General features: G+C 42.0%; 57 protein-coding genes and 2 pseudogenes (1 of these 59 running past the window's edge). 19 read left to right on the top strand and 40 right to left on the bottom strand.

What is annotated here, in order from left to right; all coding sequences use genetic code 11:
• The 7 genes from pucD to AAHB12_RS21305 all read right to left on the bottom strand — a co-directional run.
• Positions 1-1,273 carry the 5' portion of a xanthine dehydrogenase subunit D gene (gene pucD, locus AAHB12_RS21335; RefSeq protein WP_342046966.1) on the bottom strand. 1,013 nt of this gene lie to the left of the window's left edge, so only the first 1,273 of its 2,286 coding nucleotides appear in the window; it begins with the start codon at positions 1,271-1,273; the stop codon falls past the left edge of the window.
• A 17-nt stretch (positions 1,274-1,290) separates the two neighbouring features.
• Positions 1,291-2,157 (bottom strand): FAD binding domain-containing protein, encoded by an 867-nt coding sequence (locus AAHB12_RS21330; protein ID WP_342046964.1) that lies wholly within the window; start codon positions 2,155-2,157, stop codon positions 1,291-1,293.
• 61 nt (positions 2,158-2,218) lie between these two features.
• The gene (locus tag AAHB12_RS21325) at positions 2,219-3,247 is read right to left on the bottom strand and encodes an XdhC family protein (protein WP_342046962.1); all 1,029 of its coding nucleotides are present in this window, start codon (positions 3,245-3,247) and stop codon (positions 2,219-2,221) included.
• A gap of 299 nt (positions 3,248-3,546) precedes the next feature.
• Entirely contained in the window at positions 3,547-3,861 is a 315-nt protein-coding gene (trxA, locus tag AAHB12_RS21320; protein ID WP_129728062.1) for a thioredoxin, read from the bottom strand.
• Positions 3,862-3,954: 93 nt separating this feature from the next.
• Complete coding sequence (locus tag AAHB12_RS21315) at positions 3,955-4,350, bottom strand: IDEAL domain-containing protein (protein WP_129728061.1); 396 nt, start codon at positions 4,348-4,350, stop codon at positions 3,955-3,957.
• A 190-nt stretch (positions 4,351-4,540) separates the two neighbouring features.
• Positions 4,541-4,960 (bottom strand): RrF2 family transcriptional regulator, encoded by a 420-nt coding sequence (locus AAHB12_RS21310; RefSeq protein ID WP_129728060.1) that lies wholly within the window; start codon positions 4,958-4,960, stop codon positions 4,541-4,543.
• Positions 4,961-5,160: 200 nt separating this feature from the next.
• Positions 5,161-6,183 carry an NADH:flavin oxidoreductase/NADH oxidase gene (locus tag AAHB12_RS21305; protein ID WP_129728059.1) on the bottom strand — a complete coding sequence of 341 codons (1,023 nt, stop codon included), beginning with the start codon at positions 6,181-6,183 and terminating at the stop codon, positions 5,161-5,163.
• A 236-nt stretch (positions 6,184-6,419) separates the two neighbouring features.
• Here AAHB12_RS21305 and AAHB12_RS21300 point away from each other — a divergent pair, with 236 nt between their 5' ends.
• The 3 genes from AAHB12_RS21300 to AAHB12_RS21290 all read left to right on the top strand — a co-directional run bounded on the left by AAHB12_RS21300 (position 6,420) and on the right by AAHB12_RS21290 (position 8,848).
• Entirely contained in the window at positions 6,420-6,782 is a 363-nt protein-coding gene (locus AAHB12_RS21300) for a winged helix-turn-helix transcriptional regulator (RefSeq protein WP_342046959.1), read from the top strand.
• Positions 6,783-7,183: 401 nt separating this feature from the next.
• Positions 7,184-8,041: a carbon-nitrogen hydrolase family protein gene (locus AAHB12_RS21295; RefSeq protein ID WP_342046958.1), complete on the top strand. Its 858-nt coding sequence runs from the start codon at positions 7,184-7,186 to the stop codon at positions 8,039-8,041.
• 135 nt (positions 8,042-8,176) lie between these two features.
• Entirely contained in the window at positions 8,177-8,848 is a 672-nt protein-coding gene (locus tag AAHB12_RS21290; protein WP_129728056.1) for a GNAT family N-acetyltransferase, read from the top strand.
• A gap of 70 nt (positions 8,849-8,918) precedes the next feature.
• Here AAHB12_RS21290 and AAHB12_RS21285 read toward each other — a convergent pair whose 3' ends face one another.
• The 7 genes from AAHB12_RS21285 to AAHB12_RS21255 form a co-directional block, all read right to left on the bottom strand.
• Positions 8,919-9,089 carry a hypothetical protein gene (locus AAHB12_RS21285; protein ID WP_342046955.1) on the bottom strand — a complete coding sequence of 57 codons (171 nt, stop codon included), beginning with the start codon at positions 9,087-9,089 and terminating at the stop codon, positions 8,919-8,921.
• A gap of 128 nt (positions 9,090-9,217) precedes the next feature.
• A complete protein-coding gene (locus tag AAHB12_RS21280) occupies positions 9,218-9,595 on the bottom strand; it encodes an SHOCT-like domain-containing protein (RefSeq protein ID WP_342046953.1) in 378 nt (125 codons plus the stop codon).
• 11 nt (positions 9,596-9,606) lie between these two features.
• A complete protein-coding gene (locus tag AAHB12_RS21275) occupies positions 9,607-9,978 on the bottom strand; it encodes a DUF2089 domain-containing protein (protein WP_129728054.1) in 372 nt (123 codons plus the stop codon).
• A gap of 284 nt (positions 9,979-10,262) precedes the next feature.
• The gene (locus tag AAHB12_RS21270) at positions 10,263-10,460 is read right to left on the bottom strand and encodes an IDEAL domain-containing protein (RefSeq protein WP_129728053.1); all 198 of its coding nucleotides are present in this window, start codon (positions 10,458-10,460) and stop codon (positions 10,263-10,265) included.
• A gap of 316 nt (positions 10,461-10,776) precedes the next feature.
• On the bottom strand, positions 10,777-11,565 hold the full coding sequence (locus AAHB12_RS21265) for an ABC transporter permease (protein WP_342046952.1): 789 nt from the start codon (positions 11,563-11,565) through the stop codon (positions 10,777-10,779).
• Position 11,566: 1 nt separating this feature from the next.
• Positions 11,567-12,346 (bottom strand): ABC transporter permease, encoded by a 780-nt coding sequence (locus AAHB12_RS21260; protein ID WP_342046951.1) that lies wholly within the window; start codon positions 12,344-12,346, stop codon positions 11,567-11,569.
• Positions 12,330-13,316: an ABC transporter ATP-binding protein gene (locus tag AAHB12_RS21255; RefSeq protein WP_342046950.1), complete on the bottom strand. Its 987-nt coding sequence runs from the start codon at positions 13,314-13,316 to the stop codon at positions 12,330-12,332. Before AAHB12_RS21255 ends, AAHB12_RS21260 begins: the two co-directional genes overlap by 17 nt.
• A 331-nt stretch (positions 13,317-13,647) precedes the next feature.
• On the opposite strand from AAHB12_RS21255, the gene AAHB12_RS21250 reads away from it, so the two are divergent.
• Entirely contained in the window at positions 13,648-14,709 is a 1,062-nt protein-coding gene (locus AAHB12_RS21250) for a lactonase family protein (RefSeq protein ID WP_342046949.1), read from the top strand.
• Positions 14,710-15,066: 357 nt separating this feature from the next.
• Here AAHB12_RS21250 and AAHB12_RS21245 read toward each other — a convergent pair whose 3' ends face one another.
• The 5 genes from AAHB12_RS21245 to AAHB12_RS21225 all read right to left on the bottom strand — a co-directional run bounded on the left by AAHB12_RS21245 (position 15,067) and on the right by AAHB12_RS21225 (position 23,421).
• A complete protein-coding gene (locus tag AAHB12_RS21245; protein ID WP_342046948.1) occupies positions 15,067-16,071 on the bottom strand; it encodes a DUF3231 family protein in 1,005 nt (334 codons plus the stop codon).
• Between the two features lie 163 nt (positions 16,072-16,234).
• A complete protein-coding gene (locus tag AAHB12_RS21240; protein ID WP_342046947.1) occupies positions 16,235-17,179 on the bottom strand; it encodes an L-lactate dehydrogenase in 945 nt (314 codons plus the stop codon).
• Positions 17,180-17,478: 299 nt separating this feature from the next.
• Positions 17,479-19,629, bottom strand: coding sequence for an assimilatory nitrate reductase catalytic subunit NasC (gene nasC, locus AAHB12_RS21235; protein WP_129728046.1), 2,151 nt, complete (start codon positions 19,627-19,629; stop codon positions 17,479-17,481).
• 20 nt (positions 19,630-19,649) lie between these two features.
• Positions 19,650-22,010 (bottom strand): nitrite reductase large subunit NirB, encoded by a 2,361-nt coding sequence (nirB, locus tag AAHB12_RS21230; protein WP_342046946.1) that lies wholly within the window; start codon positions 22,008-22,010, stop codon positions 19,650-19,652.
• Positions 22,011-22,695: 685 nt separating this feature from the next.
• Positions 22,696-23,421, bottom strand: coding sequence for a M50 family metallopeptidase (locus AAHB12_RS21225; RefSeq protein ID WP_342046945.1), 726 nt, complete (start codon positions 23,419-23,421; stop codon positions 22,696-22,698).
• A gap of 172 nt (positions 23,422-23,593) precedes the next feature.
• Here AAHB12_RS21225 and AAHB12_RS21220 point away from each other — a divergent pair, with 172 nt between their 5' ends.
• The 4 genes from AAHB12_RS21220 to AAHB12_RS21205 all read left to right on the top strand — a co-directional run bounded on the left by AAHB12_RS21220 (position 23,594) and on the right by AAHB12_RS21205 (position 28,978).
• Positions 23,594-25,024 (top strand): hypothetical protein, encoded by a 1,431-nt coding sequence (locus tag AAHB12_RS21220; protein ID WP_246040230.1) that lies wholly within the window; start codon positions 23,594-23,596, stop codon positions 25,022-25,024.
• Positions 25,025-25,043: 19 nt separating this feature from the next.
• Entirely contained in the window at positions 25,044-25,793 is a 750-nt protein-coding gene (gene nfsA / locus AAHB12_RS21215; RefSeq protein WP_129728043.1) for an oxygen-insensitive NADPH nitroreductase, read from the top strand.
• A 1,035-nt stretch (positions 25,794-26,828) separates the two neighbouring features.
• On the top strand, positions 26,829-27,941 hold the full coding sequence (locus AAHB12_RS21210; protein WP_342046944.1) for a hypothetical protein: 1,113 nt from the start codon (positions 26,829-26,831) through the stop codon (positions 27,939-27,941).
• 680 nt (positions 27,942-28,621) lie between these two features.
• The gene (locus tag AAHB12_RS21205) at positions 28,622-28,978 is read left to right on the top strand and encodes a DUF805 domain-containing protein (RefSeq protein ID WP_129728041.1); all 357 of its coding nucleotides are present in this window, start codon (positions 28,622-28,624) and stop codon (positions 28,976-28,978) included.
• 208 nt (positions 28,979-29,186) lie between these two features.
• Here the strand turns inward: AAHB12_RS21205 and alr are convergent, their stop codons facing one another.
• The 3 genes from alr to AAHB12_RS21190 all read right to left on the bottom strand — a co-directional run bounded on the left by alr (position 29,187) and on the right by AAHB12_RS21190 (position 32,831).
• Complete coding sequence (alr, locus tag AAHB12_RS21200; RefSeq protein ID WP_342046943.1) at positions 29,187-30,335, bottom strand: alanine racemase; 1,149 nt, start codon at positions 30,333-30,335, stop codon at positions 29,187-29,189.
• Positions 30,336-30,383: 48 nt separating this feature from the next.
• Positions 30,384-31,517, bottom strand: coding sequence for an alanine dehydrogenase (gene ald, locus AAHB12_RS21195; RefSeq protein ID WP_342046942.1), 1,134 nt, complete (start codon positions 31,515-31,517; stop codon positions 30,384-30,386).
• 102 nt (positions 31,518-31,619) lie between these two features.
• Positions 31,620-32,831 (bottom strand): helix-turn-helix domain-containing protein, encoded by a 1,212-nt coding sequence (locus AAHB12_RS21190; RefSeq protein ID WP_446715596.1) that lies wholly within the window; start codon positions 32,829-32,831, stop codon positions 31,620-31,622.
• 302 nt (positions 32,832-33,133) lie between these two features.
• Between AAHB12_RS21190 and alaP the strand changes: the two genes are divergently transcribed.
• Positions 33,134-34,528 (top strand): alanine permease AlaP, encoded by a 1,395-nt coding sequence (gene alaP, locus AAHB12_RS21185; protein ID WP_342046939.1) that lies wholly within the window; start codon positions 33,134-33,136, stop codon positions 34,526-34,528.
• A gap of 64 nt (positions 34,529-34,592) precedes the next feature.
• Here alaP and AAHB12_RS21180 read toward each other — a convergent pair.
• Positions 34,593-34,740: pseudogene (locus tag AAHB12_RS21180) on the bottom strand (IS3 family transposase); the annotation flags it as partial.
• 103 nt (positions 34,741-34,843) lie between these two features.
• Here AAHB12_RS21180 and AAHB12_RS21175 point away from each other — a divergent pair.
• The gene (locus tag AAHB12_RS21175) at positions 34,844-35,389 is read left to right on the top strand and encodes an HD domain-containing protein (protein ID WP_129728037.1); all 546 of its coding nucleotides are present in this window, start codon (positions 34,844-34,846) and stop codon (positions 35,387-35,389) included.
• Positions 35,390-35,444: 55 nt separating this feature from the next.
• Here the strand turns inward: AAHB12_RS21175 and AAHB12_RS21170 are convergent, their stop codons facing one another.
• From AAHB12_RS21170 to AAHB12_RS21160, 3 genes are read right to left on the bottom strand one after another with little or no spacing between them, the layout of a single operon-like run.
• On the bottom strand, positions 35,445-35,987 hold the full coding sequence (locus AAHB12_RS21170) for a ferric reductase-like transmembrane domain-containing protein (protein WP_342046937.1): 543 nt from the start codon (positions 35,985-35,987) through the stop codon (positions 35,445-35,447).
• 1 nt (position 35,988) lies between these two features.
• Entirely contained in the window at positions 35,989-36,870 is an 882-nt protein-coding gene (locus AAHB12_RS21165) for an FAD:protein FMN transferase (protein WP_342046936.1), read from the bottom strand.
• A gap of 2 nt (positions 36,871-36,872) precedes the next feature.
• On the bottom strand, positions 36,873-37,265 hold the full coding sequence (locus AAHB12_RS21160; RefSeq protein ID WP_129728034.1) for a hypothetical protein: 393 nt from the start codon (positions 37,263-37,265) through the stop codon (positions 36,873-36,875).
• A gap of 184 nt (positions 37,266-37,449) precedes the next feature.
• On the opposite strand from AAHB12_RS21160, the gene AAHB12_RS21155 reads away from it, so the two are divergent.
• Positions 37,450-37,569, top strand: coding sequence for a DUF4023 domain-containing protein (locus tag AAHB12_RS21155; protein ID WP_129728033.1), 120 nt, complete (start codon positions 37,450-37,452; stop codon positions 37,567-37,569).
• Positions 37,570-37,691: 122 nt separating this feature from the next.
• On the opposite strand, the gene AAHB12_RS21150 is transcribed toward AAHB12_RS21155, so the two are convergent.
• From AAHB12_RS21150 to AAHB12_RS21140, 3 genes are all read right to left on the bottom strand, one after another.
• Positions 37,692-38,972, bottom strand: a complete 1,281-nt coding sequence (locus AAHB12_RS21150) for an MFS transporter (protein ID WP_129728032.1) — start codon at positions 38,970-38,972, stop codon at positions 37,692-37,694.
• A gap of 240 nt (positions 38,973-39,212) precedes the next feature.
• The gene (gene mgrA, locus AAHB12_RS21145; RefSeq protein ID WP_342046934.1) at positions 39,213-40,205 is read right to left on the bottom strand and encodes an L-glyceraldehyde 3-phosphate reductase; all 993 of its coding nucleotides are present in this window, start codon (positions 40,203-40,205) and stop codon (positions 39,213-39,215) included.
• 55 nt (positions 40,206-40,260) lie between these two features.
• The gene (locus AAHB12_RS21140) at positions 40,261-41,424 is read right to left on the bottom strand and encodes an iron-containing alcohol dehydrogenase (protein WP_342046933.1); all 1,164 of its coding nucleotides are present in this window, start codon (positions 41,422-41,424) and stop codon (positions 40,261-40,263) included.
• Positions 41,425-41,617: 193 nt separating this feature from the next.
• Between AAHB12_RS21140 and AAHB12_RS21135 the strand changes: the two genes are divergently transcribed.
• On the top strand, positions 41,618-41,935 hold the full coding sequence (locus AAHB12_RS21135; protein ID WP_129728029.1) for a winged helix-turn-helix transcriptional regulator: 318 nt from the start codon (positions 41,618-41,620) through the stop codon (positions 41,933-41,935).
• A 159-nt stretch (positions 41,936-42,094) separates the two neighbouring features.
• On the opposite strand, the gene AAHB12_RS21130 is transcribed toward AAHB12_RS21135, so the two are convergent.
• The 10 genes and pseudogenes from AAHB12_RS21130 to AAHB12_RS21085 all read right to left on the bottom strand — a co-directional run bounded on the left by AAHB12_RS21130 (position 42,095) and on the right by AAHB12_RS21085 (position 49,496).
• A complete protein-coding gene (locus AAHB12_RS21130) occupies positions 42,095-42,709 on the bottom strand; it encodes a PH domain-containing protein (protein WP_342046930.1) in 615 nt (204 codons plus the stop codon).
• Between the two features lie 550 nt (positions 42,710-43,259).
• Positions 43,260-43,436 (bottom strand): ATP-binding cassette domain-containing protein, encoded by a 177-nt coding sequence (locus AAHB12_RS21125; protein ID WP_342046929.1) that lies wholly within the window; start codon positions 43,434-43,436, stop codon positions 43,260-43,262.
• A 12-nt stretch (positions 43,437-43,448) separates the two neighbouring features.
• The gene (locus AAHB12_RS21120) at positions 43,449-43,763 is read right to left on the bottom strand and encodes a DUF1048 domain-containing protein (protein ID WP_129728026.1); all 315 of its coding nucleotides are present in this window, start codon (positions 43,761-43,763) and stop codon (positions 43,449-43,451) included.
• Positions 43,756-44,085 (bottom strand): PadR family transcriptional regulator, encoded by a 330-nt coding sequence (locus AAHB12_RS21115; protein WP_342046927.1) that lies wholly within the window; start codon positions 44,083-44,085, stop codon positions 43,756-43,758. Before AAHB12_RS21115 ends, AAHB12_RS21120 begins: the two co-directional genes overlap by 8 nt.
• A gap of 114 nt (positions 44,086-44,199) precedes the next feature.
• Positions 44,200-44,325 (bottom strand): annotated as a pseudogene (locus AAHB12_RS21110) (dihydrofolate reductase); the annotation flags it as partial.
• A gap of 199 nt (positions 44,326-44,524) precedes the next feature.
• Positions 44,525-45,493, bottom strand: coding sequence for a sugar phosphate isomerase/epimerase family protein (locus tag AAHB12_RS21105; protein ID WP_129728024.1), 969 nt, complete (start codon positions 45,491-45,493; stop codon positions 44,525-44,527).
• The gene (locus tag AAHB12_RS21100) at positions 45,490-46,524 is read right to left on the bottom strand and encodes a Gfo/Idh/MocA family protein (protein ID WP_129728023.1); all 1,035 of its coding nucleotides are present in this window, start codon (positions 46,522-46,524) and stop codon (positions 45,490-45,492) included. Before AAHB12_RS21100 ends, AAHB12_RS21105 begins: the two co-directional genes overlap by 4 nt.
• A gap of 21 nt (positions 46,525-46,545) precedes the next feature.
• Positions 46,546-47,571, bottom strand: coding sequence for a Gfo/Idh/MocA family protein (locus tag AAHB12_RS21095; protein ID WP_129728022.1), 1,026 nt, complete (start codon positions 47,569-47,571; stop codon positions 46,546-46,548).
• Positions 47,572-47,598: 27 nt separating this feature from the next.
• Positions 47,599-48,327 carry a ThuA domain-containing protein gene (locus AAHB12_RS21090; protein WP_129728021.1) on the bottom strand — a complete coding sequence of 243 codons (729 nt, stop codon included), beginning with the start codon at positions 48,325-48,327 and terminating at the stop codon, positions 47,599-47,601.
• Between the two features lie 149 nt (positions 48,328-48,476).
• Complete coding sequence (locus AAHB12_RS21085; RefSeq protein WP_129728020.1) at positions 48,477-49,496, bottom strand: LacI family DNA-binding transcriptional regulator; 1,020 nt, start codon at positions 49,494-49,496, stop codon at positions 48,477-48,479.
• A gap of 240 nt (positions 49,497-49,736) precedes the next feature.
• Between AAHB12_RS21085 and AAHB12_RS21080 the strand changes: the two genes are divergently transcribed.
• Positions 49,737-50,132 carry a DUF350 domain-containing protein gene (locus AAHB12_RS21080; RefSeq protein ID WP_129728019.1) on the top strand — a complete coding sequence of 132 codons (396 nt, stop codon included), beginning with the start codon at positions 49,737-49,739 and terminating at the stop codon, positions 50,130-50,132.
• Positions 50,133-50,335: 203 nt separating this feature from the next.
• Here AAHB12_RS21080 and AAHB12_RS21075 read toward each other — a convergent pair whose 3' ends face one another.
• Positions 50,336-51,520, bottom strand: a complete 1,185-nt coding sequence (locus AAHB12_RS21075) for an amidohydrolase (RefSeq protein WP_129728018.1) — start codon at positions 51,518-51,520, stop codon at positions 50,336-50,338.
• 506 nt (positions 51,521-52,026) lie between these two features.
• Between AAHB12_RS21075 and AAHB12_RS21070 the strand changes: the two genes are divergently transcribed.
• The 6 genes from AAHB12_RS21070 (at position 52,027) to AAHB12_RS21045 (ending at position 57,592) form a co-directional block, all read left to right on the top strand.
• Positions 52,027-52,173, top strand: coding sequence for a teichoic acid D-Ala incorporation-associated protein DltX (locus AAHB12_RS21070; RefSeq protein WP_129728017.1), 147 nt, complete (start codon positions 52,027-52,029; stop codon positions 52,171-52,173).
• 12 nt (positions 52,174-52,185) lie between these two features.
• A complete protein-coding gene (gene dltA, locus AAHB12_RS21065) occupies positions 52,186-53,700 on the top strand; it encodes a D-alanine--poly(phosphoribitol) ligase subunit DltA (RefSeq protein WP_129728016.1) in 1,515 nt (504 codons plus the stop codon).
• A complete protein-coding gene (gene dltB, locus AAHB12_RS21060; RefSeq protein WP_342046924.1) occupies positions 53,697-54,845 on the top strand; it encodes a D-alanyl-lipoteichoic acid biosynthesis protein DltB in 1,149 nt (382 codons plus the stop codon). Before dltA ends, dltB begins: the two co-directional genes overlap by 4 nt.
• A gap of 63 nt (positions 54,846-54,908) precedes the next feature.
• Positions 54,909-55,148, top strand: coding sequence for a D-alanine--poly(phosphoribitol) ligase subunit DltC (gene dltC / locus AAHB12_RS21055; RefSeq protein ID WP_129728014.1), 240 nt, complete (start codon positions 54,909-54,911; stop codon positions 55,146-55,148).
• Positions 55,145-56,320, top strand: a complete 1,176-nt coding sequence (gene dltD / locus AAHB12_RS21050; protein WP_342046922.1) for a D-alanyl-lipoteichoic acid biosynthesis protein DltD — start codon at positions 55,145-55,147, stop codon at positions 56,318-56,320. Before dltC ends, dltD begins: the two co-directional genes overlap by 4 nt.
• Before the next feature lie 396 nt (positions 56,321-56,716).
• Positions 56,717-57,592, top strand: a complete 876-nt coding sequence (locus AAHB12_RS21045) for a S66 peptidase family protein (RefSeq protein ID WP_446715595.1) — start codon at positions 56,717-56,719, stop codon at positions 57,590-57,592.
• Positions 57,593-57,671: the final 79 nt, after the last annotated feature.

Genomic DNA, 57,671 nt, shown 5'->3' with positions numbered 1-57,671 from the left:
CATCCGGTTTCTTCCCCTGCAAACCAGCTGCTTTTTTACAAATTTCTTCCAAAACCTGAGCAGCTCCATTTGTCGGCGCAATTCGCTGCCCAACCGGTCCAAGATCATGTTCCTTTCGTATATTTCGTCTCCTTAGATCAAGCGGATCCATCTGAAGCTTCTCTGCCAGCCGATCGATTTGTCCTTCAAGAGCAAAAGTAACTTGATTGCCCCCAAATCCCCGAAATTCACCAGCGACCCCATTATTCGTATAAACAGACAAACCCTCTGTACTCACATTTGGAACTACATAAGGACCGATGGCGTGCTCAACAGCAAAGTCTAATACAGCAGGACCTAACGTTGCATATGCGCCTGTATCTGCAAGGATGCGCACCTCGTGAGCAACAATTTGCCCGTTTTCATCCGCTCCTGTTTTCATCGTAATTCTCATCGGGTGGCGCTTTATCCCAGCTCTTACAGACTCGCGTCTTGTTTGATGAATCTTTACTGGACGCTTTGCCATTAATGCAAGCAACGCTGCATATGGCTGAATATTTAGTTCATCCTTTCCACCAAACGATCCGCCCATCGGACTTGAAACAACCCGTATACTTGCTTCCGGCATATCTAAAATGCGAGATAGCTGAAACCGATCTTTATAGCCATGCTGCGTACCTGCATAAACAGTGATTGTGCCGTCACATTCAGGAACAACGACCCCACCTTCTGTTTCCATATAAGCATGCATTTGCCGCGGCAGTTCGTACGTTTCTTCTATTATTACAGAGCAGCTCGCAAACCCCTTTTTTATATCCCCTTTTTCATAGGAAGCCCGATGCAAGATGTTTCCATTTGGATGGAGTTGCGGTGCAGCTTGGTTCAACGCTTTTTCAGGACTGTCTATCACTGGCAACGGCTCATAAATCACCTCGATGAGATCAAGAGCACGCTCAGCAACTTCCTCCGTCTCCGCCGCCACAGCAGCAATAGCATCTCCGACGCAGCGAACTCGGTCTTCGCATAGCACCGGCTGATCTGGAAATACGATCCCGTATCCATTTAGGCCCGGCACATCGTGATAAGTTGCCACAGCCTTAACACCTGAAAGCTGTTTGGCCCTCTCTGTGCAAATAGATAGAATGCGGGCATGGGGATGTGCACTCCTTAAGATTTTCCCATGCAGCATATCAGGAAAAGATACATCCGTCATATATTTAAGTGCTCCAGTTACTTTAGCTGCGCCATCTGGACGGATACGTCCCATTTCCTTCGCCCTCTCCAACAGCTGCATACCATTCCCTCCTTCTACTACGCAAACTTTGCAAGCTCTGAAGCAATTACATTTGCTGCTATCTGCTTTCGATAATAAGTGGAGGCAAACGCATCTGAAACCGGCTGAAATTCCTCCAAGACATTTCTATACACATCTTCTAAAACAGCATCTTGTATAGACATTCCTTGCAGCAGCCTTTCGGAAAACTGCAGCCGCTGCGGAGGTGTCTCTCCACCGCCGGCAGCAAGGCGAATATGCGTAATTGTACCGTCCTCCTTTCTCATGCAACACCCAGCGATCGTTACAACAGACGGGATAAACGCCTCTCTTCGGCCAATTTTTCTATAAAAACAATCTGCTGTCCCGGATTCAGGTAATTCAATCTGTGCCACAATCTCAGAAGAAGTGATTTGACTATTATCCTTTTCTTGTAGCCACCGCCAGAGCGGCTTTGTCAATCTAGTGCTTCCATCGAATGTCGTGATAAGAGCATCCGCCGCCAATAACGCAGGGATAGCGTCTCCAATTCCGCTTGCGACATTACCGCCGATTGTGGCTCGGTTGCGTACCGCAGGCGCTGCTATGCCGCGCACAGCTTCAGTAACAAGGGGACTATGCTGCAGCACAAGGGAACTTGAAAGCAAGCTCCCTAATGTTGTTAAAGCGCCTATACGTACTACCGATCGGCCGTTCATTACCTCCCGGCTTACACCCTTTATCTCATCAATTCCTTCTAGATTAATCAAATGGCCGGGATCTACCCTTCCTTTTTCCCACTCTATTTGCAGCAATGTTCCAGCGGCTATGAAACAAGCATGAGAACCGAGCCTCTGCCTCATTCCCCATGCCTCCTCTAAGCTTTTAGGAAACCAAACTGCTGGGGAGAGCATCTCTCCAAGCATACATGTTCGCCCCTTTCATAGATTCATATCCAACCCTTGTATCAAGGCTGCATTTCTTCTGTTATGAAAGCACCATTCTTTTTTGGCAATCTAACCGCTGGAGGGAAATCAGTTCCGCAACAATGCTTACCGCAATTTCCTCTGGCCCATCAGCACCAATTGACAACCCAACTGGACTTTTGACAATAGGAGGTATAGCACTCCCGCCAAGCAAACGCTGCGTACGCAGATTTGATCCCAATACACCTATATACCGTACAGCCTTCGTTAGAAGATACCGCAGCACTTGTTGATCGCGCTGAAATTGATGAGTTAAGATAAGTATAAAATCACGAGGAGTAAACCGTATGCGTTGAAAGGCTTCTTCAGGAAACGCGACAATCAGCTCATCAGCTTCAGGAAAGTTTGCACGGCTGCACAATGCGGGCCGCCAATCTGAAACAACGGTAGAAAAACCGCTCTGAGCTGCGAGCTTTACTAATGGTATCGCATCCATCCCTGCCCCAAATACAATAACACGTGATTTCGGCCAAATGGTATGAACATATATATATGCGGACAGCCCTGAAACAAAAAACATACCGCTTTTTTTAGTTCTTTCATTCATATAATGTTCGACTTCCTCCGGCACATGCCCAGACCATTCGCCAAATGTATGTCGACCAGCCAAAAACAGATAATCCGAAACAGCTCCAATATCGTTCAGTTTCTTGAGGATTGTCACTTCGATGCCTTGATCAAGATACAACTTTAGCGTTTTTAAATGCTGTTGCAAGCGCTCATCCACCAGCTCAAGAAGTACATGCACCGCTCCGTTACATCCAGCTCCCTGCCCCCAGGAAAGATCATCCTCCGTCCGCATATCAAATACAATCGTTTCGGATACCCCTTTCCTTCGTAAATCATGCGCACGGGCAGCCACATCAGCTTCTAAGCAACCGGCGCTCAACAAACCAATTTGTGTTCCGTCTTCCCGAAACAGCATACACGCTCCTTCTCTTCTATAAGCGGAACCGTCCACATGAATAACCGTTGCCAATACATCTTGTTCACATACGCCAATATCGAGAATTCGGTGCATTCCTTCCATGAACGACTCCCCTTTCAAAAGATCCAGCCACCCTTAGAATTACAATACTTCCTACCACTTTTTACCTACTGTATACAATACATGACATATCGTCTATTTATATGCTAGATTTTCTAACATAGAAGATGGTGAAATCGAAAAAACTCGCCGACTAGCGAGACTTTGGCGAAGATAGAGGCATAGCTGCACTTACACTATTTCTAAATTCCTGCTACGTCGAATTCGCTTCTAGCCGAAAATTTATACGTTCTTAAAGCACAAAAAAATCCCTCCTATGATGAAACACAGGAGGGATGCTCTTATAGATGTTGAGAAATAACTTCTGTTAATGCTTCCTTTGGCTGATAACCGCTAATCGTCTCTACAACCTCTCCATCTTTAAAAAGAAGAAGCGTCGGAATGCTCATAATTCCAAATTTCGTTGGTGTAATTTGCTGTTCATCCACATTCATTTTTACAATCTGCACTTGACCGCCAATTTCTGTATCGATCTCCTCTAATACCGGCGCAATCATGCGGCACGGTCCGCACCAAGGTGCCCAAAAATCTACGAGGGTTACCCCTTCACTTACTGAAGCATCGAAGCCTTGATCTGTTATATGTTGAATCGCCATATTATTTCACTCCCGTTTGTTATTTTCTTAAAAACGCATTGGCTAAAGGCATACTCTTCTCCCTAACCATAGTCTCCTTCGATTCTTCTCCTGTCATTCCAAGATGCCGGATACCCTGAGTCTATCGTTCGGAGCAGAGTTCCTTCTTCGCCCTGCATCACTTTCCTTTGTGTGTGTTTGTAAAACGGTTAAGGTTTCACACAACTCCAGAAACCATTGCTTATCCCTTGTTTCCAATGCTAGGTCGATAAGCGAAAGAATATATCCTTCCCGATCCATAGCAGGAGCTGGTAGTTTTTCTAGCCATTTGCGAGGCAACCGAATTGTTTTTCCAACCGTTTCTTTATTATCACATGCCACAACGTGTACCTTTACGATATCTTGTAAGGAATCTACACTCTCAATATAGCCGTGCAGCAGCTCACCATCACCTGACTTCCCCCTTACCCAATCCCCTATTTCTAATCGTGATTTTCCATTTGTTAACATGTTTATTCACCGCCATCTCAAATGTTATAAAAAAAGTTACAGTTTATCTAAAAAAGAATCATAAACTATTTTTTCCTCCGCAAGGGATGTCACTACCTGAAGCAGGTCATGTCGCCAGAACAATCTTTATTAAAAAAGGTATGCAGAACATCTGTAATAAAAAAAGTTACATTTCAAATAAACAAAAACACTATGGACATTTTTTAATCTTCTTTAAAACGGATTCAATTGTAATATTCCCGAGATACGCTTCTAAATACATTTCTGCATCATGGAAAATCCCATCCATTACAGTTTGAATATTCGCTGAAACAAGACAAGGCTGCTCCGGATTTCCTGTACACCAGCTCGGCTTTAATGTTCCGTATGAGACCGCGTGATAAATTTGTGCTAAGGTCGTATCCTCAGGACGACAATTCAGCATATAACCGCCGCGAATCCCTTCCTTCGTCTTCACAAATCCACTTCTACGCAAGCTGCTCATAATCTTACGAATACGCGCTGGATGCGTACAAACATTTTCCGCAAGCATCTCGCTGCTCGCCATATGATCAGGTAAATAGGCTAAATAAACAAGGCTGTGTACTGCAATTGTAAATTCACTGTTCATCTAACCCACGCCCTTCTCAAATTTCTTACTGTAATCATAATTGATACAGTTTCAAAAGTCAATACGATTGCTTACGTCGATAATAGAGTGAACTACACACAAGAAAGCCTTTCTTTTTGTAATAAGAGTTATTTTACAGATGAGAGCAGATATTTATACAAGAATCCCTTGCATAAAACAAGGGATTCTTAGGAAAAGAATTAAAATGCCCGTAAATACTGAGTTGGCACTTCCGGCTCTTCCTTTAATGTTTCTGCTGCGTGAAGCGCCCAATATGGATCATGCAGCATACCGCGACCTACAGCGATAAGATCTGCCTCGCCATTTCCTAGTGCAGCTTCGGCTACAAACGGATCGTCCAAATTTCCAACTGCAATGACCGGACAATCGAGCTGTTGCTTCAGCTCTCTTGCAAACGGCACCTGATAGCCTGGGTGAATACCCGGGCTGCCGCCTGAGCCAATTGGGCCTTCTCCTCCGGATGACACATGGAATATGTCTGCTCCAGCCTTTTGATAGTTTTTACATATTTCCGCAATATAGTCAATACCATAGCCACCCTCAACATATTCAACACCAGATACCCGGAAAATAAGCGGCATATTGGATGGCATCTCTGATTTAGCTGCTTCAATTACCTCTACCCCGAACCTAGACAAGTCTTTTCCGTATTCATCACTTCGTTTATTTGTTAACGGAGAATGGAATTGATGAATAAGATAACCGTGCGCACCATGAATTTCTACTGTATCAACACCAGCCTGCACCGCACGTCGGACTCCATCGCGAAATTTTTCAACAAGTTGCTTTACTTCATCTGTTGTCAATTCGCGCGGCACACCGTATCTCTCATTAAAACGAATGGCAGATGGGGCAACAGGAGTATGTATATGTTCAGCCTTACGTCCCGAATGCGCAATTTGAATCCCAACTTTTGTACCATGAGCATGCATAGCATCAATCACTCTTTGAAATGCCGGCACATGATCATCTGACCAAATTCCAAGGTCAAATTCAGTCAGTCTGCCGTCTGGCTCTATATCTGTCATTTCCATAATAATTAGACCAGCTCCTCCAATGGCGCGGCTCGTATAATGAATCAAATGCCAGTCATTTGGCTTGCCATCCTTATTCGTCACAGAATATTGACACATCGGCGGCATTACGATTCTGTTTTTTAGCTCTAAGCTTTTGTAGGAAAACGGAGTAAATAGGTTTCTCATCAACACTCTTCCTTTCTTTATCCTCTCTTCCCTTCCAGAGCCGGAAACAGCCCTGCTGCCTCCGTGAAAGGTTGCTGTAATACATATTATCCATACTACCATGATTCAAATCAGTAAGATAAAATTCTGCCCGTAGTACCGCTGCATAGCCCTATCCGCTGCAGTAACTACATACTTTGAGGTATGATAATGATAAAAAGTATACTGTCATGTATACTAGACAAGAGGTGAAATACGTGGCACATATTGATGAAAGCTTTAACTGTGAAAAAGAATTAACGCTCGCGATTATCGGCGGAAAATGGAAAATGCTCATTTTATGGCACTTAGGAAAAAGCGGTACGAAGCGATTCGGTGAGCTAAAAGCACTCATCCCCGGCATCACACAGCGCATGCTTGTGAATCAATTACGGGAATTAGAAGAGGATATGATTATTCATCGTGAGGTCTATCCAGTTGTTCCTCCAAAGGTAGAATACTCCCTCACAAAGCAGGGGGAAAGCCTTATGCCAATTCTTGACTCGATGTATGAATGGGGTAAGAACTATATGGAGACTTTCGGGACACAGGTTGCGCAGCACGGTACATCCCGCGATTAAGCGGATGAATAATTACATAAAGAAAACTCGCCGATTGGCGAGCCCTGCTCTTGGGCGAAGACAGAGGCGTAGTTGCCCTTTACTTTATTCGGAAAAATTCCTGCTACGTCGAATTCGCTTCTAGCCGGGAATTTATATTTTCTTAAAGTGTAAAAAACAAATAGTTGCACCCGTCCTTTACACGGGCTGTGACTTATTTTTTTATATCCTGCCCTAGATATTCGAGAAGCTTAATTTACATACAATTTCTCAAGCCAACCTGCTTTCCTTAGTATAAATTTTTACACTATGTAACCTACAAGTGCGTACTTGCAGAAGAGATTCGTTTGTCCAATAATAACAGTAGCATTCTTATAAGCAAGACAATACATTCATTCCTAACTATCAAGGAGGAAGAACTTATGAAACTTAGAGTCTCAGCAATTCAATATCATCTTCATACAATCCAATCCTTCGACGAGTTTGCAGAGCAAGTCGAGCATTATATAAAAACGGCCGAGGAATTTAGCGCTGATTTTGTTTTATTTCCAGAATTTTTCACGACACAGCTTATGTCCATCGGTAATGAAAATAAAAAGGCTCTGACGATAGAAGATCTGCCCGATTTTACCGAACAATACCGAGAGTTGTTTATCAAGCTCGCAAAACAAACCGGCATGCATATTATCGGCGGCACACATGTTGTGCGCAAAGGTGATAAATTATACAATGTTGCCCATTTATTTTACCCGGACGGCAGAGTGGCGGAGCAAGCAAAGCTGCATATCACACCAACTGAAGTAACCGAATGGAATATGGCACCTGGAGACGGCCTCCAGGTATTTGAAACCGATAAAGGAACAATCGCAATGCTAACGTGCTACGACATCGAATTCCCGGAAATCGTACGGATGGCAAAAGCAAAAGGTGCTGATGTTATTTTCTGCCCTTCCTGCACAGATGACCGTCATGGCTTCCACCGCGTTCGTTACACAAGTCATGCGAGAACAATCGAAAATCAAGTATACGTCGTGACAACAGGTACGGTCGGTTCCCTTCCAACCGTAGACTTTATGCGAGCAAACTTCGGTCAGGCAGCCGTACTTACGCCAAATGACATCCCGTTCCCGCCGCGCGGCATTTTAGTTGAAGGAGAGCTCAACCACGATATGATTGTCACAGCAGACCTAGACTTGGAGCTTCTTTATCAGGTGAGGGAAAGCGGCTCTGTCACAACATGGCGCGACCGCCGTACCGACCTCTATACAGATTGGAAATAGTGAAGAAAACTTGCCTATGAGCAAAGACAGAGACGTAGCTGTACTTATACTTTATTCCTAACATTCTCTACTACGTCGAATTCATTGCTCGCTAAAAATTTCTTTCTTAAAATATAAAAAAAAGGAGCGTCACATATGGAGTATAAAAGAATTACAAGCATACAAGACCCGTTATTTAAACAAATGCACGAACTCATGCAAAACGTATTTCCTCCTGAGGAAGTATTAGAGTTTGACTTATGGAAGGAACCTTTAGAGGATCCGGGCATTCGCGTATTTGTAGCGGTTCATGAAGATAAAGTTGTTGGCGCGACAGAATACCGCTATTATGAGGATTTCAACGTAGCAATGACAGACTTTACCATCATTGGTCAAGCAGGGCTTGGTATTGGCCCATTTTTAGCTGAAAACCGCCGTGAAGATTTACTTGCATTAGCTGCAGGGAATGGTAAAAAGCTCTACGGCATGTTCGCTGAAATTTATGATCCATATCGGGTGGAGCATCATGAATTTGGCGGCGTGAAGCCAATGGACCCGTATGTTCGCCGTGAGGTGTTATCTCACCTGGGCTACAAACGTCTGGATTTCTCTTATATTCATCCGTCTTGGAATAATGATGGCGAGGCAGTTGAAGGATTAGACCTTTGCTTCCTGCCGATGCAAAAAGAAACAACGCACATTGCATCAGAACTCATTGTCCAATTTTTAAGACGCTATTATACCGTATTGCCAAACAAACCGCAGTCTTGGTATGAGATGGTAGAGAAGCTAGAAGCAAAGGAAACAATTGCGTTGCTGCCGTTATAATAAAAGAGATAAATGTAAGAAGAGGGGGAGCGGCAAAATCATTCGCTGCTTCCCCCTCTTCTTATAGTCCCTATAATCTTATCATCACCTGGGTACCATCTTGTAATGTTACATCAACAATCACAAGACCTCTTTGTTGCTTTAACTCTGTAATTACTACGCTCAGAAAGCGCTTTATCACCGTTGCATCCAAAGGTGCGATAGAAAAGTCTGTGCGCCCTAACCGATGCCGTATCCACATATCTACCTTCCTCCAAAGGAATTTAGAAGACAGCAAAGAGCTAAAAACATATAGAAAACTATATGGAACCGGAATCGTAAATCTGCGGCTCTGATTTGTTTTAATTTTGACTGTCATCATCGAAAAACCTATTCAATAACAACAGCTACAGTATCACCATTAGCTGATTGAATATCGACAATCTGGCCGTCTAATTCATTTTCAATTGCATCGATTAATAAATCAATATCTAAATCTTTTACATATTTCTCTGCTTGCGGCACGTTTAGCGCAATACCATGGCCCGCTTTTAACACAGCTTTCACCAGTTTAATCGGTACATTTACGTTTACGTTGTCGTGCTCCTTCGAAACGACACGTATTTTTAAGATTTTATCTAAATACGAAGCAGACATTGCACGGGGTAATTCTTTTTCCTTCAGCACATGGATCAGCTCAGCTGCTTTATCAGAATCTATTTTTCCTTCTTGTACCATCGTTAGTACCTTTGAAATCTCTTCTTTCATTTGAACTCCCCCTATTCACTTTTTAGTAATCGAATTGCTTCTTCTGCGGTGATTTCACCATTTTCTAACATAGAAACAATTTTTTTCTCATCACGCTGATTTTTTTTCACTGTTTCTGTGTCATACCCAAGCGCAGTAATAATATCATTTAATTTCCCACGCACAGTCGGATAAGAGATGCCAAGTTCCTTTTCGACTTCTTTAATATTGCCCCTACAAATCAAAAACGTTTCGACAAATTGAAGCTGTTCTGAAGATAAAGAAGCAATCTTTGATAATTTAAACTCATTTTCAATTGTTGTATGACAACGCGAACAATGTAATTTTGTAATATGTAGCGAATTGCTACAAACAGGACAGTTGCTTAGAACAGAATATGCCATAAGAAAATCCTTTCTCTCATTTGAATTGATTATACAACCGAAAATCAATAAAGTAAATAAAACGATTAATAAAAATTAAAAATAACAACAATAAAATTAATTTTATTAATTCCAAACTTTAAGTTTTAAATAAAACATTCAATTTTATTGTTCGTGATGGAAAATGCGCTTCGTGACTCAGAGGATTTTCACTCTAAGAGCTGCAGCTTTTCAAACTGCATTACAAAAAGGGAAGAAGCATAGCGCTTCTTCCCTTTTCTATCATTATGTTATTTATTATTGTTCTAAGCTAACATCTTTAGCTCTGTTGTTAATTTCAGAAAGGCTTCTTTATCTCCATGTTCCAGTGAGTGATCGATTTTCTTTTGCAGTTGCTCTTTACGGAATTTACGAATTGATTCTTCCAAAACCATTTCAGCAAACAGCGAATACATAGCATCTAACCCAGCTTGTTTCGGTGCATTCAGCATATATTTTTTCATAGAAATCAACTCCCTGTCCTTTTTTACATTATATGCTAAAATTTCAGATTATTCAAATATTTTTTAATTTTTTATTTGAAAATATTTTCCAGTTTATTTTCTCTATATACTAAAGAGGGCAGAGGCTTAGTTGCACTTACATCTTGTTCCTAACATCTCCTCTACGTCAAGCCTACTTTCAGCTGGAAATTTACCACTTATAAAAAAAGAAAACTCGCCGATTGGCGAGCCTTTTAGCAAAGACAAAGGAGCAATATCCCCCGTCACTTCCTTTATTCATGTATATGTACATATAATGAAAGCACCGACTAATTTTCTAACTGCTCGCACTCGTATATGACCGAAGCGCATACCGCCAAAATCGACGTGATAACCATAAAAATACGCCGGCAATTAAAATCGATGCTGCAGCTGCATTTATATCCCATTTCCCTAGCAGAGCCAAAGCCGGTGTGCTTGTAATAAAAGCGGCAGGCAAGACATACGTAAGTACGATGCGCAGCCAGCCGCGATACATACCGATGGGAAAACGTGTCGTTTCAAAGAAGGAATTAAAAACAAACGATAGATCGTCCATGCGAATGACCCAAAAAGCCGTTGTCATGAGAAGCATCCAGAGAGAATAGATGATTATAAACGATGAGCAAATCGTCACACAAAATATAAGTACATCCACCAGAGACGGAATATACTGTTTTTGCACCAATGCATATAGAACAAGAGCGATTCCAAGCAGCACATCAATAAGCCTCCAAAACACTAAATGACGAAAGCTCACGTAAAACATACTATCTATAGGCTTTGTGAGAACATAATCAAATGTTCCTTTGCGAATATGCTGCAGCAGCCGCGACATATTTGGACGAAGTGCAAAATCAATCAATCCCTGCAGCGTGTTGAACACGCCAAGCAACAGCAGCACATCCTCATACACCCAGCCGCCAAGTTTATTCGTTTGATAAAAGAAGATATGAATCGTCAAAATAGCAATCCCGATACCAAACAAACTTGACAGTAAATTCCCGACAAATTCGCTGCGGTACTCCAGCTCTTCTACTAAACATGTTCGAAAAAACTCACGAAAGATACGCCAATATCTTCGCATACTATCCCCCCACTGCCTGGTTTTTCTTAAGTCCCGCCTTCCACAGCAGACTAAGTACAATCACGAAAAAGAGCAACCAGCTCATTGCCCCGACAAAGCCGTACATAATAGCTGTTCCTTGTATACTTCCCGTCACAATTTCAATCGGGAAGCCGATCATATAGCGAAAAGGCAAATACAAGCTAATTTTCTGAATGAGCGGTGGGAGCAGTGATAAAGGGGCAATACGGCCTGACACAAAGAGCGAGATCGCTTCAAACATTCCATATACAGCCGTTACCTTCGTAATCCAAAAGCCAAGAAGACCGAATGAATAGCTAAACAAAAATCGAATAGCAGCTGCGACTATAAGCGCCGCAAGAAAAAGAAGTACCTGCAATGTACTCATTTGAAAACGCAAAGCTGGAACAAAGAGAGCAAGAATGCCCCATATTGGAAGCAAAATCACAAAAAATAACGCCTTATATACAAAATTTTCAGCAATCGCCCAATGAATCGGATGCAAGGGACGAACGATTTGATAAGAGAACGTCCCTTCCCGAATTTCACGCTCAAGCTCCCAAACATCCCAAGCGCTTGTCATCCGTTCTACAAAAATAAGAACAGCAAAGTAAAAAATAAATGCTTCTTCTTGCTTTGGGTAAATATTCATCCATACGAGCATAGTAATGAGCGGCTGCACCATCGCGCCTGTCATCCAAACAATAGTAGCCAGCTGATAGGCGAACATTTCCACGTACTTCATGCGAAGAAGGACAACATATTTATGAATATGAAGCATGAGATCCCTCCTGAAACGCGAGCGTAATGACCTCCTCCATCGGCGGATCCTCAATATTTAAATCATGGACTTCAAACTGCTGCAAAAATTGCGCAGACACCTCTGGAATGCGCTCACGCGGCACACGCAGCGTTACCTTTCCTTCCTCAACCGCAACAAGCTCGCCATATGTGTTCCACGGGATATTCGGGACATCCGGCAAACGCAGTTCCAGCAACTTATATGGCGTGAGCTTTTCGGTTAACACCTTTAAATCGCCGTCATATAACAGCTTTCCATGATTAATAATTAAAACCCGGTCACAAAGCGCCGTGACGTCGCCCATATAGTGGGATGTTAATAAAATCGTTGTTTTGTGCTCACGATTGTATTTTCCGATAAACTGACGTACCTTTTCCTGCGTATGTACATCAAGTCCAATCGTCGGTTCATCCAAAAATAAAATCTTCGGTCTATGCAATAGAGCGGCCGCCAGCTCACACTTCATCCGCTGTCCAAGCGATAGACTGCGCGTCGGCTTTGTCAATAACGGTTCCAATTCTAACAGCTCAACAAGTTCATCCAACGTTTGCCGGAACGTTCGCTCCTCAATCTCATAAATAGCCTTATTGACCAAAAACGTCTCCATCGGCGGAATATCCCAAATGAGTTGACTTTTCTGTCCCATCACTAAGCTCATCATTTTTTTAAATTCTGCTTTTTGTTCAAAGGGAACGTAGCCACCGACTTGAATCTGTCCAGCTGTTGGGTGAAGAAGCCCAGCTAACATCTTAATCGTCGTTGTCTTCCCCGCCCCGTTCGGTCCTAAAAACCCGACAATTTCCCCAGATGGGATATGAAACGAGATATCCTTCACCGCTTCTACAAGGTGGTACTCCCGCTTAAATAAACTGCGCAGCGCATCGGTCCAACCAGCCTGCCGAACATGGATTTGAAATTGTTTGTTTAACTGCTGCACTTCAATCGACATACATACCTCCACTATTTTTTATTTAAAGAAAACTCGCCGCGCACCCTTCTATGCACAAGGTCCTTTGTTCTAGTACACGGACAGTTATTCTAAAGAAGGAGTGAACTACATTCACTAGTAAACACCCTACAAGATCCTTGTACTTTCCCGCAGTGTGAAAAAGCCTTTTATTTTCCACTCAGGAAAACAAGTAGATAACCTGTGTTCTATTATAATAATTCCTCGAAATTATGCCCAATTCTTTCTATTTTTTCGGATAAAAAATTTCTATAAGATTAACATATGCTATAATGAAATCGATCACATCTTTATTCGAAGGGAGTATACAATCATGACAAGCAACAAGCAGTTTGTTGGATACATTGGTACGTATACAAAAGAAGGCAGCAAAGGCATTTATAAATTTACACTTGATACAGAGGCACAGACAATGAGCCAAGTTGAGCTAGCTGCAACATTGGACAACCCTACATATGTAACAATTAGCCAAGATAATCAATATTTATATTCTGTTGTGAAAGACGGTGACTTAGGCGGTGCAGCTGTCTATTCCATCAACAGCGAAGCAAACACATTAGAATTTGTAAATAAGCAGCTTTTAGAAGGCGCCTCTCCGTGCCATATCAGCGTTGATTCTAACAAGAGCCAAATCGTGACTGCAAATTACCATAAAGGAACAATTGAACTGTATGCAAGCAGCAAAGGCGGTGCATTAAATCCAGCTTCATCCATCGCCGAGCATCACGGCTCTGGCCCGAATGCAGCTCGACAAGAAAAGCCGCATGCGCATTACTCCGGCTTCACACCTGATGAAAAATACATTGTCGCAATCGATCTAGGAATTGATAAACTGATCACATATGCAGTAAAAGAGGGTGCTTTATCCGAAGTACATGCATTGTCTGTAAAACCTGGAAGCGGCCCAAGACATTTGGCATTCCATCCTAACGGTAAATACGCATACATCATGACTGAGCTTAGCTCAGAGGTTATCGCCCTTGCCTATAATGCAGAGGATGGCAGTTTCACTGAGCTGCAATATATCTCTACCATTCCGGCAGATTTCACGGAAAACAACCAAGGAAGCGCAATCCAACTTTCTGCGGACGGACGTTTCGTATACGCGGCAAACCGCGGCCATAACAGCATTGCCATTTTCAGCGTAAACCAAGACTCTGGAGAGCTTACTTTCGTAGAGCGTACACATACAGAAGGAAACTGGCCGCGCGACTTCCGCATCGATCCAACAGGCGCCTTCCTTGTAGCTTCCAACGAAGAATCTGGAAATCTTGTGTTATTTGCAAGAAACGAACAAACAGGAACGTTGCAGCTGCTGCAATCAGACGTACGTGTACCGAAGCCTGTATGTGTTGCATTTTTGCATACAGTCTAAGAAAAGCGGACAAGGCCCGCCTTTTATGGCAGCGTAGGGGTGGGCCGGAGTAAAAGGCGCTTTTTTCCTTTTGCGGAGGTTCAGCCTGGAGTCTGCCATTTTGGGCCTTGGGAGCTAGACATCACCCCGAAAAGTTATACTTTCTTATCTAATAAGAAAACTCGCCAATTGGCGCGAGCCGTTAGCTGAAGGCAGAGGTGTATAGCTGCACTTACACTGTATTCCTAAAATTTTCGACTACTTCGCATGGCTCTAGCTGGAAATGTATACTTTCCTACAGTGGAACAAAGTCCCCCTTCCATAGGATAAAAGGGGGACTTTTTCATTCTGAAATCATAAATTGCTTGATAAAAACGATTATTTAGTAAGTTGATTTCGATCTTCAACCTGCGGCGGCTCCTCCATCCATCCATTTTTAATCATAATTTTCCCGCCTTCTTGAGCGAAAGCAAAAATATCTTTTCCAATAAAGGCCATTTTTGCTGGCAAATCGCTTCGCAAACTAAATGCACCTCCCAATGCATTACTTCCAAGTCCAAATGAGGCTAATAAACTTGTATTGTACATCATCAATTTATCGGAAAACGGCGCCGTTTTTGACGCAGTTGCTTTACCGGCGTGAGTGGCTGGTGGTTCAATAAAACTTTGCCGTAAAAATTCACCCAGGTCCATTTCAATTTTTTCGGATAATTTCATCCCTTTGACAAGATACTTTTTCACATCTTCATTCGTAGCAACTTGCGCAAAGCCAATCATTAATTGCATCCCTACAAGGTTTGTTTCAATGGCATGATGGATGAGGGAAACTTCAACCGTATTTAAGGATCTCTTTTCATTAAACAAATTCAATCCACCTATATACTCTTTATCCTGCACAAAACGAACCTCTGTTGGCATCGACACAAAAGGAGGACGTATCAAAACCCCCTTTTTCAGAAGAAATTGAGTTGATTGACTGTTTATCGCTTGGGACTCTGCAGTTAAACCTATAAAAAAATCTTCAATATCTTTTCGATAAGTCATACCTGTAAAAAGTGCATATAGACTCATTTCCACTTTCGTCATCAGATGCAGATACATAATATCGTACATGTAATCATACAGCTTTGGAACACCTTTATGTACGTCACCTTCTGTAAAACCCATGGGAATGACTGCCCCTTCTTGCTGGAGAATGCTTGTAATCGCCTCTACACTTTGGACAGCTCTATTATAATGCAACTGCAACAGTTGTTTCGCTTCATCATCAGCATGCTCGATAAAATGTTCCAACATCCTGATGATCATCGTTTTTTCTTGATAAGTCATCCACAAATTAGCCAATTCTGACGATGTGATAGGCGCTTGACCTGATGTTGTCATTCTATATCCTCCTATGTTTTATTTTCTTACTGTAACCACAAGGACACTATTTTATAAATAAACATTTCCTACAGTGAAGCAAAAACGGCAAGGATTTATCCCCTGCCGTTTTTGTTGAATATATACGATGTTACAATAGTTATTGCGAGTGACAGCTTAACATTTAAAGAATAGGCGCCATCGTTTCTTTTAACACTTTAACAGAATGTGTAAATTGTTCTTTCTCTATCTCATTTAACTGAACCTCAACTACTTCTCTGACGCCTCCACGATTAATAATAGCAGGTGCTCCAATATAAACATCGCTATGTCCGTATTCACCATTTAAAAATACAGATACAGGCAGCACACTGTTTTCATTATTAAGTATCGCTTTTGTGATCCGAACGAGAGACATTCCAATCCCATAGTACGTAGCACCTTTTCTTTCAATAATATGATATGCCGCATCACGTACATTCACAAAGATATTCTCCATGTGTCCCTTTGTAAACTCTCCTTTTCTTTTAAGAAAATCATCCAGCGGCTCAATTCCAATTGTAGAATGACTCCAAACAGGTAATTCAGTATCACCATGTTCTCCAATAATTAATGCATGCACGCTTCTTGGGTCTACATTGAAATAATCTCCTAGCATAAAGCGTAAGCGCGCTGAATCCAAAGTTGTTCCTGAACCGATCACACGCTCCTTCGGCAGTCCAGATTCTTTCCAAGTGACATATGTTAGTATGTCTACTGGATTTGTAGCTACTAAGAAAATGCCGTTAAAGCCGCTTTCCATTACGTTTCGTACAATCTGTTTGAAAATATTAGTATTTTTCACCACTAAGTCTAGGCGTGTTTCACCGGTCTTTTGTGCTAATCCTGCAGTAATAACGACCAAATCTGCCTGTTGGCAATCCTGGTAAGTGCCGTTCCACACTTTTGTTGGCTTAGGAGCAAACGGAATCCCATGATTGAGGTCCATTGCCTCTCCCTCTGATTTAGCTTCATTCACATCTATTAAAACCAGTTCCTCTGTAATTCCTTGATTAATCATGGAATACGCATAGCTGCATCCTACAGCCCCTGTTCCAATTAAAACAACACGATTGATTTTCTGATTCATTTTCAACATCTCCCTCGCGTAAATTTGTAAGGAAAATTCTCTTACTATTGTAGCGATAAGTTTTAATATTTGATACGTTGATTATATATTAAAACTTGTGAACTTTTTCACATAAACATTGACTTATTTGTGAACTTTTTCACATTTATAACTATAAAAACATTTTAAAGAAAACTCTCTGATTGGCAAAGACAGAAGCATAGCTGCACTTACACCTTGTTCCTAAAATGTCCTGCTGCATTAAATGGTCTCCTAGCTGGAAATTGATACTTTCCTACAGTGAAAAAAACCACCTCCCCTTAATGGGAGATGGCTTCTACTACTGGACTTATTTTCACTGCACTTGCTTTAAATCCAGGCATTCTACATGTCGGATCCAAGTCCTTTGGAATTAAAAAATTCACATTTTGTGAATCAGCCCAATGAAATGGAACAAACACTGTATCCTGCCTAATCTTATCAGACCACTGGCTTCTGACCACAATGCTTCCGCGCCGTGATTCTACTTTTACAAGGCTCTGATCCTGTATATTATATTTCATCGCTGTTGCCGGATGAATTTCCATAAACGATTCGAAGTTTCTCGCTGCAAGCGACGAGCTTTTTCTCGTTTGTACACCTGTTAAATAGTGTGACATAACGCGTCCTGTTGTTAAATAAAGCGGAAACTCTCCATCTGGTTTTTCTTTCGGAACAACTGAGTTGTTTGAAACAGCAACCATTACCGCTTTGCCATCTGGATGGGCGAACGATTCTTCAAACAACCGCTTCGTTCCCGGATGTTCCGGATCCGGACAAGGCCATAAAATGCCGTTTTCCTTACGCAGACGATCGTACGTGATGCCAGAATAATCTGCAAGCCCCCCACGGCTCGCTATCCGTAATTCATTAAAAATCTCCTCGGCAGATGAGAACGAGAAGTATTCTCCCTTACCAAGCACTTTAGCAATATCGCAAAGAATTTGCCAATCGTGTCTCGCTTCCCCAGGACAAGGCTTGCTTGCTTCCCGAAGCGTAACACGTCCTTCTACGTTCGTCATCGTTCCTTCGTCTTCTAAGTAGGAGGAAGCCGGCAAAATCAAATCTGCTAATCTCGCAGTCTCAGAAATAAATAGATCAACCGCCACGAAAAACTTTAATTTTTGTAATGCCTCCTGCACAAGATGAGCATTCGGATTGGACACAATTGGATTAGAGCACATCAGCAGCATACCAGTAATCTCACCGCTATGAACCTTTTCCATCATTTCATACGCCGAAACGCCTTTTCTTGGTAAATCTTCAGCACGGACACCCCATACATCTGCAATGTACGCACGGTGCTCTTCATTTTCAATCAAACGGTAACCTGGAAGCTGGTCTGCCTTTTGACCGTGCTCCCTTGCTCCTTGACCATTACTTTGACCGGTTACAGCTCCATAACCGCAATACGGCTTACCCATTTTACCCGTAGCAAGCAGAATATTGAGAAAATTACGAACAGCAGCGGAGCCATCTGTTTGCTGTTCAACTCCTCTTGCTGTAAAAATCATCCCTGTTTCTTCACGTCCGAAGATTCCGCCTGCCTTGCGAATTTGCTCAGCTGGTACGCCTGTTAACTCCGCAATTTCATCCATATCTAGTGCGGCAACATGCTCCGCTACCTCATCAAATCCTTTTACACGCTCACGAACAAACGCTTCATCTACTAAACCTTCCTCGATAATGACTTTTAATAACCCGTTAGCTAAAGCCGCATCTGCGCCCGGCTTTACCTTTAAATGCAGGTCTGCCATTTTCGTTGTCGCTGTTTCCCTCGGGTCAATTGCAATAATATACGCACCGTTTTCCTTCGCTCTTTCAAAGTATGGCATCATTGTTGGCTGACATTCAGCAATATTTGTCCCTGCCAAAATAATGCAGCGTACATTCGAAATCTCAGACATACTGTTGGTGAATCCTCGGTCCATACCAAACGTTTGGCTTGCAGCGGATGCAGCCGCCGACATACAAAGTCTTCCATTATAATCAATATATTTGGTTTGCAAGGCAACACGAGCAAATTTCCCTAGCAAATACGCCTCTTCATTTGTAATCGATGCGCTGCCGTACACCGCTAGCGCATCATTGCCATCTTCAGCTTGAATACTTGTAAAGTTCTCGCGTATCTTCTCAAGCGCCTGCTCCCACGAAATGCGGACAAATTCACCATTTACCTTCAGTAACGGATACGTAACCCGATCACTGTGCAAAGCATGCTGATGTGCATTCATCCCTTTAATACACAAACGCCCCTCAGAAGTTGGATTGTCTTTTCCGATTGTTTTGTACTGCTTGCGCGATACAATCGACTGCTCAATCAACTGCATTTTGCATTGCATGCTGCAATATGGACATTGTGTATCGTACACACGCTCCGTTTCCGCTTCTTGCTGCCTAGATCGGAAATACTTTAATAACAATTCCGTCATAACTCTCCATCCTTTCTTGCTTATGAGTAGCTTTTACTTGATGTTTTTTGGTAATAAGCTGCATCTGCTTCCAGCCGCTCCAGCAATTGTCGACGAAGCTCTCTATCAAACAACACTTCCCTCACGTGTATGATGCCAACTCGGTCAAGCCATTGCCATGTGCGCTCCAAATAATTGGCTGTCTCTCGGTAATATTGAATAAAACCGCTGATAATTCCAACTGCCTCCTCATTCGTCTCCGCAACACAAAGCAATTGTCCGCTGCGCACATTACGCCCGCTGCTGCCGCCAACGTAGATTTCCCAGCCTCTGTCTATCCCCATAATGCCGATATCCTTCGTTGTCGAGCCCGCTCCATTATGCATACAGGCTGACACACCCATTTTAATTCGATAAGGTGTTGTCACAAATTCTGCTTGCTTTTCTAACAGAACAGCTAGCTCCAAAGCCTTATCCTTCTCACATTGACAGACATGTTCACCGATACATGTTTTTACATTTTGTACCATATTTCCATATGTCGCGCTTAATGGCATATCTAACTCAGCCCAAACGCTCGTTAAATCCTCTTGCTTCACACCCATCAATAGAATGCGCTGCTCACTCGTTATCGCTACATTCGCAATCTGATATCTTTCCGCTACATCAGCAATTTTCCGTAATTGATCTGCTGTTGTTAAGCCCCCGTACATTTGCGGAACAATGGAGTACGTGCCGTCACTTTGTACAATCGCATTCATCTGTTTGTTCATGTATAAAACTTCACGTTTGATTTCGTACTCTGGGTCAATCATTCCTAAATAATACTGCAAAGCAGGACGGCAAACAGAGCAGCCTTCGCTATCCTTCCAATGAAGCTCCTTCATGACCTCTTTCACAGACGCAAGACCACGCAGCTGCATCTCCTGCACAACTTCATCCTCAGTAAGCGCCGTACAAGGGCACATTGGTTTTTTCTCGATTACTTCTTCAAAGTCGTCACTTTGTATATATGCCAATAAATCAGCCACCAAAGGCTTACACCCGCCGCAAGAGCCCGAAGCCTTCGTACAGGCTTTAATCTCTTCAACCGTTGTTAATCCCTTTGTTTGAACGGCTTCAATAATGCTGCCCTTTGAAACACCATTACAATTACAAATAATGCTGCTGTGAGCCATCTGTGCAACCTCATTGCCACTGTCGCTTGATGACTGAAGAAGAGATACTTTATCCGTATCAGACACATCTCGTTGTTTCACAATAATATCAAGCAGTTTTGTACCATCCTTCGTATCGCCAAATAATACAGCACCGATCATTTTATCCTCACGGAACACGGCCTTTTTATAAATACCGTCTGCTGCATTATGAATCGTAACAGCCTTCGCCGTTTCATCCTCTATAAACTGGCCAACCGAAAACACATCAACACCGGATATTTTCAGCTGCGTCGAAAGAACAGAGCCTTCATATCCCTCTGAATCGATTCCACAAATACGCTTAGCTAATATCTTCCCTTGCTCATACAGCGGCTTTACTAGTCCATACACCATTCCTCGGTGTTCGACACATTCGCCGACTGCATATACATTTGGTACACTTGTTTCCAAATAGTCGTTAACGACAATCGCTCTGTTTACTTCTATCCCACTCTCTTGCGCCAGCCGTACATTCGGCCTTACTCCGACAGCCATGACAACCAAGTCAGCTTCTACCTCTGTTCCATCCTTAAAAACAAGCCGCTCTACCCGGTCTTCCCCAGCAATCTCTGCTGTGTGCTTTTCCAGAAGAAATTTCATCCCTTGCGCTTCCAGCTCTGCCTGCAGCATTTTCGCCGCTGTTCGATCAAGCTGCCTTTCCATCAGGTAGTCAGCAATGTGAACAACGTGCACATCCATCCCAAGGTTTAACAGTCCTCTCGCAGCCTCCAGCCCTAATAATCCGCCACCAATAACAACCGCTTTTTTATACTGTTTTGCTGTTTCCACCATCGTTTGGCAGTCTTCAATCGTTCGAAACGCAATAACTCCGTCCTTGTCAGCTCCTGGGAGCGGAAGCATAAATGGAACCGATCCTGTTGCTAAAATAAGAATATCGTACGGTACTTTTCGATCTTGATCTGTCTTAATCACTTTCTTCTCAGTATCAATCGCAGCAACTGTTTCCCCGCTAAACAACTGAATGTTGTTCTGCTCATACCAATCGCGGTCATTGATAACAATATCTGCAACCGATGTGCTGCCTTGTAGCACAGTCGATAATAAAATTCGATTATAGTTTACATGCGGTTCGCTGCCGAAAATCGTAATCTCAAAAGCATCTGGATTATGTTGTAAAATTTCCTCAATGCAACGAACACCCGCCATTCCGTTCCCTACTAATACTAGCTTTTGTTTGTGCATGTCAAAACCTCCGGCAAGTTATGAGAAATTGTCAATAAAACTTTGCATGCTTCTTATTATTTCATAAAACGCAGGGAAATGGAATCTTTAATGTTATAATTTCTAACATTAAAGTTACATAAAAACTATTTGATTTTTCTTCTCGTTCATGTATAATACCTTCCTTTCGACAAAGAACAAATCTCTTTTATAAATACATCAAGGTGAAAATTCACCTTTTTATTGTAAAACCTGTGTATCTTTCTTAATTTCGACAGAAAAAGACGAAAAATGAACGTTATGTTTTCTAACATTGCACGTGACAAAAATGAACATTTTATAGTATTCTTAACGCAACAAACAGCAGGCATACAAATTCAAACACAACCGGGGGTATCGCAATGAAACGTGTCAACTTATTCTCATTCATTATCTTACTTGGAAGAATCGCCTTCTCTAAAAAGTATAGTGTAGGTTGGTAATTACTCGTTTACACATAAAGAAAACGCGCTGATTGGCGAGCCCTGCCCTTGTGTAAGGACAGAGACGTAGCCCTACTTTATTCCTACAATTTCTCACTACATCGAATGGTCTTCTAGCTAGAAATTTATACTTCCTTAAAAGGTAAAAAATAACAAGAGAAAAGACGGACATTGTCCGCCTTTTCTCTTGTTATTTTTTACCAATTTCTTTTTTCCTGCACAACCTACAAGACAAAGGTTTTCATCACATAATATCCCGCATATAAAGCCTGCCCGAAAAACACTGCTCCCCACACCGCAGCTGGAATAAACGTAGCCTCCGCCAAGCTCGTCGCATCCCCTGCCTCATATCGATTGGTGACACTTAGCTTGCAAATTGTCCACGCTGATGTAATAGAATCTACAAGCACTACAACGGAGAAGAAAATGCTCACATGAAGAATGAGTACTGTATATTGCTTATAGACAATATATCCAATTACCAGCAAGAAACTAACTGCCCAAAGAAATCCATATAAGTTCCGAACCCAAAACAAAGAAGAGACTGCTGTAATACCAAGAAAAATAAGCAAAATTGTCTGATAGTCGCCCTGTTGCAGCAAATAAAACAAGCCAACCGCTGCTGCGGAGGAACCAGTATAGCCTGCATACGCAACTAACGCTCGTATCGTGCGAGATCTTTTCGTTCTTGTGATAGCTAAACCGCTCGTATCCCGATGCAGCGTAATTTTATGCACCTTCCCGCCTGTTACGATTGCCATCAAACCATGAGATAATTCATGTATTAACGTATTAGCTAATGCTGCAAATGTTTCTGCTGTTCGCACAATCCGATACACTGTTAACAGCCCCCCTGTTCTTGCTTCAGGAAAGCTAAGCAAAATGGGCAAGGCAATAAATACAAATATTACAAGCGCCATGTATGTATAAATCAAATAAATATTTGGCATAATTGCTCCCCTTACCTTCGTGTCATCTTCCATAGTATATCATGCTTTCTTTCCCTTCCAGCAATCTGGACAGAGCCAGCCAAATTCCACCATACATTCACCTGCGTAAAGTTTGATTCCATGCATTGAAATCTCTTACCTGACTTTGGTACAATCTGTACAGGAAAGACAGGTGATAGCATTGGTACAAACTTCCGCATTAATCAGCGAAGTTATTGATCGAATTTCAAGATTGAATATTCTTTCTGTCTATGAAAAATATATGAAACAGGATTTAGAGGATGCCATCCTCTCGATTTACGAAGAAAAATACCATGATAAAGACATCAAGGATGCGCTTCGCATTATTAAACGTAACTCCCTAAACCGGACAAAGCGGCGCTGGGTAAACAGTACAATACAGGATTACGAAAACAAGAAAAAAGGCCGCAAAGAGCTAGCAGAAGAATATGATTTGCTCGAAGCATATTATACGAAATACGGAGAAAAAGCCTTTAAGCAGCAATTCCACAGCTTTTCCTCCCCCACTGAGGTCATTGCATCTAGAATAGAAGAAATTACGCAGTGGAGTGAAGACGATTCACAGTTCTTATCAGACTATCGTTATATTCACGCAAAAACACGTTCGCAAATTGAAAAAGCATTACACGCAGATATTGCCGTCATTCTCGGGATCACGTTAACGGACAACTCCTTTTCACTTCTAGATGAGCTCATTATTGAAAGTCCGTTCAGTACAGTCGAGCACCCTTTCTTTTCGAACACACGCGGCAAGGTGCAGCTTAATCAACCAATGCTTGAACGCGAAGGCAAGCATTACTTTCAAAGCTACTACGACCTTGGCGATGGCACAGACTATCAATTTCTTATTGAAAAGGAATATGTTGAAGAGCATGGCAACAAGGTAAGCGATTTAGACCGTCTGGATTATAAAATTTTTCTTGAAGTCATGAGCAACCGTGATGAGCGCTTTGCGTCTCGTAAAATTATTGAAATTAAAATCGGTGATCTTGTCAAAAATCTATATAAAACCGATGGCACGAAAAACTATAAAATCGTAGAAGAGCGCATTACAAAAATGAAGCATTTCAGCATGACAAAGCGGCAGGATGATGATATTGTATCCTATGGCATTTTTGACTTTGTCCGCATCTACACACAACCAAACGGTACGCGCGTGGCAGAAATCCATGTTAACGAAGTAATTTATCACGATTATATTCAAAAACAAACGATCCGCATGTATAAGAAAAAGGTTGAAAATCTAAGCCTGGATTCTTCCTATCATCTGCTGTTTGCACTGCAAAAGGAACGGCTGTATTGCTATGAGTCGAAATCATCGTATCAGGTAAAACTCAATTATATCTACTTCGCCACAAAAATCCGTTTTAAAAAGCGACGAAAATCAGAAAACTTAAAAGAAGTCGAAGAGGCACTAGAGGAGCTCATTTCCCAAAAAATTGTTGTTCAATCCTACCGCCGTATGGGCGAAGTATTTTGGGTTACCTTTATTCCGCTTGAAGAAAAGGAAGTGCGGGATCTGCTAGAAGGAAAATACGAGTATATGCCGATCGAATACTCGAATTATGATGCACTAACTTAAACGGAGGGATACATGAAGAATGAACGAGATTATTGAACTGCTGCTACAGCATCGATCCATTCGAAAATATGAAGACCGACCGCTATCTGATGAGCAAATCCGATTCATTGTAGAAAGCGCACAAGCGGCATCAACATCCAGCTATATGCAAGCGTACTCGATTATCGGCGTTCGTAATAAAGAAAAAAAGCAACGGCTTGCTGAACTTTCCGGGCATCAGCCTTATGTAGAAGCAAATGGTCATTTTTTCATCTTTTGCGCAGATTTCTATCGCCACACTGTTATTGCCGAAATGGAAGAAGCAAATATGACCGATTCTCTCGAGAGCACGGAGAAATTTATGGTCGCTGTCATTGATGCAGCGCTCGCGGCACAAAATGCGGCTGTTGCTGCTGAATCGATGGGTCTTGGCATTTGCTATATTGGCGGCTTACGCAACAACCTAGAAGAAGTAGCAAAGCTGCTAAACACACCAAAGTACGTCATTCCGCTCTTTGGCATGACAGTCGGCTATCCTGTTCATGAACCAGGTAAAAAGCCTCGCCTGCCGCTAGCGCATATCTATCATGAAGATGCCTACAATCAAGATGAAGAAACATACAAAAAGCAGCTGCAGCAATACAATCAAACCATTAAACACTACTACACAGAAAGAACAGGCGGTACACGAACAGACACGTGGACTGGACAAATGGCGCAAGCTCTTTCACAACCGACGAGAATGTATATGAAAAAGTTTGTGGAGCAGCAAGGGATGAATAAAAGGTAAAGAAAACTCGCCGATTGGCGAGCCCTGCCCTTGGGCGAAGACAGAGACGTAGCTCTACTTATACTTTATTCCTAAAATTTCTCGCTACGTCGAGTTGGCTTCCGGCTAGAAATTTATACTGTCTTAAAGTGTAATGGAAGAGCCACCTAAATAGGTGGTTTTTTTCATATCGCTTATCTTTCTGAAGCACATTTCGTAAATCAATCATGCAATCCTCAAATATGCATACCTATCATACGTACCTTATTGACGAAAAGGTACGTCTTTTAGCCGTACATCGCCATTGCTTCATACACAGAATCGACATTCTCGTATGCTAATTCAACTTTTGAACCATTTCTCCGTACTAACACGTCAAAAAGTGAACCATTTCTCCGTACGATCCTTGCAAAAAAAGTGAACCATTTCTCCGTACTTGCTCTAAAAAATGAACCAGACTTCCGTACTTTTCATAAAAAGTGAACATTGCTTCCGTACCTTTTTGACATAGTGAACAATACCTCCGTACTTTTTCGACAATATGCACGAAATGGTTATATTTTCTACGTAAATCCCTGTTTTTCCTCATTTTTTCGCATTTTAATTATGAATATTTTGTGACTAAAATAGCAGCATTCTCGATAATTTGAACCATTTCTCCGTACGAATTATGCTAACTTCGACAAAACTAACAGCCGTCTTCACAAATGAACCACACCTCCGTACTATTTTGTCATTCCCCTTGCTTTTTCCCTATCAAACCCGCATCGTGCCTACGTTTCTGTTACATAACAATGCTGCACAAAACAGGTATAATCAAAAGAAAATAGATGCAATATCATCATTTTTGAACCAAAAACCCGTACTCATTTGTACAAACCCTTTGTCACAAATAACATTGAACCATTCCTCCGTACTAATATGACACCATTAAAAAACGTTGATATATCAGGCTTTTAAAGAGAAGTGAACCATTTCCCCGTACTGTTATGTCGTTTTACAACCATTCTCCCCCCTACTATACTGTAAAAAGGAAAATAGAAGGGAGGGCTATACATGGAGCAAAGAAAGCTTATCTTAAAGCGCCATATTCTTGTGGCAAACAAGCTTCTCGCTGTAATGAGCGGCTTGAATCGGCAAACAAAGCAGAATGGGATATATACATACGAAAAGCATAACCTTGGCATTGACGATGCATTTCTGTCTATCAAATGGACTGCTTCCCTTATGAAGCAGCTTCTTACGTATGCATCCAAATGTACAAGCGATGGCACAATTACACTTATCTCTGAACAAGAAATGGCGTGCACAATGGGCTGCTCCGTGCGTACCATCCAAAATAACAATATCCTGCTCGCAAATGCCGGCATCATTCAATGGGACAGACTATGGGGTGGATATATCGAAGTCTCTCTTTGCAATTATTTAGAGGATTTCCTTGATTTGCATACAAAGGAATCATCACAGGAAAAAGCTGAAGATTTCCAAGAAGATGAATACTATTCTAAAGGCGGCTACACGTCCATTACTGACGAAGTAATGTACCTTCTGCTCGGCATCCGCAGCGTAAATGTACTGCGCCTCGCGTTGCGTGCACTCTATACATACGAAAAGGATGTAAATGTCAAAAAAGAAACAGAAGCCTTGCTCTCCTACAGCGAGATCAAGCATATTCTACCGCGTTATATCGGCTACAAACGGGCTATTCGCCAGCTGGCGGACAAGCTCAGCTCCATCTTCAAAATAGAACTATTTGAAAAAGAAGACTGTATTAAAACATTTATGGAAGAAAAGAATATGAAAAAATCCATCCTTGAGAAAGTAAAGGATGGGTTTATTCTGTCATGCGGCTTAATCGGCTCACGTGACAGCAAAAAGCAAAAAACAATCGAAAAAGCATATGCTGAGCACTTATTCGCCCGCTTCCAGTCTTTCTTCCAAAGCTTTGGCCGCTATGAAATCGACAAGAAGCATATTCACAACCTTGCCCTTGAATTTGGAACAGACATGCTCGAAAAAGCACTGCAGCGTATTCAGCACGATCTTCATGCCTTCACACTGCAAGGCTATGAAGCTGCCATGACGATTGTCCGTGAAATCGAAGCAGATGTAGCTACCTATGTCCAAAAAATTGCCCGCGGGTACTACCAGGCAAAAATTTCCGCCTAATGTACCCTTATTTTCTTATGCCCTTTTTTAGGGCTTTTTTTATTTATCTGAAAAAAACTAGAAAGCCAACCATTGACCGTTCCTCCCCCTCTCATCTTCCTTTCGTAGAAAAGTATACTTAATTGAGAATAATTTTCATTCATATGAAAAAAATCAAATTCTTCTTGAAGAAATACAGTTTTCGATCATAAAAAAAAGAAAACTTCAGCAAAATATTTAATTTCTTAGCAAAATATATTGTGAACAAATGAAAAACACATTTTGGACAACTGCATAAAATTCGAGAGAAGAAACGGCTGAATTCCTTGGAGCTGTAGGAGTGAAGAAGGATAATGTTTTTACAATTTTTATAATAAGAGTAATAGAAATTCTAATGAAATAAGAATAGAAAGAAATCATTTATAAAAAAGACCTAGATAAACGAACGCTCTATTTTAAATACAGTTTTATTAGAAACCCTACCGATATTTCACAGGTTTTATATACCAAAAAAATCTCAAGCTGTTTTACTTGAGATTTTGATTTTGAGATAAGTTTTGATGTAAGTTCCCTATTAACAACAATAAATAGACTTTCACTTTTTTAAACAAACAGTTTAATAATTTGGAACAAGACCACATATGTTAGTAATGAAGCGTCCGCTGTACAGCTAACCATTACATTCATAAGGGGGAACTCACATGCAATGGTATTTGAAGGTGTTAAAGAATTATGTAGGCTTTCAAGGAAGAGCAAGTCGTCAGGAATATTGGATGTTCGTCCTTGTTAATGTCATTATCTCTATTGTGCTTTCCATAATAGATACAATGGCAGATCTTTCGTCGGTGCTAACAGGAATCTATTCTTTACTCATTCTGCTGCCATCCTTAGCTGTCGGCGTTCGTAGACTGCATGATACGGGAAGAAGCGGCTGGTGGCTCCTAATCAGCCTAATCCCTCTTATCGGCAGCATCATTTTAATTGTATTTGCATGCCAGGACAGCCAAGAGGGCGATAATCAATATGGACCAAATCCTAAACGCAGTGTAAGCTATTGAACTGATAAAATATAATACTTTAGAAAAACCGCCTAGAGCGGTTTTTCTGGTTTTCTTTGGGTCTTACAGATGGATTCTAATTTATTTCGTATGCCATTTATTATAAAAAACCTTACTCACACTAATTATGGGCTGTTGAATTCGCTACGTCGAATTCAACTCTAGCTGGAAGTTTATACTTTCTTACAGTATAAAAAAAACAGATCCTTTACAGATCTGCCAGGTCATTACCATACACATACACCCTAGGTACTCGTTTTCCTATTAAACAAACCACTTCATAATGAATTGTCCCCATGATATCCGCAATCGTGTCAATCGATTGAAAAGCATAACCACTTCGTCCAAATAGCACTGCCTCCTCCCCTGGTTGGCACCCCAAAAGATGTGTTACGTCAATCATCATTTGGTCCATACATATTCGTCCAGTTATCGGGGCAAAGGATTCCTGCACCAGCACGCCTCCCTGATTGGACAGTGAACGGGATATACCATCAGCATAGCCTATGGGAAGTGTGGCAATTTGTCGCTTCTCTTCATGTATGGATGTACATCCGTAACTGATTGGCTGCCAAGGCGGAACGGTTTTAACTGCAGCAATTTTCATTTTTAAGCTCATTGCTTGTTTAAGCTTGATAGGATGTTCTCTTAACGATACATCCGGGCATAGTCCGTACAAGGCAATACCGATGCGCACCATATCCAAATGCATTTCTGGAAATCGCATCGCGGCGGCACTGTTACAGCAATGCTTGAGCGGAATCTCGATGTTATGCTGCTTTAAGACTTCTATGATTTGTAAAAATGTATGAAACTGCTTATATGTATACGATTTATCCATAGCATCAGCATTTGCAAAATGAGTAAAAATTCCTTCAAGCTTAATAAACGGAGCTGAAATCGCCTTTTGTGCCAGCATAAGCGCCTCAGCCGCTGAGGTAACTCCAATTCTTGACATGCCTGTATCTACTTTTATATGCATACAGGCAGTTTGCTGCTGCATGGTGGATTGCTGAATTACTTCCTCCAGCACCTCATCATTAAAAACAGTGAGTGTGATATTCGCCGAAATTGCTGTGGCAACGGAACGAACCGGTGTATAGCCAAGCACTATAATAGGATGAGAAATACCCGCACCCCTAAGTTGCAGCGCTTCATCTAGTATAGCCACACCAAGGTAGCTGGCTCCTGCCCGGATCACCGCCTTAGCAACCTCGATTGCGCCATGGCCGTAGCCATCTGCCTTGACCACAGCCATTAGCTTTGTATGCTTTTGTACGAATTCCCGAAATTGCGTCATATTTTCTTCAATATCACAAAGCGAAATCTCTGCCCATGTATCACGATAGCTATTCATACATATCCCCCTATAGATAAACAGCCCCCTCACAGAGGGAGCTGCCATTTATGCGAATGTTACTTCCTTTTCAAACGCTCTCTCAGCTGGTACATATTCATAGCCAAGATCTCTCGCCACTGCTTCATACGTAATCTCTCCATTTGCCACGTTCAAACCAAGCTTTAACGCAGGGTTTTCTGCAATAGCCTTATATACGCCTTTGTTTGCGATTTGCAGTGCATACGGGACTGTAACGTTTGTTAATGCAAGCGTTGATGTTCTTGGTACTGCTCCTGGCATATTTGCAACAGAATAGTGTACTACACCATATTTTTCGAAGGTCGGATTGTCATGCGTTGTTACATGATCACACGTTTCCACAACACCGCCCTGGTCAATCGCAACGTCGACAATCACAGATCCCGGCTTCATCGTTTGTACCATTTCTTCTGTTACAAGCTTCGGAGCCTTAGCGCCGGGAATTAATACAGCGCTAACGAGAAGATCGGCTTCCTTCACTGCTTCAGCAATATTTAACGGATTAGACATTAACGTTTTCACATTTGTTCCAAAAATATCATCCAATTGACGAAGACGATCTGCACTTACATCAACAATTGTAACATCTGCCCCAATGCCGATTGCTATTTTCGCTGCATTCGTACCAACGATGCCACCGCCAATAATCACAACTTTGCCGCGCTTTACGCCTGGTACGCCTGCAAGTAAAATACCTTGCCCGCCATTTGACTTTTGCAAAAATTGTGCCCCAATTTGAACAGACATACGGCCTGCTACTTCACTCATCGGCGTAAGAAGCGGAAGGGTGCGGTTTACTGTTACCGTTTCATATGCAATTGCGGTTACGCCGCTATCTTTTAATGCCTGCGCCAATGATGGCTCTGCCGCTAGGTGCAAATAAGTAAATAAAATCAACCCTGGACGGAAGTAGCCGTACTCACTTTGGAGCGGCTCTTTTACCTTCATAATCATTTGTGACTTCTCCCAAACATCAGCTGCGCTCTCCAGCATCGTCGCACCTGCATTTGTATAATCCTCGTTCGTAAAGCCGCTTCCTGCTCCGGCATTTTGTTCAATTAGTACGGTATGACCTGCGTTTACGAATGAAAGCACTCCTGCTGGTGTAAGTGCCACACGGTTTTCATTGTTTTTGATTTCCTTAGGTACCCCAATAATCATATAATTTTCCCCCTTAACAACTTTGTAGCCTCAGTATAAAACGTTTTCAAAGATTTTGCCTTGTGGCGAAAGGAGAAAAAGAAAGGCTGCTTTTGGGGAAAATCACAAAAACTTCTCTAGCTTTAAATCAAGATACAGCATTAGCTTTTGATTGGGGTCCTTAAAATGAATACCTCCAATTTCAGAAATACGTTTTAAACGATAGGCAAGCGTATTCGGATGGACAGTTAACGCTTTTGCAGCATCATTCACGTTACTGTCTTTATTTAAGAACACATCCAATGTTTCAACGAGATTACTATTATGCTTTTGATCATAATCCTGCAGCTTTTTCAGTGCCTGATTGCGGTGATCCGTCCCTTTCCTGTTTTCTAGCAGCAAATCAATTAATTGATAGATGCCCATGTCACCATAGCTATGAAGAGCTGCCGTCTCGATCGGAAATTTCTTCTTTATCGTCAGCACATTGAGCGCTTCCTTGTATGCCTTTTCAATTTTTGCGTAATTATCATATATATTGCCAAAGGCTGGCTGAATGCCGGAGATATGGAATCGTTTTTCTAGCCTGCAGACGAATTCCTCTACAAAACGGCTCATTTCCTGATGCTCCATGGCTGATAGAAGCAGGACGAGACGCTCGCCGTCTACCGTATGTAGCATCACCTGCACCTGCTGGCTCGTTTGCAGCAAATACATCATTTGCTTTTCCTCTTCGCGCGTAATCTCATGTTGAAACTGAAATACCGCAAGCACAAACGACGAGGCCTGCTTAATTTGCAGCAACTGAAGATGATCCGTAATTTCATCCCGCCTCTGCATATGGCCCGTCAACAGCTTCCAAAAAAACTCCTGCGAACGCTCTTCCTTCTTATTTTTTCGCGCTTGCAGCTGCAGCAGCTTGCTTTTCACAGCAGTAGCTGCTTCCTTAAGCAATAGGAAGTCATTATCGGTAAATTCCTTATCTACCTCTAATGCCCAAATAAATCCGAGCACATCCCCTTTGTTTCGAATAGAAATGGCGATGCGGTCACCGAGTCCAATACCATCAAGCGATTTTACACGAATTGCCTCATCGCTCTCAAGCAACGCGGGAATAATCCCTTCTTTCCATAAACTATTAATCACCTTTTCCGGCACACGCCGGCCAATAATTGTCGCAATGCGTGCTGGATCTGTTCGCTCATCATGCGTACTATAAGCAAGCAGCCGATGATTTGCATCCTCAATCGTAATCGGGCATGCCAGTACCTCACTAATAAGCTCTGCAAATTCTTCTAAGCTATCAAAAGCAGTTTTAAACGGATTTTTTCCTATATATGTCAATAGCGATCCATCCCCTGTTTTTTTGTGGAAATCAACAAAATGATACCATAAAATTCTCGTATTTCTACAAAAACTTTTGTTCACAAAACTGTTACAATCAAAACAAGTAAGATTCATCATGTTTTATCCGAGATTACATATATGTAAGCGTTAACAAATATCTCAGGATGGACGCTGAATTTTATTATACGAAAAAAGCATCTGCTATTTTTCAAAAAAGAAACGATGGGGGGATCAATAAAGAGGCAAGCTTGTAATCTTTCATCACAACGTTTTATAAAGGGGAGAAACGCATGAAAGAAAACCAACAGCAATTGCATCGTGGATTAGAAGAAAGACATATCACACTCATGTCCTTAGGAGCAGCGATTGGAGTCGGGCTATTTCTTGGCTCGGCATCGGCTATTAAACTTGCAGGACCGGGAATTTTGTTCGCATACGGCTTTAGCGGTCTTATTATGTTCTTTATTATGAGGGCTCTTGGAGAAATGGCGATTCAAAAACCAGTTGCCGGCTCCTTCAGCAAATATGCGCGCGACTATCTCGGTCCGCTCGCTGGCTACTTAACAGGCTGGAACTATTGGTTTCTCTGGGTTGTAACATGCATGGCGGAAATTACGGCAGTCGGCATTTATATGAAATATTGGTTCCCAAGCGTTGCAACCTGGATTTGGGCATTGGCAGCACTCGTCCTGATGACCATGGTCAACTTCCTGGCAGTAAAAGCATATGGGGAGCTTGAATTTTGGTTTGCACTTATAAAAATTGTCACTATTGTCGCCATGATCGGCCTCAGCATTTGCATGATTCTATTTGGTATTGGAAATGGCGGTGTTGCCACAGGCATCAGCAATCTATGGGAAAACGGCGGCCTTTTCCCGAACGGCATAAAAGGCGTTCTGCTATCGCTGCAAATGGTTATGTTTGCATACCTTGGCATCGAAATGATTGGGGTAACAGCAGGCGAAGTCAAAAATCCAGAAAAAACCCTTGCCAAAGCCATTGACTCCGTATTTTGGCGTATCCTTATTTTCTATGTTGGCGCGTTGTTTGTCATCATGGCTATTTACCCATGGCAAGAAATCGGAACACAAGGTAGCCCATTCGTACTAACATTTGAGAAATTTGGCATTCGAGGTGCAGCAGGCATCATTAACTTCGTTGTTCTAACAGCGGCACTCTCCTCCTGTAACAGCGGAATCTTCAGCACAGGCCGCATGCTCTTTAACCTAGCAGAGCACAACGAAGCACCAAAAGCATACAGCAAGCTAACAAAGGGCGGTGTTCCGGGAATTGCTGTATTTGCATCAGCAGGCGCACTTCTCATCGGCGTCGTGTTAAACTACGTTGTTCCAGCAAAGGTATTTACGTGGGTAACAAGCATTGCAACCTTTGGCGCAATTTGGACATGGGGCGTCATCCTGCTATCGCAAATTCGTTACCGAAAAAGCTTGAGCCCGGAAGAACGGCAGCAAGTGAAATACGCTATGCCATTTTTCCCTTACTCCTCCTACATTTCATTAGCATTTCTCGCTGCAGTCATTGGAATTATGGCATATAACCCGGACACAAGAATTGCGTTAATCATTGGGCCGCTTTGGCTCGTCAGCTTGACTGCGGTGTATTATGCGAAGGGATTTCATAAAAAGGCGCAGGTTGGAACTGCGAAGGAAGAAAAGATTGGTTAGGGATTAGAGAGAAATAGAAAAGAACCGCGGCTTGAACTGGCCCAAAAAGATAGACACGGGCGTGTCAGGCAGCCTCTTGGGCATGAGCCTGGTATTGAACCGGGTTCATGCCCTTTTGCCTTAATCCGTTTATGATTGTAATAGTAAATATACTGAGCCAGTTCCTGTTTAAGATGCTCCATACTTTCGAACTCTCTATGATAGACAAGCTCCCACCTTGTGCTTTACTACACAACCAGTTTGTAGTATGATGTTCTGAATACCTACCTTTTCTTCCCGTCCGCTTTTATATTTAGAAAGAAGGAGTGAAGGTCTATGCGTCATGTTACACTAGAACAAATTTTTCAGCATCCGATTGCGCAGAAGTATATTAACCGTTCAGGGATGGTGCATGCGATTGCAGTTGCATATCATGCGTTCCGCCTAGCAAATGAGCACGGCCTTTCTGTTGATTTGGCGGTGAAAGCTGGGTTTCTTCATGATATTGGGCATTATACGTGGTATCGTGATGGAAAATGGGATTATGAGCTATATAAAACAAATGATATACATGCGGTGAAAGGTGCAGAGAGGGCACATAAGCTGCTAATTCGACTCGGGGAAGATCCGCGGATTGCAAAGGAGATTGCGCTTGCTATTTTATTTCATACCGATTCGTTCCTACCAAGCAGACCGATTGAGCTAAATTCTTTACAAAGCATCATTAAGCAAGCAGATGAAATGGATGAAGAGCCGGGTGGTCAGCATCATTATCGCACCATTTCTTATGATAAAGCGTTAAAAGCGATTCAACGGCTAGATGAGCTTGTAGATCATACATTGAATCATCGTGAGCATGTGAAAAAATATGAGCAAGCGTAATGAGATGATGTTTGTCTCTGAGAGCGAGTTTCAATAGGAAAGCCCGGTTCTATTTTCAAGAAACCGGGCTTTGTTGTGTCTTCTCCACTTCATCATGACGGACAAGGAACATCCAAATAAAGGAGGCAAACGGGATGATATTCATCAGTAGAAGTATGACCTTTTGAAAATCTGTGCCGAGCCACACACCGTGAATTGTAACGAGGATATATAAAATTGGTGTGAACATATGAAGCACTCGCCAAAGCTTCATACCAATGTGTTTGCGAAGCTTTGTTGTGATCCATGTCAGAATTAGCAAGTACAGTGAGAAAATTCCGATCGCCATTGGCAATGGTTTATAATCAGTTACAAATGGAATGAGCAGGTCCTTCCAATCAAAGGACACATACGTATCGAAGAATAAAAGAGCAAGATGAGCGATGGTGAGGATACACGTCCAATTGGACAATACTTCATGGGCATGAAGCGTGTTTATCATTTTTTTCTTTTTTCGCTTCTGAATTTGTGAAAACAGCCCAACCATTACCGACCCATACATCAATAAATAGGCGACAAGACCGGTGGTCCGGATGAAATACCATATATATTCCTGCATATTAGCCAACCCTCCAGACTTCACCGAATTCGTTCATCCAAACGGCACGCTCACCCTTTTGTTCAATCCATGCGCCACCTTGTTCTTCTCCAAGCAATAGCACTGTTTTTGCCCACACATCTGCTTGTACCGCAGTTGGAGCTGTGACAGTAACAGTGACAATTCTACTATTTACTGATGTGCCCGTTCTTGGATCAATGAGATGATGCTTCCACTCTCCATTGTTTTTCCATCTCCGCTTTGCAGTGGAGGATGTTGCGAGCGCACCAGACGACAGAGACAATGAGGACATGCTTTCCCCAGGTATATACGGATGCTCAATACCGACAGTCAATTCGTTTGCGAGCTGGCCGAATATGCATAGGTCCCCTCCCGCATTGATAAAACCGTCAGCGTTTGCTTGAAGAAGTGCTGCTGTGTAGTCAACAGCCCATCCTTTTGCGATGCCTCCTAAATCGAGCTTTTCCTCCGCCACAATCGTTATGTTCTTATCATCTAGTGCATAAGGAAGCTTTGTTGCAACAGCAATAGGTGCGGATACGAAAGTTGTTATCTCTTGCCCGCGAATTTGCTCAATCGATTGGCGGTATCCTTCCTGTTCTAGTGCAGCTAATACACCAGGCTGAAACAATCCGTTTGTTTCTCTGTAACATTTGGCTGCTTGCTGCAAAATGGAAAAGAGGAGAGGAGATAATGCGACCTCCTGTCCAACTTGTTCATTTAGGCGTGATAGCTCACTATCTGGCAAAAATCTGCTGCAGGCATTCTCAACCATTTCAAAGATATGCTGGACTTGCTGAAGCAGCTCTTCGTCTGAGCGCTTGCTTCGCTCTATACCAAGCTGAATATTTGTATTCATTGCGGAAAAGTTATATGTTTTCACTTTTACGACCCTCCTGTCATTGTGTCAAAGCTACGTGAGTTTTCCTGCATACTGCCCTCGCTTTGGCCATTGTCCCCGTATTGACTGGTTGTTCCCGACTGCTCCTCTGTTTCGGATTGTGTATTTCCGCTGTATTGATCATCAGATTGTTCGTTGAAGCTGTTAGAGCCTCGCTGTTCTTGTCTTCTTCCAAATTGTTGATTGCTTTCGGTCTGTCCATTTTGCGGTGCCAATGTGTCATTTTGCTGCGACGATGAGGATGCATCGTTTTGCTGTGTACCATTTACTGAAACTCCTTGCTGTCCGTCTTCCTGTGCTGACATATAGGCAGCTAAGCCGACTGCCAGTGATATACTTCCAAGGCGAATGCCCCAAGTAATTGCTTTTTTATTCATGTTCTAGATCCTCCTTTTCAAAAGCTTGTCTTCATCTTATAAGAGATTAGTTAAAATACGGTGAAAAACAAAAGAATTTTAAAGCTTTTAATAAAAAGCCTTCCCGTCGGTAGATGCATGTTTTTGCAGGGAAATGGTTAAAGTACGAACGAGGTTTTATATTAAGTAAGGAAGGGGTAGCAGCATGAATAACACAAATAACTCACTTGAGAGCATACAAGAGAAGCAAGCGAAGGATGAACAAAACAGGAAGCGTCAAGGCAAAGGTAATCCAAGCCAAAAGCTTCCTAATAAGCAGCATTAAAAGAGCTGTCTATTTCTTATAAACACCAAAAAAGCATCGGTCTTGTTGCGACCGATGCTTTTGCAGGCCATATTTTAGTTTCCGTAACGAAGTGCATGACTTGGCCGCAAGCACGCAGTCTTTTATGCTGAAGGCTGCAGCTTTGTTTTAGACTTATATTGTTTCTCGGAAATGGCGAACCCGCCTAGCAACCCAATGAACGAAAAGAAAGCAGGAATGCTAAATCCGTACCAATATCCAATATGCACCGATGCTGTCGCTTCAAAATAATCTAATACCGCACCGAATAGGATCGGCAGCAAAACCGCGCTTAAAAAGCCGCCCATATTCGCAAATCCGGACACAACACCAACCTCTTCTTCCAAAAAGGAATGGCGTACAACTGCAAATGTTAGCATACTCGCACCATTTGCGTATCCAATAAGTACATAAAGAACCATGAGCACAGGCAACGGAGGCTTTCCTCCCATAACTAAAAAAGAGGTCCAGCTTAAAAAGGTGAGTAGATGAACGATAATATACGGAAGTCTTCTCATATGAAGACGAGTCGAAATCCAACCTGTAATCGGTCCGCCGATGAGCGCACCCAATAATCCTAGCATGATAAGCTGACTCGCTTCTGCCCGCGTCATGTGATACACAGTCATGCCATACGGAACGGCCCATGAGCCGATAAAACCAACATATGTACCAACAAGACCAAAATGGCAGAAAAAAGCTGCCCATGCCTGTCGGCTCTGAAACACGCGACGGATGATGGATAGCACGCTTTTTTGCTGTTTGCTTTGTTGGCTGGCGTATGGAGGAGCCAGTTTGAGTTGCTTCGGCCTTTTAACGAGAACGAAATATAAGAGTGCAGTCCACGCACAAAGAGCCAACCCTAACGTCAAAAACGGCGCTCTCCATCCAGCTGCCGCAATCCAATATGAAAACGGCAGTGTTGCCATAATGGAACCGAGACTTCCGCACATTCCAGCCCACCCTAGCAGAGCTGCAAATTCCTTTTTGCTAAACCATTGACTTAAAATCAACACGATGTTAATCCAAATCATCGCATCACCAACGCCTACAAGAAGCCGCGCAGTCATTAGAATTGCTTCATGTGAGGCACTGCTATACAAAACGGTGCCAAGCCCATCTAGCAAAGTACCGATAATAAGAAAATAAGCGGGACCAAATCGATCTGCCAACACTCCAAATGGAACCTGCAGACCGGCATACGAAACAAATTGAATGCCCGCTAGTACACCAAGAGTAGAAGCGGAAATATGAAATTCGTCCATCAATTGATCGGTAATTAACCCCGGCGCTGTTCTTTGACTGACAATGAGGAAGTATGCGAATAGAACTGTTGTAAAAACAATCCATTTATATCCGCCTTTTTGTTCTGTTTCTGTTTCCAACTGTAATCGTCTCCTAATCTGTATTAAATTACTCTTTCTATCTTATAACCTCTATTCCCATCTTTCCACATATATGCAAGGCCTACAAGCGGAAAAAACAGGTATAGTCTATGTTTTCGCTTACAATAAGAAGTCGCCATACTCCTATTAGAAAGAATCTGTAAAAAAAGTTAAAGTATGAAAAAAATCCCTTGGTTTCACATCAAACCAAGGGACGTTTTTCTACTACAGCTCTAAAGATTAGCTTTGCAGAATATCTTCAATTCTAGCTAGTTCTTCCTGTGTAAAATCAAGATTGTTTAACGCAGCAACATTTTCTTCAATTTGGCTTACTCTACTTGCGCCAATTAATGCAGATGTTACACGGCCTTCACGCAACACCCAAGCAAGAGCCATTTGTGCCAAGCTTTGTCCGCGTTCTGCGGCAATCTCGTTCAATTTTCGGACTTGATTTACCGCTTGCTCCGTCACTTGATCCTCCTGCAGAAACCCAGTTGCTTTTGCAGCTCTTGAATCAGTTGGTACGCCTGACAAATATTTATTCGTCAGTAAACCTTGTGCCAATGGACAAAATGCGATTGATCCAACACCATTTTCCTGCAGCACATCTTGTAAGCCATCTTCAATCCAGCGGTTCATCATCGAGTAAGATGGTTGATGAATGACTAACGGTGTGCCAAGCTTATTTAAAATGCGAATCGCTTCATCTGTTTGCTCTGCGCTGTAGCTTGAGATTCCTACATACAGCGCCTTTCCTTGACGGACAATTAAATCGAGAGCACCCATCGTTTCTTCGAGCGGTGTATTTGGATCAGGGCGATGTGAATAAAAAATATCGACATAATCTAATCCCATGCGCTTTAGGCTTTGGTCTAAGCTAGATATGAGATATTTTTTTGAACCCCATTCTCCATAGGGACCCGGCCACATCCGATAGCCTGCTTTCGTTGAAATAATCAATTCATCGCGGTACGGTGCGAAGTCTGTTTTTAGCAGCGAACCAAACATTTCCTCCGCAGATCCAGGCGGCGGACCGTAGTTGTTTGCTAGGTCAAAATGCGTAATTCCTAAATCAAACGCTCGTCTTAGCATCGCCCGTCCGTTTTCAAAGGAATCTACACCGCCAAAGTTATGCCAAAGCCCCAGTGAAATAGCTGGCAGCAAGAGTCCCGAGCGTCCGCTTCGGTTATATTTCATTGTTTCATAGCGAGTTTGTTCAGCTTGATATACCATAATTATTGCCCTCCATTATGTAAAAGGTTTAGGGGAAGTACTATATCTGTCTTTCTTATAGAGACGCGCGGTAGATTTCGATTACATCTTCCTTGCTTAGCTTTTTAAAGTTTCCGAGGCTGCCGCGTGTCATTGCTTTGTCAGCCATGACCTCAAGCTTGTCCTCGCCAATCCCGTAGTCTGCCAGGCGGGATGGGGCACCGATGGAATTCCAAAATTGACGGAGTGCCTCAATTCCTTCTAATGCAATGTCACGGTCTGTTTTTCCTTCTGCTGCAATATCAAATACACGTACTGCAAATTGCTTAAAGCGCTCAATGTTTTCATTCATAACATGCTTCATCCAGTTTGGAAACAGGATAGCAAGACCGCCGCCATGCGGGATATCGTATACGGCTGAAACCGCATGCTCAATTTCATGGGTCGACCATTCACCGCGCGTACCCATTCCGAGTGTTTTATTTAAAGCCATTGTACCAGCATATAAAATTGTTGCTCGGTGGTCGTAATTTTCTAAATCGTCAATAAGCTTTGGCGCTGTTTCAATCACTGTTTTTAGCAAGGATTCACAATAGCGATCCTGCAATAGTGTGTTTGGTACATGATGAAAATATTGTTCAAACACATGCGACATAATATCTACCATGCCGTATACCGTTTGGTCACGAGGAACTGTATATGTATATACCGGATCTAGTATAGAAAATTGTGGATATGTAGCAGGACTGCTCCAGCCGTATTTTTCATTTGTCTCCCAGTTTGTAATAACAGAGTTGTTATTCATTTCTGAGCCTGTTGCTGCAAGCGTTAGCACAGAACCGATTGGCAGGGCCTCTGTCGCAGTTACCTTGCTTGTGATAATGTCCCAAACATCTCCTTCATATTTTACACCCGCTGCAATCGCTTTCGCACAGTCGAGCACACTGCCGCCCCCAACTGCCAAAATAAACTGAACGCCATTTTCCTGTGATAAACGAATTCCCTTTTGTACCGATGTTAACCGAGGATTTGGCTCTACACCCCCAAGCTCTGTTACATCTGCGCCGAGCTCGCTTAAAATTGATTGCACTTGGGCATACAAACCGTTTCGCTTAATGCTGCCGCCGCCGTATACAAGCAGTACTTTTGTCCCATATTGCGGAACCTCCTTTTTAAGCGCTTCCAGCTGTCCTTCTCCAAAAATAAGCTTCGTTGGATTTTGATAAGAAAAATTCTCCATAAGCAGTATCCTCCGTTCAGTTTCCTTTTGCTACTCATACTCTATTATCCGGGAATAACCTCATTACACAAGAAAAGTATATTCTTTATAAAAGTAGACTACAAGTACTGAAATATTTTTGCTATAGTTAAGAGCAGATTACATAGTATAATTTTTATAGTTACTATCCTTTATATTCCTGCTGGAGGTATGTATGGAGAAAGAATTAGAAGCTCAAATTGAATGTTCAATCGAAAAGGCGCTTATTATTATAGGAGGAAAATGGTCATTTCTTGTGTTGCGCGAATTGTTTGACGGAACAAAGCGCTTCGGGGAATTACAAAAAGCAATCCAAAAAATTAGTCCAAAGGCTTTGACCGATACGCTGCGTCACTTAGAAGAGCACCAAATTGTCACTCGTACCGTCTATGCTACCGTTCCTGTTACGGTGGAATATGCGCTAACAGAAAAGGGTCTGGCCTTTCATAAAATTCTCAAGGAAATGAAGCTTTGGGGTGCACAGTGGGGGTAAGTTAAATTACATCACACAACTTGTTTTTCTTATATATTAAATAAGCAAGTTTTCTTTATCCGAGGCAGGAGAAGCCGCATTAACTTAGACAGACTTTGAAAAGTTTACTCAAAACGAAAAAAAGAGGCTGTTGCCCTGGGCAGCCTCTTTGGATAAAATCTAGTTATTAATATAACGCTCAAACACAAAACCAAAGTCCTTAACAGTATATTGCTTTCTCGTATCTGTCAGCCAAGAGAAAGCGGCGGTGTTGAGTTCTTTAAATTGGTCAACTAGCTTACTTTCCGTGCTTGTAACGCGACTTAATGTTGTAGAAGCCACTTCTAGGCTTTTTGCTGCATATGCTAATGAAACCTCGTTTTCATGTGAAATTTCTGCGATTTTAAGAAGAGCTTTATACAAATCCTTTAGCTCCTCTAAATGCTTTTTATGTACGTCGATGGAGTAATGTTCAACACCTAAGTTAAATTTGATTTCAACATCTAAATCTACGGTTCCAGCTGTCTCGAGTGTTACATTTGAAATTTTATTCGTGCTGAAATTATAACGGCGGAGTGTGCGCTTTTTACTGACAGCGCTTGTTCCATCAAGATGGATTAAGGCTTTGTTTGTGAAACAGTACTCATCCGATTTTGATTTGATAAGGAAGAAAATCTTCTCATCGTCTTCATGCATAATATAGTCATCTGCATCCACCTTGTCGTAATCTTTCGGTTTAATTACAGAGCCTACATCACTTAACCCTAGTGCATCAGCCGCTAGTTTTCCAAACATGAGATTCATCCTTTCTGTTTTCAATGTAAACCTCAAATATTGCACTCTCATTGTAGCATAGGCATAGTTGATTTTGTAAAATATTTAAAATTTTCTAAAGAAAACTCGCCGATTGGCAAGCCCTGCTTTTAGGCGCAGACAGAGGCGTAGTTGCCCTTATACTTTATTCCTAAAATTTCTCACTACGTCGAATGATCTCCTAGCTAGAAATTTATCCATCTTAAAGTGTAAAGAAAATTCGCCGACTGGCAAGCCCTGCTTTTGGGCGCAGACAGGGGTGTAGTTGCCCTTATACTTTATTCCTAAAATTTCTCGTTACGTCGAATGATCTCCCAGCTAGAAATTTATCCATCTTAAAGTGTAATGAATATATACATTCCTATAATCCTGATAGGTTTCAAAAACGATGAAACGGCCTTAGCCCTATTGATTATAGAGCTAAAGCCGCATTGATCACTTTTATTATTTCCACTATCTTTTTTTCTGTTTCAATACAAAATAATTAATACATGCAACGACTTTTTTGCAGCAATGACTCTTCTATAAACCTTCAATCCAAAAATATCAACCCAGTTACAATTCTTAATAAAGTACTTTTCCCCGCTCCATTCGCTCCTAATAAGGCATATATGGAACCTGTTTTCACAGTGATATTTACATTTTTTAAAACCTCATTCTCTTTAAAACTCTTTTTCACATTTTTGATGTTAAGGACTGTTGAATTCATGGGTCTCTCCCTCTACTCAATAGAATCCCTTAATTTTTTTCTCATTTTATCCATCCATGTTTCTTCTGGAAATTCTGCTAGTAATGAGTCAGCAAATTCGGCAATATCATCTCCGACTACATCTCGTACACTTAAACCCTCACTTGCACTATTTTCGAACATCTCTAAAATATTTTTTAAAAGTTCCAACATTCCTGATCCTTTAGCATAGTTCCACATGTAATTTTCAATTGCTTTCATTGCCTTTCTGTATTCTTCTGGTAATTCATTCACCCTTTTTTGATAGGCACGATATTCCCGTTTTTCTTGAATCATCTTTTTAATCATTTCTTTGCCCCTTTATCTGATTCATTTTCCCTTCTAAAAATGTCCACTTATTCCAAAAAGTTTCCAATTCTTGTTCACCTTTAGTATTTAGAGTATAGAATTTTCTCGCAGGTCCGAGCTCTGACTTTTTCTTCTCAATCTCGACGAGCCCTTTTTTCTCGATTCGAACAAGAATGGTATAGACCGTTCCTTCTACAATATCATCAAAGCCTAAATCGTTTAGGTACTTAGTTATTTCATAGCCGTAGGTTTCTCCAGCATGGATCTTTTGAAGCACCACTCCTTCAAGAACACCTTTAAGCATTTCAGTTAAATCCTTCATATATCCTCCTAATAACCTACTTAGTAATACTGAGTACTACTATATAGTATTACTAAGTAGTTATTATGTCAAACCCATTTTTATTTTTATTTTTATTTACTTCTTTATATTTATGTAAAAAACAGAATAGCCATTATCCCCTTCAACCCTAAATAACCAATCTAATGAGTCTCCTTTTGTTGCAATATACCCATCCAGACTTTGAGAAATAAACAATACTATATTCCGTTGATTCTTCATAACACGCCTATTTGAGGGAGCATCTTTTATATAACAGAGCAGCACCCGTTCAAGGTGCAACATACAAGAAAAGCAGCTGATTGGCGATCCGTTAGGCGAAGATGGAAGTTTCTTCTTTAATGCGTAACAAAAACCACTGTGCAGATTCAAGACTGCATTCCTTGAATCTGCACAGTGGCTGTATGGTTTTATTGCATGCTTATGCCCACCACATTTGGGAAGGCTGTTCTTTAATAAGTACAGCTGACAAGTTGGTTACCGCGCGCTGGAAACCTTCTTCAATTGACATAAGAGCGTCTTCATGCTCGATGCTCACAACATAATCGTAGCCATATGTCCGAAGGGCGCTCATCATATCAGACCATTCTGCAAGGCTATGGCCGCAGCCCACCGAACGGAACGTCCATGCTCTCGTTTGTACATTTCCATATGGCTGCATATCGGTTAAGCCGTACATATTGACGTTATCGCGGTCGATATATGTATCCTTTGCATGGAAATGATGAATTGCATTTTCCTTACCTAAAATTTTAATTGCAGCTACCGGATCGATCCCTTGCCACCATAAATGACTCGGATCAAGGTTTGCACCGATTGCGTCGCACGTTTCCTCACGAAGCTTCAATAGTGTATACGGCGTATGAACTAGAAAGCCGCCATGAAGTTCTAAACCGATTTTCACATTATGATCTTTTGCAAATTGTCCAGTGGTTTTCCAATATGGAATGAGCTTTTGCTCCCATTGCCATTGCAGCACATCGTTAAATTCATTCGGCCAAGCTGTTACAGGCCAGTTCGGATATTTCGCTCCTTCGTGGTCTCCTGCTGTTCCGGAAAAGCAGTTTACAACAGGTACTTCCAGCAGTGATGCCAATTGAATGGTTTTCGTCAGTGTCTCATGCGATTCCTGCGCAAACTCTTTATCTGGAGAAATTGGGTTGCCGTGACAGCTAAATGCACTAATCGTTAAGCCTCGATCACGTATCTTTGCAAGATACTCGTGGCGAAGCTCCTCGCTTGCAAGCAATGCGTCTAAATCACAATGCTGATTACCAGGATAACAGCCTGTCCCAATTTCTACTGCTTGTAATCCTGCTTTTTGTACTGTATCGAGCATTTCCTCAAACGATTGATTTGCGAATAATACAGTGAATACTCCTAGCTTCATCCCTCATTCTCCTCCCTTTTCTTCGTGCTACCTGCATAAATGGCATCGATAATTTGCGATACTTGCAGTGCCTCCTCCGGCTGTACAACAAGCTCTTCTAATCCAAGACAAGCGCTCAGAAAGTTTCGAGCCTGAGGCAAACCTGGATCATCTTCACCTGGAAGCCATGCCGCCTCACTGTTTAACAGCATACCGTTTTTTGTCGTGTACAGCTCTAGCGGAAATACGTTTAGACCGCCTTCAATACCTGAAATGCTAACATGTTCCTTGTCATCCTTCACATTGGCGGACCATGATGTTTCAAACAGAAGCGAAGCACCATTTTCAAATGTCACATATGCTGTTACATGGTCGTCCACCCCAAATGTTTCATGGTTAAAAGAACCCCATTGATTTACTTGGTTTGGTATTGTACTTAAGGCATTGTAGGTGCTGCCGTTTACTGTAATTTGCTTCGGATTCCCCATAAGCCACAGCACCAAATCAAGAAGATGGCAGCCGTAGTCAATCAAACTTCCTCCGCCCTGCAGCTCTTTATTCGTAAAGACGCCCCAGCCAGGTACTTTTCGGCGGCGCATTGCTTCTACTCTTGCCACGAGCGGCGTACCGACCTCCGCCATTAGCTTCTTCGCCGCCTGTGCTTCTTTCATAAAACGGTAATGATATGCAATGGCTAATACCTTATCCGCCTGCTTTGCAGCAGCAATCATCTGTTCACATTCTGCAGCGCTCATCGCCATCGGTTTCTCGCACATAACATGAACGCCTGCTTCTAACGCCGCAATAGAAATTTCCGCGTGGAACTTGTTCGGTGTACAAATACATACAGCATCAACCTTTGTGAACAGATCATGGTAGTTGTCAGTTGCATACGGAATGGTATATTGCTCTGCGACTTCCTTCGCCCGCTCTCTATTTACATCGCTTACCGCCGTAATTTCACATAAATCCCCTAGCTTTAAAAGGGCTGGGATGTGACGTCCTTGCGCAATACCGCCAACGCCAATCACCCCGATCCGAAGCTTTTTCATCATGTCACCTCTTTTCTTTACTCACACCCGCGTAATTGTTTTTGTTTCGTTCGACTCAAGAGCAGCTAAGATAACAGCTAATGATTTCATTCCTTCTTCTCCTGTAATGAGCGGCTGCTTATCTTCTACTACGCACTCCACAAAGTGGTCAACCACATGGGAGCTGCTTTGGCCGCCGGATTCGTTGGATTGAATTTTGCCAAGTTCATACTTTACAACCTGACCGTTTGCATATTGTGCAACGAGAGAATACGTTGGGTCATCCTCTAGACGAAGAATCGCCTTTTCCCCGTAAATAATTGTGGAATTATCCTCCTTGCCAACGTAAGACCAGCTCGCTGCAAGCGTTCCGATAATTCCGCTTTCTGTTTTCAACACACAAACAGCTGTATCATCCACATCCGCAAAACTCTTTGCACTCGTTTCAATAAACGCGCCAACCTCAGTAATTTCCTCTCCTAATACATAACGAAGCAAGTCTGTTTTATGAACGCCTAGGTCGCCCATCGCACCGATAAATGCTTTTTCTTTTTGGAAGAACCAGCTTTCTTTCCCATCCGCGCTCCATCCTTCAGGCCCCGGATGGCCGAATGCTGTACGGAAGCTATAGATTTTACCGATTTCTCCGCTTTCAATAAGCTGCCTTGCTTTTTGGTGTGAAGCAACAAAGCGTTGGTTATGAGCAATCATCAGTTTTTTGTCGCTTGCATTCGCTGCTGCAATCATATCTTCAGCTTCTTTTTGAGAAATTGCCATTGGTTTTTCGCATAATACATGCAGTCCTGCTTCAAGCGCTGCGATGGAAATTGGCGCATGTAAATAGTTTGGTGTACAAACGCTGACTGCATCTACTGTACCGCTTTTTACTAACTCCTCATAGCTTGTATAAGCTGTTGCACCATACTTTTCTGCGGTTTTCTTTGCGCGTTCCTCATTGATATCGCATACCGCTACAATTTCAACATGTGCATTCGCCGCATACTCCAGTAAATGACGGTGCTGTGCAATACTTCCGCATCCGATTACGCCAATTTTTAATTGTGTCATGTGTGGCTCCCCCTTAAATATAATAAATTAATTTGTTTTTTCGGTAATTGTTTCTAGCGGTTTTGCATTGCCGTATACGGGACGATTGCGCTGCACTGGCTTCGCCCATTCTACCGCATTCATGATGACGCGTTGAATTTCTTTATTGTGATATGTTGGATATGTTTCATGTCCTGGTCTGAAATAGAATATTTTTCCGTTTCCACGCTTGTATGTGCAGCCGCTGCGGAATACCTCTCCACCCTCAAACCAGCTCATGAAAATAAGCTCATCTGGAGCTGGAATGTCGAAGTGTTCGCCATACATTTCTTCTTTTTCAAGCTGAATGTACTCTCCAATGCCGTTTGTAATCGGATGGCTCGGATCAATAACCCAAAGACGTTCTCTGTCATCAGCCTCACGCCATTTTAAGTCACAGCTTGTCCCCATAAGCACTTTGAAAATTTTAGAAAAATGTCCAGAGTGAAGAACGATAAGTCCCATTCCATCTAGAACACGCTGCTGCACCTTTTGTACAACCTCATCGGAAACCTCTCCATGGGCAAGATGTCCCCACCAAATTAAAACATCTGTATTTTGAAGCACCTCGTCTGTTAGTCCATGCTCAGGTTCATCTAGTACGGCTGTGCGTGCTTGAAATCCTGCTTCTTCTAGAAATCCTGCGATTGCTCCATGAATGCCGTTTGGATAAATATCCCGTACAACAGGATTCTTCTTTTCATGACGATTTTCATTCCATACTGTAACTTGTACCAATGTGAACACCTAGCTTTCTTTTAAAGTAAGAATTAAGTTAACCGGTTAACCGAGCAAATAAAAATTTGGCTGCTCTTTCCTTTTACTGACGGGTCACAGACTTATTTTCTATAACTGCTCTTCTCTGCTTATATGCAGAGAAGATGCTGTTATAGAAAATGAGTGGAGTCTCTCACAGCCAGTTCAACAGGCAGTGTTACTGTTTGTGCCTGAGGTTGCTTCGATTCAACCGTATCGATTAGAGTCTGCGCGGCAATTGCCCCTTTGTTAAATACATCCTGCCTAACTGTTGTTAAGCTTGGAGATGAGTATTGGCTAATAATCAGGTCATCAAATCCGACAATAGAATAGTCATGAGGTACTTCTTTATTGTGTTCATGAATCGCTTTGATCATCCCGAGAGCCAAAATGTCTGAAGTAGCAAACGCAGCAGTCGCTTCGGATTGCATCAAACGCATTCCAACGTTATAGCCACTCTGAAACGCTCCATCACCACTTAGAAAAATCCATTCCGGATTTACAGAAATATGATGTTCTTTGAGCGCGTTCTCAAATCCAAGAAAACGACGTCGATCAATTGGATTATTTATGCCTGGCGCAACAAAAGCAATGCGGCTATGCCCTCTTTCAGCAAGGTGATGTGCTGCGAGATATCCTCCTAGCTCATCATCCATTCGGATATTATGGTACAATCTTGAATACTCTTCATACGCATCTACAAGTACGATTTTTGTATGAAGCGTTTTCATTTCCTCGTATAGTTTCTCCGGAAATGAGCCTAAAAAAAGGAGTCCGTCAAGGTTCCGCTTGGTCACCCAATTCCGGCACTCGTTCGGGTTGCTTGCACCAGAAATGAGGAAATCATAGCCACTCTTACGTGACACATACTCAATACCGCTAATTAATTCGCTATAGTATTGGTTGCCTGCAAAGACCGGAGCAAGCGTATCTTCCACGAGCGGAATCAGAATACCAAACATATTTGATTTATTCGTAGATAAGCTTACAGCCGTAAAGTTTGGCTGGTATTGCAAATCTTGAATAGCCTGCAGCACTCGTTGCTTTGTTTCATCAGAAACCTTATTGACACCATTGATTACATAAGAAACTGTCGCGACCGATACACCGGCATATTTCGCAACGTCGCGAATTGTAGTTTTTTGAGTCATAACCCCTCCGGTTAAACGGTTAACTTATTTCATGTTTTGATTATATACGATTCCCATAATCCATACAAGTCTATTTACAAAATCTTTTTTAGCTAATTTATGAACTCAACATTCACTACACATAACAATGCACAGTGGCCTTATAGATCTAAATTTTTAGCTTTCTATATTTCTACGAAAAAGTTGCAATGATTTCCTATATAATATGCATAGTGTTATATAAAGAAAGAAGGTGTTTCTATGAGCTTGTTTGTCAATTTTCTTATGTATGCAGCAGTGGGAGTGGTTTTGTTATTTGTAGGTCTGCTTTTGTTTGAGGTTACTACAAAAACAAAAGAGTTTCATTTAATTGGAAAAGGGAATCAAGCAGCTGCAATGTCTATTGGTGGAAAGTTGCTTGGACTTTCTTTTGTACTCGGGTCAGCCATTGCCAACTCTGTCTCTATTACAGATATGCTTCTTTGGGGAAGCATTGGCATTGTCGCACAAATTGTATGTTTTTACTTAGCGGAGCTTGTCACCATTCGTTTTAGCATTCATCAGGCGGTGGAAGAAGATAACCGTGCTGTCGGTCTTATGCTGCTGCTTTTATCTTTATCCGTCGGTTGGTTGCTGGCGCAATGCTTAACCTATTAATCTTTCTGGTCTAATATGGCCAAACTTGGGGAGGTAATATTGAAACTCCCCCTCTCTACAACATACAGATTGGTATACGTTAAAGAAAACTTGTAAGACAGAGACATCGTTGTCCTTACACTGTATTCCTAAAATTTTCGATTACGTCGAATCATTTCTAGCTGGAAATTTATCCTTTCTTAAAGTGTAAAAAAAGCCCGACTTTAAGCAGTCGGACTTCCTCCTTTTTGCAGCTGCATAGCTGTCTGAAGAAACATCTTCACCCCTATGCTTAGGGCGTCTTCATCTATATCAAATTTCGGATGATGATGCGGATACGCTGTTCCCTTCTGTTTATTTCCTGAACCTACCTTAAAAAAGCACCCTGGCGCCTTTTGTAAAAAGGCAGAAAAGTCTTCTCCGCCCATAGAAGGAGAAACTGTAACAACCGCTTCTTTTCCGAACAGCTCGATCGCGCTTTGCTCGGTAACTTTTGTTACATATTCTTCATTTACAACTGGTCGGTAGCCGTATCGATAACTGTAGGAATAAGTAGCTCCATGCGCTGCCGTAAGACCTTTTACAATTTGTTCAATTTTCCGCTCTGCTTCTCGGCGCAGCTCCTCACGGAAGCAGCGCACTGTTCCCATCAAGGAAGCTGTATCTGGAATAATATTATCGGCTGTTCCTGCATGAAATTGCGTCACAGACAGTACGCGTTGCTCAAAGGCCCCGGTACCTCGTGATACAACGTGCTGCAAGTTTGTAGTAATTTGTGCGCCAATCGCAAGGGGATCAATCGTTTCTTCGGGACGTGCAGCATGTCCGCCCTTCCCTTGGATTTCGATGGTAAAAACGTCTGGAGCTGCCGCCATCGGACCGTAGGCGATGCCGATGTTCCCCGTTTCCAGTCCGGACATGAGATGCAATCCAATTACGTAGTCCACTCCATCCATCACACCTGCCTGCACCATCTCTTCTGCTCCGCCTGGATATTGCTCCTCCGCATGTTGAAAGAAGAAACGGATTTCTCCGCACAGTTCCGTGACATGCTGTGATACGATATATGCCGCTTCCAGCAAAATGGCTGTATGTCCGTCGTGTCCGCATGCGTGCATCACTCCCGGGACACATGATGCGTAATCCGCACCGGTTTCCTCCTGAATGGGCAGCGCATCCATATCGGCCCGAATGCCGATTGTAACACCAGGCTTTGGTCCAATGGCTCTGGCCATTACACTGTTACCAGTTGGTCTTGTAACCGTTAGTGTTTGAAATGAACAAAGTGTATCATATATAAACTGTGCTGTACGTTCCTCCTGAAATGACAGCTCTGGATGTTGGTGTAAATAACGACGCCACGTAACGAGCCTCTCCTTCGAAATTTCGGGTATCCACGGCTGTATCATATCTTTACTCCTTTCCTTGACTTGCTAAGAATGTATAATTACTGAACATAAGCTTGCACTTTAAGAAAGTATAAATCTCCAGCTAGGCGCGAATTCGACGTAGTCGAAGACAGTATAAGGGCAACTATGCCTCTGTCTCCGCTCAGGGGACAGGGCTCGCCAATCTGCGAGTTTTCTTTAATCATCAGCAAAAAAAGGCTGTTACGCTTTTTTATGCTGGATTTATAAAAATATACCTGTTCCTCTATTCCATTTCTAATCTCACCCTTTCTTTTCCTGCATGATGCATATGTTTAGGGATAGATAGATTGTTTCATTCAATTGTATACTTACTCTTGGCATGCATAACTTGTTTATGAAAAGAATGGATTTCCTTTTCCTTGTTTTAATGCTACTATACAAACAAAGAGTGTTGCGTTTACAACCTTTTTCACCCATTTGGGTGGAATTTTTATTTTAAAATTAACAAGTGTATAGAGACCGATAATAAGTAAAGGGAGACAACCATGAATATTATAAAGGAATTGTGGTCCCGGCCAATGACGCAATGGGTTCTTAAAACAATATACTACCTCGCGATCCTCATTGCCCTTTTATGGCTGTATGGATTTACAGATACGAATACGAGTACGTTCATTTACAATGAATTTTAGGGTGGGAAAAAAATGAATTTATTAGAACAAATTGAGAAGTGGAGTATCGAAACACCAGATCGCCTAGCATTTGTTTGGAGAGATGAGAGGCTCACTTTCGGACAACTAAAACAATATTCAGATGCACTTGCGGCGTGGATTATAAGAGAATATGAACAAGATGCTTCACCCATTATGGTCTATGGTCATATGCAGCCGGAAATGGTTGCATGTTTCTTGGCGTGCGTAAAAGCAGGACATGCCTATATACCAGTCGACGCATCCATTCCAGCAGAACGCGTGCTTCGCATCGCAGAAAATTCTGGCGCTAAGCTGCTTCTTTCTCCAACAACGGATGCATTGGAGTATTTGCCGGTTCGCGTCGTGGGAAAAAACTGGTTAGACGATGTATTTGAGACATATAAAGACGAAGCACCTGCTCCAGCAAACGCAGTAAAAGAATCAGACAATTTTTACATTATTTACACATCTGGAAGTACGGGAAATCCAAAAGGCGTACAAATCACGTCAAGCTGTCTCGAAAGCTTCGTGTCTTGGATGCTAGAGGATTTTAACCTGCAAACAGGACAAGTATTTCTAAATCAAGCGCCATTCTCCTTCGACTTATCCGTGATGGACTTATATCCCTCACTTGTCACAGGTGGAACTTTGTGGGCCGTTGATAAAGATATGATTGCAAAACCAAAAGATTTATTCGCCTCTTTAGCAAAATCTAATATTGACGTATGGACTTCAACACCGTCATTTGCAGAAATGTGTTTAATGGAACCGTCCTTCTCAGAGAGCATGCTTCCGAATGTACGAACATTCTTATTCTGCGGTGAAGTGTTATCAAATAATGCGGCGCGTCACTTGCTTGAGCGCTTCCCAAAAGCAGCCATTATGAACACATATGGGCCAACTGAGGCAACCGTTGCAATTACGGGTATTCAGATTGATCAGAATGTGCTAGAGCAATATAAATCCCTTCCAGTCGGCTATTGTAAGTCAGATTGCCGCGTTCTTATTCAGAAGGAAGATGGTACACTTGCTGCAGACGGTGAGAAAGGCGAAATCGTAATCGTCGGTCCAAGCGTAAGCACAGGCTATTTAGGAAGTCCAGAGTTAACGGCAAAAGCATTTACGACAGTTGATGGCGAACGTGCCTACAAAACAGGAGATGCGGGTTACTTACAGGACGGTCTGCTGTTTTATAATGGCCGTTTGGATTTCCAAATCAAGCTGCACGGCTACCGGATGGAGCTTGAGGAAATTGAGCATCATCTACGTTCCAGCCAATATGTGCAAAACGCTGTTATTTTGCCAATCAAAAAGGATGAAAAATATGACTATCTGCTCGCGGTCATTATTCCAGCTGAGCATTCGTTTGAAAAAGAGTTTCACTTAACATCAGCTATTCGGAAAGAGCTGAGTACTATATTGCCAAACTATATGATCCCAAGAAAGTTTATGTATCAGGATTCAATTCCGATGACAGCTAACGGAAAGGCTGATCGAAAAAAATTACTGAGTGAGGTTACAGAATGACGCCTTACGCAACGTTTTACTTTTTCATTATCGTGGCAGTTTTGCTTACGCCGACGATTATCGCGGGGCTAAAAGGCAAAGCGCTGCATACGTATAATGCGTTCGCAACTATCGTAATTTTGGCAATTGTGTTCGGGAACAAACCGGTGCAGGCAGGCACCTTAATCTTATTTACAATTTGGCAAGCAGCTCTTGTAAAAGGTTATCTAGCTCTCAGAAAGCGTGATAACAAGGCTAGTACATTTTATGCGGCAGTATTCTTGTCCATTCTGCCGCTCATTCTTGTGAAGGTGATTCCATTTGTACAGCCGATGAGTACAGTAGGGTTTCTCGGTATTTCGTATTTAACATTTAAAGCAGTGCAAATGACAATGGAAATTCGAGATGGACAGATTAAAGAAATTACAGTGTTTAACTTTCTGAGATTTCTGTTATTTTTTCCAACGATTACGTCCGGACCCATTGATCGATACCGGAGATTCCAAAAGGATATAGAACAGCCGCCGACGGCTGAGCAGTACAAAAACATGCTTTTTATAGGAATCAATCGTATTTTTCAAGGTTTTTTATATAAGTTCATTATTGGCTTTCTCATTCATACGTACATTTTGCAAGGGACCTTTGTGAAGCAGGATACGTTCGCTTCTATCCTGCTTTATATGTACGCGTACAGTCTATATTTATTTTTTGACTTCGCAGGCTACAGTTTATTTGCGATCGGTGTAAGCTATATGATAGGGGTTAAAACGCCTGAGAACTTTAACAAGCCGTTTCTAAGCCGGAATATTAAGGATTTTTGGAATCGTTGGCATATGAGTCTATCCTTTTGGTTCCGCGATTATGTTTACATGCGTTTTGTATTTTTGATGACAAAAAAGAAGATTTTAAAAAACCGTTATGCGATTTCCAACATTGGTTTTTTCTTAAACTTCTTCATTATGGGAGTTTGGCATGGCCTTCATATCAATTACATTATTTACGGTTTGTACCATGCACTGCTTTTCATATTGTTTGATATATTTGAAAGGAAAAACAAACAGCATAAATTTTGGCCTAACAATACACTTACACATGTTCTGGCTGTTATCATTACGTTCCACCTTGTTTGCTTTGGTTTTTTAATCTTCTCTGGCCGTATTATCTAACCTTGCATTTTGCCAGAGATGGGGTAATATTATGTATGAAATCATAGAAGAGGAGAACTAAACATGGCTGATTTAAGAGAGCAAGTATTAGATATTTTGGAAGAAGTATGTCAAAATGACATCGTAAAAGAAAATCCGGATATACAGCTTTTTGAAGAAGGAGTTCTAGACTCATTCGGTACAGTGTCTTTACTAGTTGAAATCCAAGAACGCCTGGGAATGGAAGTTTCTATTTCTGATTTTGACCGCGATGAGTGGGCAACACCGAATATGATTATTAATAAATTGGCGGAGATGCGATGAAGCAACCAACCTTTGGTCCAATCTTCCTGGCATTCGCCCTTTTTTGCACAATGCTCTTCATACCCGTACAATGGCTGTACCCGTTGATCAGCGATAAAAAGGTGGAAGATGCAGCTGCCTCCTTGAGTACAAATGTATTTCAAGGACTGGCTTTGCAAAAGCGAATGCTAGAGGATAATAAATATTTACCGATGTACGGTTCATCTGAGCTGTCTCGCTTAGATGTGTATCATCCGTATAATTATTTTAAAGTGAATCCAGAGGGCTTTACGCCATTTTTAATTGGCCGTGGCGGTACACAAAGCTTTGTGCATTTCTTAAGCTTTGCTGCGCTGGGGGATGACTTGAAAAATCGTGAGCTTGTATTTATTTTATCACCGCAGTGGTTTACAAAAGAAGGGCTGAATGAGGTGCATTTTGCACCTAACTACTCTTCCCTGCAGGCGTATGACCTTGTGTTTAATGATGAGCTTTCGGTTAGGCTAAAGAAACAAGCAGCAAAACGGCTTCTCATGTTTGATATTGTCAGAAATGATAAGCTGTTAACAACGATGCTAGAAGGCATCGTATACCACGATATAAAGCATAGATATAAAGCAGCGGCAGTAAAACCGTTCGGTTATGTGTATCGGAATATTCTAGAGCGCAAGGATATTGTCATGTCTCTATTCGCAGTAAATTCACGTAATCCTAAAATAGATCATCGTTTGCGGTCATTGCCTCTTAACGCTCTAAATAAACGTGCGGAGCGAACTGGAGAAGCAGCCTCGAAAACGAATCCATATTGGATTGAGGACCGATATTATCGTAAGCATATTGCAGATAAGATTAGTAAACTTAAAGGCTATAAAGCAAATGAAGCTTATACCGAGTCCCCGGAATACGAAGATTTACAATTGATTTTGGACTTGCTTAAGCAAGAAAAGACAAAAGCATTGTTTATTTCCATTCCAGTTAATGGTCCTTGGTATGACTTTGCTGGGTTCCCAAAGGAACGTCGTCAAGCATATTATGAAAAGGTGCGTACCGTAATTGAAAGATCCGGCTTTCCTGTCGCTGATTTATCAAGCCAGGAATATAATCCATTCTTTCTAAAAGATACCCTTCACATCGGCTGGAAGGGTTGGGTGTATGTAGACGAAGCATTAGCAGAATTTCATCGTAAGCAGTAAAAAAACCGTCTGGCATAAGCCAGACGGTTTTTTACACTGTAGGAAAGTATAAATTTCCAGCTAGAAGTGAATTCGGCGTAGTCGGAAATTTTAGGAATACAGTATAAGTAGGGCTACGCCTCTGTCTTCGCCCAAGAGCAGGGCTCGCCAGTCGGCGAGTTTTCTTTATCCCTATAAAATTAAGCGGTTATAGTATCTTTCTACGCACTCCGTCTTCTTGCCATAGGAGCAAATGAAGCTATATGATCCAGCTCTTCTTCAATATTTTTCTCGTGAAAAATTATTTAATAATTGAATAGACTGAAGAGAAGGGAATTTTCCCCTTTTACAAAATGACAGATTTCAGGAGGGGATTTCTTGAGAAAACCGTCAGCTTTACAGTACGGTGATACTGTAATGATTATTGCCCCAGCTAGCTCAGCCGATAGAGGCTTTATAAACCGTATGGTAATGAAATTAGAGAAGCTTGGCCTTTCTGTTCGCGTTGGAAAAAGCGTGCAAAAAAAACGTGGTTATTTAGCAGGTACCGATTCTATGAGACTTCAGGATGTACATGAGGCATTTTATGACCCGAGGGTAAAAGCTGTGTTTGCGGCTCGTGGCGGCTACGGGAGTGCCCGGTTTCTTCCAGGTTTAGACTTCTCTATTATCCGGCAAAATCCGAAAATCTTTTGGGGGTATAGCGATATTACAGCGCTTCATACAGCTTTTATCCAATATGCGCAGCTTGTAACGTTTCATGGACCGATGATGGAGGAAGGTGGCCGAGATGAAGAGGAAAGCGTATTTCCCTCCCTGCATCAGCTTTTTTCACCCACTACCATACAGTTTCAAGCAGCAGAAACAAATACGTACCCATCATTTTCTTACTCGTTTACGGCACCTATAATTGGGGGAAATGTAACTGTTTTGACAAGTACAATGGGTACACCCTACGAAATTGATACAACCGGAAAAATTCTTTTATTGGAGGATGTCGGAGAAGAACCCTATCGTCTTGACCGGATGTTTAATCAACTTCGGCTCGCAGGGAAGTTTGAACGGTGTGCTGGTGTGATCGCAGCAGATTTCCATAATTGCAATCCAAGCGCACGTGCTAGCTCACTTACGATTGCTGAGATTATCCATGATCATATTGTACCGTACAATATTCCGATTTTAAGTGGCTTTCCAATTGGACATTGCAAACCAAACGAGGGAATTCCGCTTGGGGTACAGGTCACAATGGATGGTATAGGGAAAACGATTTCATTTGAGTCCGGTGTACAATGAATATGTTCCAATCGATAAAGAAAACTCGCCGATTGGCAAGCCCTGCTCTTGGGCGAAGACAGAGGCGTAGTTGCCCTTA

Source organism: Bacillus sp. OTU530, from assembly GCF_038440375.1.
This window is presented reverse-complemented; position numbering and strand designations above follow the sequence as displayed.

What these genes read in the sequence shown, in the direction of transcription:
- AAHB12_RS21330 (WP_342046964.1), bottom strand. Translation starts at nt 2,157, where the DNA reads ATGCTTGGAGAGATGCTCTCCCCAGCAGTTTGGTTTCCTAAAAGCTTA.
- AAHB12_RS21325 (WP_342046962.1), bottom strand. Translation starts at nt 3,247, where the DNA reads ATGGAAGGAATGCACCGAATTCTCGATATTGGCGTATGTGAACAAGAT.
- trxA (WP_129728062.1), bottom strand. Translation starts at nt 3,861, where the DNA reads ATGGCGATTCAACATATAACAGATCAAGGCTTCGATGCTTCAGTAAGT.
- AAHB12_RS21315 (WP_129728061.1), bottom strand. Translation starts at nt 4,350, where the DNA reads ATGTTAACAAATGGAAAATCACGATTAGAAATAGGGGATTGGGTAAGG.
- AAHB12_RS21310 (WP_129728060.1), bottom strand. Translation starts at nt 4,960, where the DNA reads ATGAACAGTGAATTTACAATTGCAGTACACAGCCTTGTTTATTTAGCC.
- AAHB12_RS21305 (WP_129728059.1), bottom strand. Translation starts at nt 6,183, where the DNA reads ATGAGAAACCTATTTACTCCGTTTTCCTACAAAAGCTTAGAGCTAAAA.
- AAHB12_RS21295 (WP_342046958.1), top strand. Translation starts at nt 7,184, where the DNA reads ATGAAACTTAGAGTCTCAGCAATTCAATATCATCTTCATACAATCCAA.
- AAHB12_RS21290 (WP_129728056.1), top strand. Translation starts at nt 8,177, where the DNA reads ATGGAGTATAAAAGAATTACAAGCATACAAGACCCGTTATTTAAACAA.
- AAHB12_RS21285 (WP_342046955.1), bottom strand. Translation starts at nt 9,089, where the DNA reads ATGTGGATACGGCATCGGTTAGGGCGCACAGACTTTTCTATCGCACCT.
- AAHB12_RS21280 (WP_342046953.1), bottom strand. Translation starts at nt 9,595, where the DNA reads ATGAAAGAAGAGATTTCAAAGGTACTAACGATGGTACAAGAAGGAAAA.
- AAHB12_RS21275 (WP_129728054.1), bottom strand. Translation starts at nt 9,978, where the DNA reads ATGGCATATTCTGTTCTAAGCAACTGTCCTGTTTGTAGCAATTCGCTA.
- AAHB12_RS21270 (WP_129728053.1), bottom strand. Translation starts at nt 10,460, where the DNA reads ATGAAAAAATATATGCTGAATGCACCGAAACAAGCTGGGTTAGATGCT.
- AAHB12_RS21265 (WP_342046952.1), bottom strand. Translation starts at nt 11,565, where the DNA reads ATGCGAAGATATTGGCGTATCTTTCGTGAGTTTTTTCGAACATGTTTA.
- AAHB12_RS21260 (WP_342046951.1), bottom strand. Translation starts at nt 12,346, where the DNA reads ATGCTTCATATTCATAAATATGTTGTCCTTCTTCGCATGAAGTACGTG.
- AAHB12_RS21255 (WP_342046950.1), bottom strand. Translation starts at nt 13,316, where the DNA reads ATGTCGATTGAAGTGCAGCAGTTAAACAAACAATTTCAAATCCATGTT.
- AAHB12_RS21250 (WP_342046949.1), top strand. Translation starts at nt 13,648, where the DNA reads ATGACAAGCAACAAGCAGTTTGTTGGATACATTGGTACGTATACAAAA.
- AAHB12_RS21245 (WP_342046948.1), bottom strand. Translation starts at nt 16,071, where the DNA reads ATGACAACATCAGGTCAAGCGCCTATCACATCGTCAGAATTGGCTAAT.
- AAHB12_RS21240 (WP_342046947.1), bottom strand. Translation starts at nt 17,179, where the DNA reads ATGAATCAGAAAATCAATCGTGTTGTTTTAATTGGAACAGGGGCTGTA.
- nasC (WP_129728046.1), bottom strand. Translation starts at nt 19,629, where the DNA reads ATGACGGAATTGTTATTAAAGTATTTCCGATCTAGGCAGCAAGAAGCG.
- nirB (WP_342046946.1), bottom strand. Translation starts at nt 22,010, where the DNA reads ATGCACAAACAAAAGCTAGTATTAGTAGGGAACGGAATGGCGGGTGTT.
- AAHB12_RS21225 (WP_342046945.1), bottom strand. Translation starts at nt 23,421, where the DNA reads ATGCCAAATATTTATTTGATTTATACATACATGGCGCTTGTAATATTT.
- nfsA (WP_129728043.1), top strand. Translation starts at nt 25,044, where the DNA reads ATGAACGAGATTATTGAACTGCTGCTACAGCATCGATCCATTCGAAAA.
- AAHB12_RS21210 (WP_342046944.1), top strand. Translation starts at nt 26,829, where the DNA reads ATGGAGCAAAGAAAGCTTATCTTAAAGCGCCATATTCTTGTGGCAAAC.
- AAHB12_RS21205 (WP_129728041.1), top strand. Translation starts at nt 28,622, where the DNA reads ATGCAATGGTATTTGAAGGTGTTAAAGAATTATGTAGGCTTTCAAGGA.
- alr (WP_342046943.1), bottom strand. Translation starts at nt 30,335, where the DNA reads ATGAATAGCTATCGTGATACATGGGCAGAGATTTCGCTTTGTGATATT.
- ald (WP_342046942.1), bottom strand. Translation starts at nt 31,517, where the DNA reads ATGATTATTGGGGTACCTAAGGAAATCAAAAACAATGAAAACCGTGTG.
- alaP (WP_342046939.1), top strand. Translation starts at nt 33,134, where the DNA reads ATGAAAGAAAACCAACAGCAATTGCATCGTGGATTAGAAGAAAGACAT.
- AAHB12_RS21175 (WP_129728037.1), top strand. Translation starts at nt 34,844, where the DNA reads ATGCGTCATGTTACACTAGAACAAATTTTTCAGCATCCGATTGCGCAG.
- AAHB12_RS21170 (WP_342046937.1), bottom strand. Translation starts at nt 35,987, where the DNA reads ATGCAGGAATATATATGGTATTTCATCCGGACCACCGGTCTTGTCGCC.
- AAHB12_RS21160 (WP_129728034.1), bottom strand. Translation starts at nt 37,265, where the DNA reads ATGAATAAAAAAGCAATTACTTGGGGCATTCGCCTTGGAAGTATATCA.
- AAHB12_RS21155 (WP_129728033.1), top strand. Translation starts at nt 37,450, where the DNA reads ATGAATAACACAAATAACTCACTTGAGAGCATACAAGAGAAGCAAGCG.
- mgrA (WP_342046934.1), bottom strand. Translation starts at nt 40,205, where the DNA reads ATGGTATATCAAGCTGAACAAACTCGCTATGAAACAATGAAATATAAC.
- AAHB12_RS21140 (WP_342046933.1), bottom strand. Translation starts at nt 41,424, where the DNA reads ATGGAGAATTTTTCTTATCAAAATCCAACGAAGCTTATTTTTGGAGAA.
- AAHB12_RS21135 (WP_129728029.1), top strand. Translation starts at nt 41,618, where the DNA reads ATGGAGAAAGAATTAGAAGCTCAAATTGAATGTTCAATCGAAAAGGCG.
- AAHB12_RS21130 (WP_342046930.1), bottom strand. Translation starts at nt 42,709, where the DNA reads ATGTTTGGAAAACTAGCGGCTGATGCACTAGGGTTAAGTGATGTAGGC.
- AAHB12_RS21125 (WP_342046929.1), bottom strand. Translation starts at nt 43,436, where the DNA reads ATGAATTCAACAGTCCTTAACATCAAAAATGTGAAAAAGAGTTTTAAA.
- AAHB12_RS21120 (WP_129728026.1), bottom strand. Translation starts at nt 43,763, where the DNA reads ATGATTAAAAAGATGATTCAAGAAAAACGGGAATATCGTGCCTATCAA.
- AAHB12_RS21115 (WP_342046927.1), bottom strand. Translation starts at nt 44,085, where the DNA reads ATGAAGGATTTAACTGAAATGCTTAAAGGTGTTCTTGAAGGAGTGGTG.
- AAHB12_RS21105 (WP_129728024.1), bottom strand. Translation starts at nt 45,493, where the DNA reads ATGAAGCTAGGAGTATTCACTGTATTATTCGCAAATCAATCGTTTGAG.
- AAHB12_RS21100 (WP_129728023.1), bottom strand. Translation starts at nt 46,524, where the DNA reads ATGAAAAAGCTTCGGATCGGGGTGATTGGCGTTGGCGGTATTGCGCAA.
- AAHB12_RS21095 (WP_129728022.1), bottom strand. Translation starts at nt 47,571, where the DNA reads ATGACACAATTAAAAATTGGCGTAATCGGATGCGGAAGTATTGCACAG.
- AAHB12_RS21085 (WP_129728020.1), bottom strand. Translation starts at nt 49,496, where the DNA reads ATGACTCAAAAAACTACAATTCGCGACGTTGCGAAATATGCCGGTGTA.
- AAHB12_RS21080 (WP_129728019.1), top strand. Translation starts at nt 49,737, where the DNA reads ATGAGCTTGTTTGTCAATTTTCTTATGTATGCAGCAGTGGGAGTGGTT.
- AAHB12_RS21075 (WP_129728018.1), bottom strand. Translation starts at nt 51,520, where the DNA reads ATGATACAGCCGTGGATACCCGAAATTTCGAAGGAGAGGCTCGTTACG.
- AAHB12_RS21070 (WP_129728017.1), top strand. Translation starts at nt 52,027, where the DNA reads ATGAATATTATAAAGGAATTGTGGTCCCGGCCAATGACGCAATGGGTT.
- dltA (WP_129728016.1), top strand. Translation starts at nt 52,186, where the DNA reads ATGAATTTATTAGAACAAATTGAGAAGTGGAGTATCGAAACACCAGAT.
- dltB (WP_342046924.1), top strand. Translation starts at nt 53,697, where the DNA reads ATGACGCCTTACGCAACGTTTTACTTTTTCATTATCGTGGCAGTTTTG.
- dltC (WP_129728014.1), top strand. Translation starts at nt 54,909, where the DNA reads ATGGCTGATTTAAGAGAGCAAGTATTAGATATTTTGGAAGAAGTATGT.
- dltD (WP_342046922.1), top strand. Translation starts at nt 55,145, where the DNA reads ATGAAGCAACCAACCTTTGGTCCAATCTTCCTGGCATTCGCCCTTTTT.
- AAHB12_RS21045 (WP_446715595.1), top strand. Translation starts at nt 56,717, where the DNA reads ATGATTATTGCCCCAGCTAGCTCAGCCGATAGAGGCTTTATAAACCGT.